Source organism: [Limnothrix rosea] IAM M-220 (assembly GCF_001904615.1).
Taxonomy (GTDB): Bacteria; Cyanobacteriota; Cyanobacteriia; order Cyanobacteriales; family MRBY01; genus MRBY01.
Genome location: NZ_MRBY01000015.1, coordinates 1 through 57,671 on the forward strand (window position 1 = coordinate 1; position 57,671 = coordinate 57,671).

46 protein-coding genes and 1 tRNA gene (1 of these 47 running past the window's edge) are annotated in these 57,671 nt (G+C 45.6%); 14 read left to right on the top strand and 33 right to left on the bottom strand.

All coding sequences use genetic code 11. The features are described from left to right. The first annotated feature begins 193 nt into the window (after positions 1 to 193). Positions 194 to 535, top strand: a complete 342-nt coding sequence (locus tag NIES208_RS08060) for an STAS domain-containing protein (protein WP_075891555.1) — start codon at positions 194 to 196, stop codon at positions 533 to 535. Between the two features lie 91 nt (positions 536 to 626). Then, complete coding sequence (locus NIES208_RS08065) at positions 627 to 3,242, top strand: TIGR03960 family B12-binding radical SAM protein (RefSeq protein WP_075891557.1); 2,616 nt, start codon at positions 627 to 629, stop codon at positions 3,240 to 3,242. 530 nt (positions 3,243 to 3,772) lie between these two features. Here NIES208_RS08065 and NIES208_RS08070 read toward each other — a convergent pair. From NIES208_RS08070 to NIES208_RS08115, 10 genes are all read right to left on the bottom strand, one after another. Next, positions 3,773 to 4,804 carry a peptidoglycan-binding domain-containing protein gene (locus tag NIES208_RS08070; protein WP_075891559.1) on the bottom strand — a complete coding sequence of 344 codons (1,032 nt, stop codon included), beginning with the start codon at positions 4,802 to 4,804 and terminating at the stop codon, positions 3,773 to 3,775. A gap of 125 nt (positions 4,805 to 4,929) precedes the next feature. Then, positions 4,930 to 5,946, bottom strand: coding sequence for a glycosyltransferase family 2 protein (locus tag NIES208_RS08075; protein ID WP_075891562.1), 1,017 nt, complete (start codon positions 5,944 to 5,946; stop codon positions 4,930 to 4,932). Next, positions 5,946 to 6,653, bottom strand: a complete 708-nt coding sequence (locus NIES208_RS08080; protein ID WP_075891564.1) for an NlpC/P60 family protein — start codon at positions 6,651 to 6,653, stop codon at positions 5,946 to 5,948. The genes NIES208_RS08075 and NIES208_RS08080 overlap by 1 nt, the downstream gene beginning before the upstream one ends. 54 nt (positions 6,654 to 6,707) lie before the next feature. Then, positions 6,708 to 7,157 carry a hypothetical protein gene (locus tag NIES208_RS08085; RefSeq protein ID WP_075891566.1) on the bottom strand — a complete coding sequence of 150 codons (450 nt, stop codon included), beginning with the start codon at positions 7,155 to 7,157 and terminating at the stop codon, positions 6,708 to 6,710. A 25-nt stretch (positions 7,158 to 7,182) separates the two neighbouring features. Then, entirely contained in the window at positions 7,183 to 7,950 is a 768-nt protein-coding gene (locus NIES208_RS08090) for an ABC transporter permease (protein WP_216349385.1), read from the bottom strand. A 391-nt stretch (positions 7,951 to 8,341) separates the two neighbouring features. Next, a complete protein-coding gene (locus NIES208_RS08095; protein WP_075891570.1) occupies positions 8,342 to 9,886 on the bottom strand; it encodes a M16 family metallopeptidase in 1,545 nt (514 codons plus the stop codon). 261 nt (positions 9,887 to 10,147) lie between these two features. Continuing rightward, a complete protein-coding gene (locus tag NIES208_RS08100; RefSeq protein ID WP_075891666.1) occupies positions 10,148 to 10,633 on the bottom strand; it encodes a DUF2656 domain-containing protein in 486 nt (161 codons plus the stop codon). A 68-nt stretch (positions 10,634 to 10,701) separates the two neighbouring features. Next, positions 10,702 to 11,907 carry a M20 metallopeptidase family protein gene (locus tag NIES208_RS08105; protein ID WP_075891572.1) on the bottom strand — a complete coding sequence of 402 codons (1,206 nt, stop codon included), beginning with the start codon at positions 11,905 to 11,907 and terminating at the stop codon, positions 10,702 to 10,704. 227 nt (positions 11,908 to 12,134) lie between these two features. After that, complete coding sequence (locus NIES208_RS08110) at positions 12,135 to 12,431, bottom strand: type II toxin-antitoxin system VapC family toxin (protein WP_216349381.1); 297 nt, start codon at positions 12,429 to 12,431, stop codon at positions 12,135 to 12,137. Then, entirely contained in the window at positions 12,428 to 12,670 is a 243-nt protein-coding gene (locus NIES208_RS08115; protein WP_075891574.1) for a hypothetical protein, read from the bottom strand. Before NIES208_RS08115 ends, NIES208_RS08110 begins: the two co-directional genes overlap by 4 nt. Before the next feature lie 885 nt (positions 12,671 to 13,555). Here NIES208_RS08115 and NIES208_RS08120 point away from each other — a divergent pair. Further along, complete coding sequence (locus tag NIES208_RS08120; protein WP_075891576.1) at positions 13,556 to 15,457, top strand: pentapeptide repeat-containing protein; 1,902 nt, start codon at positions 13,556 to 13,558, stop codon at positions 15,455 to 15,457. 245 nt (positions 15,458 to 15,702) lie between these two features. On the opposite strand, the gene NIES208_RS08125 is transcribed toward NIES208_RS08120, so the two are convergent. The 8 genes from NIES208_RS08125 to NIES208_RS08160 form a co-directional block, all read right to left on the bottom strand. Then, on the bottom strand, positions 15,703 to 16,611 hold the full coding sequence (locus tag NIES208_RS08125; protein WP_075891578.1) for a cupin domain-containing protein: 909 nt from the start codon (positions 16,609 to 16,611) through the stop codon (positions 15,703 to 15,705). A gap of 205 nt (positions 16,612 to 16,816) precedes the next feature. Continuing rightward, positions 16,817 to 17,290 (bottom strand): globin domain-containing protein, encoded by a 474-nt coding sequence (locus tag NIES208_RS08130; RefSeq protein ID WP_075891579.1) that lies wholly within the window; start codon positions 17,288 to 17,290, stop codon positions 16,817 to 16,819. A gap of 205 nt (positions 17,291 to 17,495) precedes the next feature. Beyond that, positions 17,496 to 18,173: an SDR family oxidoreductase gene (locus tag NIES208_RS08135; protein WP_075891581.1), complete on the bottom strand. Its 678-nt coding sequence runs from the start codon at positions 18,171 to 18,173 to the stop codon at positions 17,496 to 17,498. 300 nt (positions 18,174 to 18,473) lie between these two features. Further along, positions 18,474 to 19,472: a dTDP-glucose 4,6-dehydratase gene (gene rfbB, locus NIES208_RS08140; RefSeq protein WP_075891668.1), complete on the bottom strand. Its 999-nt coding sequence runs from the start codon at positions 19,470 to 19,472 to the stop codon at positions 18,474 to 18,476. Positions 19,473 to 19,602: 130 nt separating this feature from the next. Next, positions 19,603 to 20,589: an RNA polymerase sigma factor, RpoD/SigA family gene (locus NIES208_RS08145; protein WP_075891583.1), complete on the bottom strand. Its 987-nt coding sequence runs from the start codon at positions 20,587 to 20,589 to the stop codon at positions 19,603 to 19,605. A gap of 630 nt (positions 20,590 to 21,219) precedes the next feature. Further along, a complete protein-coding gene (locus NIES208_RS08150; protein WP_075891585.1) occupies positions 21,220 to 22,479 on the bottom strand; it encodes a serine hydrolase in 1,260 nt (419 codons plus the stop codon). 114 nt (positions 22,480 to 22,593) lie between these two features. Further along, positions 22,594 to 24,324, bottom strand: a complete 1,731-nt coding sequence (locus NIES208_RS08155; protein ID WP_075891587.1) for a protein kinase domain-containing protein — start codon at positions 24,322 to 24,324, stop codon at positions 22,594 to 22,596. Positions 24,325 to 24,521: 197 nt separating this feature from the next. Further along, positions 24,522 to 26,258, bottom strand: coding sequence for a serine/threonine-protein kinase (locus tag NIES208_RS08160; RefSeq protein ID WP_225875274.1), 1,737 nt, complete (start codon positions 26,256 to 26,258; stop codon positions 24,522 to 24,524). A 240-nt stretch (positions 26,259 to 26,498) separates the two neighbouring features. On the opposite strand from NIES208_RS08160, the gene NIES208_RS18565 reads away from it, so the two are divergent. Together NIES208_RS18565 and NIES208_RS08170 are read left to right on the top strand one after the other, a co-directional pair. Then, on the top strand, positions 26,499 to 27,125 hold the full coding sequence (locus NIES208_RS18565; RefSeq protein ID WP_139325016.1) for a peptidoglycan-binding domain-containing protein: 627 nt from the start codon (positions 26,499 to 26,501) through the stop codon (positions 27,123 to 27,125). Positions 27,126 to 27,195: 70 nt separating this feature from the next. After that, a complete protein-coding gene (locus NIES208_RS08170) occupies positions 27,196 to 28,428 on the top strand; it encodes an LL-diaminopimelate aminotransferase (RefSeq protein WP_075891591.1) in 1,233 nt (410 codons plus the stop codon). Positions 28,429 to 28,684: 256 nt separating this feature from the next. Here the strand turns inward: NIES208_RS08170 and NIES208_RS08175 are convergent, their stop codons facing one another. The 3 genes from NIES208_RS08175 to NIES208_RS08185 all read right to left on the bottom strand — a co-directional run bounded on the left by NIES208_RS08175 (position 28,685) and on the right by NIES208_RS08185 (position 35,016). Beyond that, positions 28,685 to 33,958: a tetratricopeptide repeat protein gene (locus tag NIES208_RS08175; protein WP_216349382.1), complete on the bottom strand. Its 5,274-nt coding sequence runs from the start codon at positions 33,956 to 33,958 to the stop codon at positions 28,685 to 28,687. Positions 33,959 to 33,986: 28 nt separating this feature from the next. After that, complete coding sequence (locus tag NIES208_RS08180; RefSeq protein ID WP_075891595.1) at positions 33,987 to 34,376, bottom strand: hypothetical protein; 390 nt, start codon at positions 34,374 to 34,376, stop codon at positions 33,987 to 33,989. A 268-nt stretch (positions 34,377 to 34,644) separates the two neighbouring features. After that, positions 34,645 to 35,016, bottom strand: coding sequence for a hypothetical protein (locus NIES208_RS08185; RefSeq protein ID WP_075891597.1), 372 nt, complete (start codon positions 35,014 to 35,016; stop codon positions 34,645 to 34,647). A 652-nt stretch (positions 35,017 to 35,668) separates the two neighbouring features. Between NIES208_RS08185 and NIES208_RS08190 the strand changes: the two genes are divergently transcribed. Next, positions 35,669 to 37,003 carry a type IV pilus twitching motility protein PilT gene (locus NIES208_RS08190; RefSeq protein WP_171971741.1) on the top strand — a complete coding sequence of 445 codons (1,335 nt, stop codon included), beginning with the start codon at positions 35,669 to 35,671 and terminating at the stop codon, positions 37,001 to 37,003. Positions 37,004 to 37,115: 112 nt separating this feature from the next. Here NIES208_RS08190 and NIES208_RS08195 read toward each other — a convergent pair whose 3' ends face one another. Further along, positions 37,116 to 39,584, bottom strand: a complete 2,469-nt coding sequence (locus NIES208_RS08195; protein WP_075891599.1) for an O-antigen ligase family protein — start codon at positions 39,582 to 39,584, stop codon at positions 37,116 to 37,118. Positions 39,585 to 39,653: 69 nt separating this feature from the next. Next, positions 39,654 to 39,818 carry a hypothetical protein gene (locus NIES208_RS19210; RefSeq protein ID WP_216349383.1) on the bottom strand — a complete coding sequence of 55 codons (165 nt, stop codon included), beginning with the start codon at positions 39,816 to 39,818 and terminating at the stop codon, positions 39,654 to 39,656. Positions 39,819 to 39,891: 73 nt separating this feature from the next. Between NIES208_RS19210 and psb35 the strand changes: the two genes are divergently transcribed. Then, positions 39,892 to 40,110, top strand: coding sequence for a photosystem II assembly protein Psb35 (psb35, locus tag NIES208_RS08200; RefSeq protein WP_075891601.1), 219 nt, complete (start codon positions 39,892 to 39,894; stop codon positions 40,108 to 40,110). A gap of 58 nt (positions 40,111 to 40,168) precedes the next feature. On the opposite strand, the gene NIES208_RS08205 is transcribed toward psb35, so the two are convergent. Both NIES208_RS08205 and NIES208_RS08210 read right to left on the bottom strand, forming a co-directional pair. Continuing rightward, positions 40,169 to 41,602 (bottom strand): hemolysin family protein, encoded by a 1,434-nt coding sequence (locus NIES208_RS08205; RefSeq protein ID WP_075891603.1) that lies wholly within the window; start codon positions 41,600 to 41,602, stop codon positions 40,169 to 40,171. A 39-nt stretch (positions 41,603 to 41,641) separates the two neighbouring features. Continuing rightward, positions 41,642 to 42,418 (bottom strand): hypothetical protein, encoded by a 777-nt coding sequence (locus NIES208_RS08210; RefSeq protein ID WP_225875275.1) that lies wholly within the window; start codon positions 42,416 to 42,418, stop codon positions 41,642 to 41,644. 45 nt (positions 42,419 to 42,463) lie between these two features. On the opposite strand from NIES208_RS08210, the gene NIES208_RS08215 reads away from it, so the two are divergent. After that, positions 42,464 to 42,536, top strand: a tRNA-Ile gene (locus NIES208_RS08215). A gap of 177 nt (positions 42,537 to 42,713) precedes the next feature. Here NIES208_RS08215 and NIES208_RS08220 read toward each other — a convergent pair. Beyond that, positions 42,714 to 43,178 (bottom strand): hypothetical protein, encoded by a 465-nt coding sequence (locus NIES208_RS08220; protein ID WP_225875276.1) that lies wholly within the window; start codon positions 43,176 to 43,178, stop codon positions 42,714 to 42,716. Positions 43,179 to 43,247: 69 nt separating this feature from the next. Here NIES208_RS08220 and pyrE point away from each other — a divergent pair, with 69 nt between their 5' ends. Continuing rightward, complete coding sequence (gene pyrE / locus NIES208_RS08225) at positions 43,248 to 43,853, top strand: orotate phosphoribosyltransferase (RefSeq protein ID WP_075891607.1); 606 nt, start codon at positions 43,248 to 43,250, stop codon at positions 43,851 to 43,853. A gap of 190 nt (positions 43,854 to 44,043) precedes the next feature. Here the strand turns inward: pyrE and NIES208_RS08230 are convergent, their stop codons facing one another. The 3 genes from NIES208_RS08230 to murC form a co-directional block, all read right to left on the bottom strand. Continuing rightward, positions 44,044 to 44,388 (bottom strand): YbaB/EbfC family nucleoid-associated protein, encoded by a 345-nt coding sequence (locus NIES208_RS08230; protein WP_075891609.1) that lies wholly within the window; start codon positions 44,386 to 44,388, stop codon positions 44,044 to 44,046. A gap of 146 nt (positions 44,389 to 44,534) precedes the next feature. Continuing rightward, positions 44,535 to 45,485, bottom strand: a complete 951-nt coding sequence (gene murB / locus NIES208_RS08235; protein ID WP_075891611.1) for a UDP-N-acetylmuramate dehydrogenase — start codon at positions 45,483 to 45,485, stop codon at positions 44,535 to 44,537. A gap of 106 nt (positions 45,486 to 45,591) precedes the next feature. After that, a complete protein-coding gene (murC, locus tag NIES208_RS08240) occupies positions 45,592 to 46,995 on the bottom strand; it encodes a UDP-N-acetylmuramate--L-alanine ligase (RefSeq protein WP_075891613.1) in 1,404 nt (467 codons plus the stop codon). 357 nt (positions 46,996 to 47,352) lie between these two features. Between murC and NIES208_RS08245 the strand changes: the two genes are divergently transcribed. Next, positions 47,353 to 48,369 (top strand): type I glyceraldehyde-3-phosphate dehydrogenase, encoded by a 1,017-nt coding sequence (locus tag NIES208_RS08245; RefSeq protein ID WP_075891615.1) that lies wholly within the window; start codon positions 47,353 to 47,355, stop codon positions 48,367 to 48,369. Positions 48,370 to 48,494: 125 nt separating this feature from the next. Here the strand turns inward: NIES208_RS08245 and NIES208_RS08250 are convergent, their stop codons facing one another. From NIES208_RS08250 to NIES208_RS08265, 4 genes are all read right to left on the bottom strand, one after another. Beyond that, on the bottom strand, positions 48,495 to 50,246 hold the full coding sequence (locus NIES208_RS08250; protein ID WP_075891676.1) for an Rqc2 family fibronectin-binding protein: 1,752 nt from the start codon (positions 50,244 to 50,246) through the stop codon (positions 48,495 to 48,497). Positions 50,247 to 50,310: 64 nt separating this feature from the next. Beyond that, the gene (locus tag NIES208_RS08255; RefSeq protein ID WP_075891617.1) at positions 50,311 to 50,892 is read right to left on the bottom strand and encodes a hypothetical protein; all 582 of its coding nucleotides are present in this window, start codon (positions 50,890 to 50,892) and stop codon (positions 50,311 to 50,313) included. 15 nt (positions 50,893 to 50,907) lie between these two features. Next, positions 50,908 to 52,518, bottom strand: coding sequence for a YcjF family protein (locus NIES208_RS08260; RefSeq protein WP_075891619.1), 1,611 nt, complete (start codon positions 52,516 to 52,518; stop codon positions 50,908 to 50,910). Between the two features lie 64 nt (positions 52,519 to 52,582). Next, positions 52,583 to 53,281 carry a Uma2 family endonuclease gene (locus NIES208_RS08265; RefSeq protein WP_075891678.1) on the bottom strand — a complete coding sequence of 233 codons (699 nt, stop codon included), beginning with the start codon at positions 53,279 to 53,281 and terminating at the stop codon, positions 52,583 to 52,585. Positions 53,282 to 53,446: 165 nt separating this feature from the next. Here NIES208_RS08265 and NIES208_RS08270 point away from each other — a divergent pair, with 165 nt between their 5' ends. The 4 genes from NIES208_RS08270 to NIES208_RS08285 all read left to right on the top strand — a co-directional run. Further along, positions 53,447 to 54,052, top strand: a complete 606-nt coding sequence (locus NIES208_RS08270; RefSeq protein WP_075891621.1) for a DUF3611 family protein — start codon at positions 53,447 to 53,449, stop codon at positions 54,050 to 54,052. A 26-nt stretch (positions 54,053 to 54,078) separates the two neighbouring features. Further along, the gene (locus NIES208_RS08275; protein ID WP_075891623.1) at positions 54,079 to 54,441 is read left to right on the top strand and encodes a DUF565 domain-containing protein; all 363 of its coding nucleotides are present in this window, start codon (positions 54,079 to 54,081) and stop codon (positions 54,439 to 54,441) included. Between the two features lie 131 nt (positions 54,442 to 54,572). Continuing rightward, positions 54,573 to 57,035 carry an ATP-dependent Clp protease ATP-binding subunit gene (locus NIES208_RS08280; RefSeq protein ID WP_075891625.1) on the top strand — a complete coding sequence of 821 codons (2,463 nt, stop codon included), beginning with the start codon at positions 54,573 to 54,575 and terminating at the stop codon, positions 57,033 to 57,035. A gap of 217 nt (positions 57,036 to 57,252) precedes the next feature. After that, positions 57,253 to 57,671, top strand: partial view of a DUF4278 domain-containing protein gene (locus NIES208_RS08285; protein WP_075891627.1) — the 5' portion only. Its footprint extends 7 nt past the window's final position; the window shows 419 of its 426 coding nt (coding positions 1-419); it begins with the start codon at positions 57,253 to 57,255; its stop codon lies off the right edge, out of view.

Sequence of the window (57,671 nt, forward strand, 5' to 3'; positions counted from 1 at the left end):
TGTCTCATTTGTTGGCATTTTCCTACCAACGCTGCATAGTCAATCCCGGAGAGCCCGCTTTTTAAAGATTACATAAATACTTTTAGAAAAAATAATTCAAGCTTCACTTAATGTTTTTATTCAAGACTGATTTGTAATTAGATACTCGGATAAGATAGTTGCAAGGGGAAACCCACATGGAGAATTGAGCATTATGACTTCGTACCAAAACTTACAAACTATTTGTCCTGAAACGTCTTTGACTGCGGCTAACGCTGCTGAGTTTAGCCAGTTATTAACGCAGACAATTAGAGAGAGTGAAGTTAATAAAATCTTAATCAACCTGAAAAAAGTTGAATTGGTGGATAGTGCCGCTGTTGTTGCCCTTGTGAAAGCAACTCGTCTAGCAAAGTCTCAAGGCAAAGATTTGGGTTTAGTTTCTGTGAATTCTCAAGTGCGCATGGTACTAGAGCTCACTCAGCTTGATCGTTTTGTTCAGATTTATCGAGATGAAGCTGACTTTTTGGGCTATCGCTATGAATTGATGGCGGCGTAAGGTTTAGAAAGTCGAAAGCGCTGATCTGCATAGGACTCTCCGCTATAATTAGGGACTTGTGAGTTTCCTTAATTTGGCGGAGATATTTTTTGTGGTAGTTACTGTTTCTCGTCCCCAACCGGCTGATTACGAAGCGTTAATTACGACGGATGTTTTTAAACCTGCTCGTTATTTGGGTAATGAACTGGGGGCAGTGCATAAGCCTTGGGATAAAGCGGTGATTCGCTGGGTCTTAACTTATCCTGAGGTCTATGAGGTTGGTTCGTCGAATCTTGGTCACATTTTGCTCTACAACGTGATCAATGCTCAGCCTCGCCAGCTTTGTGATCGTACTTATCTTCCGGCAAAGGATCTTTGTGACAAGTTAAAGGAAAAGGATTACCCCTTATTTGCCCTAGAGTCCCGGCGATCGCTGCAAGAATTTGACATCTTAGGATTTAGCCTTAGTTATGAGCTGGGGGCAACGAATATTCTCGAAATGTTGTCTCTCGCGCAGATTCCCCTCACATGGCAAGAACGCGAGAACGGTGACTATCCCTTTATTTTTGCTGGGGGGCAGACAGCAACTTCCAACCCTGAACCCTATGCCGACTTTTTCGATTTTGTTGTGTTAGGTGACGGCGAAGAACTGTTGCCAGAGGTGGGTTTTATCCTCGAAGAAGCCAAGGTTAATGGTCTTAGCAAAGAAGAAACATTATTGGATTTGGCGCAGGTTCCCGGTGTTTATGTGCCGCGTTTCTATGAAATGGCGGCAGCCGATGGCTCGGTTCATCCGATCCGTGACGATGTGCCCAAACGGATTTTGCGACGGGTGGCCACGCCGATCCCGGCCTATTCCATTGGTCTTGTGCCTTTTGTGGAAACGGTGCACGATCGCCTGACAGTAGAGATTCGGCGGGGTTGTACACGGGGTTGTCGTTTTTGCCAACCGGGCATGTTAACGCGTCCTGCCACAGATGTGGAGCCGGAAAAGGTTGTAGACGCTATTGAAAAAGGCATGCGGGCAACAGGTTATAACGAGTTTTCGCTGTTGTCCCTGAGTTGTTCGGACTATTTGGCGCTGCCTGCGGTGGGCATTGAGATTCGCAATCGTCTTAAGGATGAAAATGTCTCGTTGTCTTTGCCGAGTCAGCGGGTTGATCGCTTTGATGAAAATATTGCCAATGTGGTGGGTGGTACGCGGAAGGCGGGTCTAACTTTTGCACCGGAAGCCGGAACCCAACGGATGCGGGATGTGATTAACAAGGGTTTAACGAATGAAGAGCTTTTGCGTGGTATTCAAACGGCGGTGAAAGAAGGCTGGAATAAGGTCAAGCTCTATTTTATGATTGGCTTGCCCGGCGAAACGGATGTGGATGTGCTGGGTATTGCGGAGACGTTGCGCTGGTTGCGGCAGGAATGTGCTCACCTTAGTAATAAGCGGCTGAATTTCAATATCACTATTTCTAATTTCACGCCGAAACCCCACACGCCGTTCCAATGGCACTCGGTTTCTAGTTCTGAATTTCAGCGGAAACGGGAATTGCTCGAAGCGGAAATGCGCAAGATTAAGGGTCTTAAGGTGAACTACACGGATTACCGCATCTCGGCGATGGAGGATTTTGTCGGGCGGGGCGATCGCCGTTTATCTAAAGTTGTCCGTCGGGCGTGGGAACTGGGTGCGGGGATGGATGCTTGGTGGGAAAATCTCGATAAAGCCTATGGCGCTTGGGAACAGGCGATCGCCGAATCGGATCTCACATGGAAATATCGCAAAGTTGAAAGTGGCGAGTGGAATGTATTTGAGACTTCTGATTCTGATCCGCTGGATGCGCCATTGCCTTGGGATCACATTAATACAGGTATCGATAAGCAGTGGCTTAAAGATGATTTGCGTCGGGCATTAGAAGCAGCCACCGTTCCTGACTGTGCGTTTGATGGCTGTTCCCATTGCGGTATTTGTGGCACAGATTTTGGTCATAATGTCGTTTATCAACCCCCAGAAATTCCCGAATTTGTCGGTGAGTTTCAGCGGGATCAACAGCGTCTCCAGCGATTTCGGGTGCGGTTCGGCAAAAAAGGCGATATGCGTCTCGTCAGTCACCTTGATTTAGTACGGCTGTTTGATCGCGTGGTGCGTCGTGCCTCTATCCCCGTCGCCTTTACCAATGGTTTCCATCCCAGCGGTCGGATTTCTATCGCCAATGCCCTAACCCTCGGAGCCACCAGCGAAGGAGAAATTATTGACTTTGAGCTAAAGGAAATTCTCGATCTAGACGATTTTCGCGCGCGCCTTACCGAGCAATTACCCGACGACATCCCCGTTTTATCCGTGGAAGAAGTCCCCGTTAAATCTAAAGCGGCAACTCAGTTACTCACAGAAGCTGAATATTTAATTAATGTAAAAACTAATGAGGCGATCGCCCCCGAAACTTGGGAGAGTTGGATTCAGCAGGTGCAGGAGGCGACGGAAATTCTATTCGAGAAAAAATCGAAGAAAGGTAAGATTCGCCAGATTAATCTCTGCGATCGCCTAACTTCTATTTGCTTTGAAAAAACCTTGGATAACAACCAAGTTCAGATTCGTTATCGCGGTAGTTGTCGTAACGATGGCACGTTGCTGCATGCTGAACATGTGGTATATATGTTGAACCATGTCGCTCCAGAACAGGATATTCAATTAATACACACCCATCGCCTAAATATGTTCTTAGAAGAATCAGAATAGCTTCCGATATCCTAATGCCGTGATTTTATAGTCAAAGCCAATAAGCTTAGGACTAAAAAAGTCGGGGATTTGTGAAATTCTGTCGCAGTAAACAAAACCTTTTGAAAAATCCCCGACCTTGGAACCCCAAGGTCTATGTACTAATCTTGTTAGCCTTACCTGAGTTTTGCTTAAGAGTGCTCGACAATACGACGCGGTGAATAAGAGAGCGGGAGATAGGGCGATATTTTGATTCAAACAATCCTGGCTTTCAAAAAATGCAAATTTTCGTTGCTTCCCCGTGTCTTTCTCTCTCCGTGTCTCCTTTTCTCTAGAGAATTTTGGCTACATGCTTATCCATAACCGACGTTAGCCTTGGCTCTAGTTACAAAATAGAGACAGTTTTTATCCTTTCTTGGGGAAGATCTCGGAAGCGGAATGAGTTTCAAGCGGTTACGTAATTCACGGTCAATCGACCTCTGAATTCCCTTGAAAAGGAAACTTTTTAATCCTTACTCCTTTGTCACTATCCAAAATTTTAATTGTGGAGACTAGGGTGCAAAGACTCTCGCATCAAGTCCATAAGACCGTAAGTAATAGCTGAGGCTCTCAGCAGCGTCCCGGTTATCAGAACGACCTGCTTCAACAAACTGGCCTCGGCGAGAATCAACCAGTCGAGCTCCATCAACGTATCGACTAACAATCATAAGAGTTGACTCAGAACGAGCTGGTACAACCACGATGTAGCGTGATGACTCTTCAAAAATAGAACGAGCATCATCACCTAAGACAATTTCCAGTTGTCCTTCTGTCTGGGGACCAACTATACCATCAGCAGTGATTCTCCTTGATTGCTGAAAAGCGATGACTGCATCTCTAGTCTGCTCATCAAACACGCCATTAACCGGCACGTCATAACCAATGCGCCGCAAGGCTCTCTGGAGTGTCCTAACGTCTGAGCCTTGATCATTTAGCCTAAGATTTCTGCCGCTTAAGATACCTGTACCCGTATTGCTAGAGGCAAAAATATTAGACGCGACATTCGTATTGCGGGAACCCACGCTGATGTTACGGAAAGTGGGAGGTGGCGGCGGCGCAAGTAATTGAGCCCTCTGAGTTGTTGGGTTTAGTCTGGCCACTTTATTTGTAAGCGCACTACAAGTAGCTCGTCCATAAATCCCATCGGCTCTAAGACCACTACTAGCTTGAAATCGTCTTAAAATATCGTCGGTTTGATTCCCGAATACACCGTCAACACCGATATTAGGATAGCCTCCAAGTTTGAGATCTTGTTGCAGAGCAGTGACAGCAGCGCCTCTAGCACCTTTTTCAAGAAAAATGCCATTGCAATTACTCGTCTGGGCGATCGCCGCCGGGACAAATGTGGGACTGACAAAACTCGGAAGAATCGGACTAAATAAAGCGATCGTGATGCTCATCAGATTGGCGACTAAACGCGGCGATCGCCACTGTAGGGGAATGGAAAATAATTTTATTAAGCGGTGGTGTAGATTAAAACTTAAATTTAGAGACGCATATTCCGCCTCCCACAACATTGCTTCGGTCAGTCCTAGGGCTTCCATGAAAATATTTGCAATAGCAGACGATGGGATTAATTTTATTGATAGCACGAAAAAGTGCCACGGCTAAAAAGATCCCAAGATTCTTATGAAACTCTTCATTCAAATAATTAGTGAATAATATGATTTTACGGGTCTTGTTTAAAGTATTTTGAAGTACCAAAAATAGAGCGAATACGATAAATTGGGCGACCTTGGGATTCATGGTAAGTCCGCATTAAAAGCTCTCCCAATAAACCAAATCCAAACAGCTGTAAGCCCGCTAGAAATAGAATTGCGACGAGGACGAGGAGTGGGCGATCGCCGATAGATTGACCCAGAAAAACCTTTAGAGACGAAAGATAAAGACCTAACATCGTTCCGAGGGACATCATCAATAATCCTAAATAACCAAACGCATGCATTGGGCGGGTCAAAAACTTACGGATAAACCAAACTGTAAGCAGATCTAAAAGCACCCGAAATGTCCGATCTAAACCATATTTACTATTACCAAATTGGCGGGCATGGTGACGTACCGGAATCTCTGCAATACGTGCCCCTTCAATCGACGCTAAGGCCGGAATAAAACGGTGCAATTCACCATAGAGATTAATATCTGCCAGTAACTCGGAACGATAGGCTTTTAGCGAACAGCCATAGTCATGGAGGGTCACTTTAGTAACGCGGCCAATGAGCAAATTGGCAATTTTTGAAGGGATCAGTCTCGTCCACTTATTGTCTTGGCGATCCTTGCGCCACCCACTGACGAGGTCATAGCCTTCGTCCATTTTGATTAATAAATTCGGAATATCGGCTGGGTCATTTTGTAAATCAGCATCAAGGGAAATCACCACTTCGCCTGCGGCATTCTCAAAGCCGGCGGCCATTGCCGGAGTTTGTCCGTAGTTTCGGCGCAGTACAATCGCCCGTAGATCGTCTCTTTCTTCGGCTAATTTCTGGAGTAATGCTGTCGAGCCATCTCGCGAACCGTCATCGACACAAACAATTTCATAGATATAGTTGTTGGCTTGCATCACGTCGGCGATCGCCGTTATCAAGTGCGGTAGACTTTCCACCTCGTTATAAATCGGCACCACAACGGAAATGGTGTCAGTGGTCACAGAAGACGCAGAATTATTCACAAAAGGAGCAGTACTAAGCATTAATCAAGCTGACAAACTAACGAAGGTGGAGCATAGCTTTCCATGACCCGACCAAATCCCCAAAGAATTTGATGGTAAGCACGGCTAATCGTGTCCCATGGCTCCCACAGGCGATCGATCTCAATGCCATTGCGACCCATGTCCTTACCAGAGCTGTGGATATAATAACCCTCTCCGAGGTACAGGGCGACATGATCAATGAGCTGACCCTTTGCAAAAAAAATCAAATCTCCCGGCAACAGGTCTTCTAGGGGCACTCGCTCTGTAAAATCTCCCTGTTGGTAAGAATTCCGCGGTAGCCAAATGCCTTGGGAGGCAAAGGCAGCCTGCATTAAACCTGAACAGTCATAGTCTGGTGCTGTGGTGCCGCCCCAAAGATAAGTATTGTTCGCCCGTCTAGCGGCCTGGGTAAAAATTAAGACACCTTCTAATTTTGCTTCGATTTCAGCACGGGTGTAGGGCACAAATTCGTAGGGATCTGCGGCGACTTCAAGGGCAGATAGACGATCTTTTTTTAGCCAAGTGCAATAACCATCTTCCACGGTCATGACTCTGACAGCGAGATCGTTTTCTTTGTTTAGCATTTGTACGCGACGACCTTTGGCAGCTTGGCTACCGAGGGAAGTGCATTCTGGATCGTCGTATAGGTCGAGATTTTCCAAACAAAAATATTCGCCGCTAGGAGAGGGAGGCAAAGACATGGACATGAAAATATCGAGAGTGCTAAAGGGTTTAAAGACTGGATAAATCCAAGGTTGCGCTTATTCTATCGCTACTTCATGGGGTCTTACCTTCAAGGTGAGACGATCGCCGTATTCGATATCAGAGATCGGTGGAGCGATAAGTTCTACTATGTGTGGATCTTGAAAATGGTTGATTTTCGTTTCGGGATGGGGGTAGTAAATTAAACCGTCGTAGGGGCGATCGCCGACAAGGATGCGACAGGGACAAAAGGAAAAAGTCTCTGGGTCAAAGTTGGGATGCCATTTAAGATTTGGAAACGTATAACTGGGTTGCAAAAGCGTAAACGTTTTTGGGGCAATGGATAGATTTAATGTCCCGGCAAAATAGGGTGTGAGGTCTAAACCTAAGCGTTTAAAGTGGGGCGTTTGCAGCTCTATGGTTCCAGCTTCGTAGGGACTATCAGCAGCTAAACCGGATGCCACTTGATGTCCCTTTTGCAAAATTCCGTCAACGGATTGCCAAGTCATCTTTTGCTAATTACGTTAATTCGGCTTAGTTGCGTTGGTGGGAAAACTGATAGGCTCCCACAAAAGCAAGGGCGATCGCCACACCAGCCAAAATGGGAATGGCGTGCCAAGGAAATTCGGATAAGGGTAAGTACGCAGCAGACCTCAATCCTGTTGTTGTATAGGTCAAAGGAATCAGGTAAACAACGGTGCGAAAGGCCGTGGGCAAGGTCTCTGGGTCAAAAAATGTTGCACCAAGGAAAGACATAGGCACAATCAAAAAATTATTTAAAATACCGACACTTTCTAAAGATTGAACGCGTAAACCAACAATCACGCCCAAACCCGCAAAGACGGCGCAGTTAAGAATCAGGAGTAGAAAAAACAGAGGATTGAAGAAGCTAAAAACCTTACCCGTAAATAAAATTGCCACCACAATTACCGAACTCGCAGTGAGCAAACCCCGCAGGATGCCCGCCATCATTTTGCCGAGATGTAACGCCAATGGATGCACGGGCAACAGCAGCAATTCTTCAAAGGTTTTGTTGTAGAGGCGATCGCCGCAAATGGAAAAAGTTGTACCACCAAAACTAATGGTCATGGACGAGAGAGCCACCATCCCCGGCAAGATGAATTCGAGGTAAGTATCACCAGCAGGAGGTGTAATCGCGCGATCAATGGCACCGCCCAGACCCAAGCCAAAGGCCAAAATGTAAATCAGCGGCGAAACTAAACCCGTTGCCGCCACTTGCTTCAGGCGCACCCGTAGCTTTAGCCAATCGCCCCAAAAAACAGCGAGGGTATCAGACCAAATATTTGCTAATTCAGACTTGGGTTTTAGTGCTCTAGCAGAAGAGGCGGATTGTGATGGCGGAGAGTCGAGCTTAACCACAGTTAAAAGTTTTGCAATGTTACATCGCTTAACATTATAGGAGGATTGGGTTTTTCCGTTGGGCGATCGCCGTGATTTCTGGGGGAAAGATTTAGGCAACTACAGAAAGACGCGGGGAATCGGGGATATAGAAGACACGGGGGAGAAGCGAACGCAGTGATGTAGAGACATAAGAATTGAGCAGTCCCAAAGTCTGAGCACTAAGAAATAATTCGCCCTACCTTTTTCATCTTTTTCACTGTGTCACCCTTTCTCTCGCTCTCCGTGTCATCCTGATCAACTATTTCAATTTTCCTTTGCAAGTCGACCAGCATTACTCTTCTACCGGCAGTAGTTTCCCGATGGTGCGATTTTCCGGCACAAAAGTTTCCTGAGCCACACGCTGAATATCTTCCGCTGTGACCGCTGCAATTTGGTCTAAACGCTGAAATAAATTACGCCAATCACCCGTCGTGACCTCATAGCTTACCAAGAGTCTTGCCATTCCCATATTCGAGTCTAGCGATCGCAACAAACCCGCCCGCGCTTGAGTTTTGACTCGCTCTAGTTCTTTTTCGTCAACCAGTTCAGTTTTCAGCTTTTCCAATTCACGACCTAAAACCACAGCAACATCATCGACCGTTTTGCCCGGTGCAGTGAGGGCATAAAACAGCATGAGATTAGGATATTTATCGCCGGGGAAGCCACCAAAACCCTGAGCATTTAAGGCAACCTGCTCCTCTTGTACCAAGGATTTATATAAACGAGATGTGCGACCATCACTCAAGATCGACGAAATAATGTCATACACCACAAAATCAGGATCTGTGACCGCTGGAGCGTGATAACCCTCTAAATACCAAGGTTGTGTAGGCAACTCTAAGGTCACTTCGCGCGTTTCAGTCTGGGGTGGCTCCATCGGCATCACGGCATCAACGGATTTAACGCCCTTGGGAAAACGACCAAAATAAGCTTTTGCCATCATTTGCACTTGCTCAGGATCGACATCTCCCACAATGGCAATGGTGAGATTATCCGGGGCATAATGCTCCACAAAGAAATCCCGCACATCTTGGCGAGTCAGGTTACGAATATCTTCGTTGTAACCAATGACAGGACGGCGGTAGGGATGCGTCACAAAAGCGGTGTCGAGGAAAGCTTCTACCATCTGACCAATGGGAGAGTTGTCGGTACGTTGGCGGCGCTCTTCGAGGATGACATCTTTTTCTTTATAAAATTCGCGGAAGACAGGATCGAGGAAGCGATCAGATTCCAATGCCATCCACAGTTCTAATTTATTGCTGGGAAAACTGTAGAAATACTGGGTATAATCAGCAGCCGTCGCCGCGTTTAAGCCCACACCACCAGCTGATTCGACCACTTGACCAAAGGCATTTTGAACCACATATTCATTTGCTTCTGCTTGGAGTGCTGTAAATTTGGCCTCTAGTTCGGCGATCGCCTGTTCATTGCCTGCCGCCTGAGCCGCCTGCAGATCCGCAAACACCACATCTAATTGATCTAATAAAACTTTTTCTGCTTCGTAGTCAGTTGTGCCAAGGTTGGTGCTGCCCTTAAAAGCAAGGTGTTCAAGGAAGTGGGCCACACCCGTTTTCCCCTCCGGTTCATCGACACCACCCACATCTGCATAGGTGACAAAGGAAACGACAGGCGCATCGTTATCTTCGAGGACAATAAATTGCAGACCGTTATCGAGGGTAAATTCTGTAATACGTTCAATAACTTGATCGAGATAGGGCTGGATCGAAGGAGAAGTGGCGGCGGTTTCAGCGAGGGCAATGGGCGCAAAACTGCCACAACCTAAAACCGCAATACAACAACCAACCAGTAATTTTTTACGGAAAAACCCTTTCAACATAAACCTAGCTACAATCCACGGCTCAAAGCAACTTTCGTATTGTAAATGATTCACCCTTTAACGGTGTGGCCTAATTGCCATGGAATGATTCTGTTTGTGCAACGGGGAGGATGTGGCGAAGGGGAGAGCTATGGATAATGCTTCAGCTCACCAATGTGGGTAAGGACTGGGCAAGTATTATGCTAATACCGCCCTGTGACTGGGCTGCCATTTTTCCGGGTCTTCTTTCCCTATTAATTCTTTAGAATTTAATGGCTTTAGCTACGTGCTAGCAGACGAATTTAGTTCGACTTTAAAGATGCTACCGGGGGCTTTCTGGGCGGTCACTGCATCCCAGGCGATCGCCTCTAGGAATTGATCACGGGTTTGGGTTTCCACCACATCAACGCCCCATTCACCGGGTTGTAGGGTTTCAGGGAGATTACTGGTTGCGGGAGATAGCTTAATGCCACCAAGAATCAGAACGGTAGGCAGATCGCGATCGCCGGACTGTCTATCCCGACGTTTTTGGAGCATGGCTTTCGCACAGACTTCACCTATTTCTTGGGGGGTAAATTTATCCTTTGCAAACTTAATCTCCACTGACCAATGGGGATGACTAATCAAACGACAATGACAAGCGGGATAATCCTTTAAACCTTCCTGAAAAACCTCAACAAATTCTTCTCTCGTTAACGGTGAAACAATCCCCGACTGGATATCAAAGTTATGGGATAGTAGCATTCTTAGCTGTGGGGAATCACTCACAATAAATCCTAAATAATTTGAACAATAAAATAATTTAAACAGAGACAAAAGAAATTAGTGCATCATAATTATGCGAGAAATTTCTCAACACAGCGCACGAACATTTCAACCCCCATTCCTAAAGCTGTTTCGTCAAAGTTAAACCGGGGATGGTGGTGAGGATAGGCAAGATCTTGATGGGGGTTTGCAGACCCTAGAAAAAAATAACATCCCGGCACTTCCTGAAGGAAGAATGCCATATCTTCGCTACCCATCGTTTGGCATTCGGGCACTACTCCAAGGGGCGTTTCAATGGTTTCTTCGGCAATGGTTTTCACTAGGGCCGCGATCGCCGGATCGTTAATGGTCGGGGGATACATGCGAATATAATCCAGCTCATAGGTTGCGCCGTAGCTCTGGCAAATGCCGTTCACTACTTTACTCAGGCGATCGCCCAACTCCCTCAGTTCAGGATTGAAATAACGCACCGTACCGCTAAGTTCGGCAAAATCCGCCACAACATTATGGGCACGACCAGATTTAAATTCACCGACAGTCACAACGGCAGCATCAATGGGATTAACGGTGCGCGACACAAGGGTCTGGAGAGCCGTCACAATGTGGGAACCCACCACGATGGGATCAATGGTTTGGTGAGGTAATGCCCCATGGCCACCCTTCCCCTGTACGCGTAAATAAAAGGTTTCAGCGGCAGCCATCAATGCGCCGGGACGCACACCCACCGTGCCCAGCGGCAAATTATTCCAGAGATGTAGTCCAATAATGGCATCGACATCGGGATTTTTTAGGACACCTTCCTCGATCATCGGCTTTGCACCGCCGGGACTTTCCTCTGCTGGCTGGAAAATGATTTTCACTGTGCCGTTAAAGTCGCGATGTTCACTGAGATATTTCGCAGCACCAAGGGCGATCGCCACATGGCCGTCGTGGCCGCAGGCGTGCATAATGCCGTCATGCTGGGAGCGATACTCCACCTCATTTTCTTCTTGGATGGGCAGCGCATCCATATCAGCGCGAATCCCCAGAACTTTGCCTTTACCCTTACCTTCAATGAGCGCCACAATACCAGTTTGGGCAACACCTGTCTGATGGTCAATGCCTAGCTCTGTCAGCTTCTGGGCAATAAATTCTGCGGTGAGATTTTCTTTAAACGCGAGTTCTGGCTTCTGGTGAAAGTTCCGTCGCCACTGCACCAGCTCAGTTTGCAAGGCTTGGATTTCGGGGCGGATGCGATGTTTATGGAGAATGGCATCCAGACTGACGGTAGCAACCATGAAAAGACTCTAGACAAAATAAGTTTGTGATTGTTTCTAGTCTAGAAGATGCGGCTTTAAATAGCTGAGATTTTGATTCGTTTACAGCTAGGGGGCGATCGCCATTTCTGATAAATCTATTAATTACTTGAACAGGATATTAAATCCTTCTTGGGTAAAGTGACAGTCATTGGTGAGGATGTCGTTGATGTTGCGCTGTTTCATGACGACCATCGATATACAGTCCGTCATGCTGTAGCCTTTATCGAGACGTTTTTATAGATATCAGCAGCAGTTTGGCGGATTTCTGGACTGGTAGTAATAACTTCAATTTGAGAGTTGGACTGAATATTTTCGTACAGGGCGATCGCCTTGCCCCTCATAAAACTGCCGCGTTTACTAAAAAAGTTCAGCATTTCGTCAAGCACGACATCTGTAGTGATCAGACTATTTTCAGGACAGTAGTTAATGGTAATTTCATGCCAAGTGTCTTGTGGATTCAGTAGAGCAATCCAATAGAAGGCATCAGCGAAAACAGCACTCATACTCGTTTGGGTGTGCCATAAAGATAATGATCATGCTCGGCAGCACCATCAGTGGGCAATTGTTCTAAAACTTCTGCTGGAATATCTTGAGTTAGGTTAGCGGCAACCTGCCAAATAGGTAAATCACGATCTTCGGATTGGCGGCGTTGTTTGACGAAAAGAATAAAATTTAGAAACTCCTCCAACAAGGTATCGGGAGATTGTTCTAACTCTTGGATGATTTTTTCTTTTAGTGTCATAAGAAAATGCCCAATGGGGTTCAGCAACGAACTCTACTTGCTTGTTGGCGTATCTAAATTGTAGTACTTGCCAAAGGGAGAGATTTCAAACATGTAGGGTGTGTGGAGACGGCAAAAAATTGAGGCAAAGACCGATGAATTGTCATCCGTCGTAACGCACCACAAGAGATGTCGGTAGATTTTTCATTGGTTGCGAAATTTATTGAAACATCTCCCCTCTTCGAGTACTTCCAGCAATCCTTTAGATCTCCGACTTCTGTGGCTAGATTTGAGAGGGGTTCAGCAACGAACTCTACTTGCTTGTTGGCGTATCTAAATTGTAGTACTTGCCAAAGGGAGAAATTTCAAACATGTAGGGTGTGTGGAGACGGCAAAAAATTGGGGCAAAGACCGATGAATTGTCATCCGTCGTAACGCACCACAAGAGATGTGGGTGGGTTTTTCATTGGTTGCGAAACTTATCGAAACCCCTTCCCCTCTTCAAGTACTTGTACTTCTCGCAATTTTTTAGATCTCCGACTTCTGTGGCTAGATTTGAGAGGGGTTCAGCAACGAACTCTACTTGCTTGTTGGCGTATCTAAATTGTAGTACTTGCCAAAGGGAGAAATTTCAAACATGTAGGGTGTGTGGAGACGGCAAAAAATTGAGGCAAAGACCTGTGAGTTGTCATCCGTCGTAACGCACCGCAAGAGATGTCGGTAGATTTTTCATTGGTTGCGAAGCTTATCGAAACCCCTTCCCCTCTTCGAGTACTTCCAGCAATCTTTTAGATCTCCGACTTCTTTTACTGCATTGTCATTCAATCTCAAGTCTAGCCACAGAAGTCGGGGATCTGGATCTCGGCATACAATGAACGGCAACTCGACAATCATCAACACCAACAGATGAAACGGATTCCAGCTAAAGAAATCATCAGACGCTACAACGAAGAAAATGAAAGGGACTTTCGGCGGCTAAATCTGCGGGGGATGAACTTTAAAAAAACACACCTATCAGGGGCAGACTTCAGTGAATGCGATATTCGAGGCACGAACTTTACAGGAGCAAACCTAAGAAATATTCAATTTACGGCAGCGGTGCTGGGACAACAAAAACATTATGCAACTGGATTATTTATAAGTTGTTTTTTATTGCTCCTAGTAGCAAGCTTTTTCCAAATATTTGTGGGAGCTTTTATCACATCGGTTATGTCTCCCACACATAACAATTTCGGTTCTGGAGAGCATATATCAGAATTTTGGACAGGCGTTGTGGGGCTTGGCGTTTACCTTATTACGGCATTGGTGACTTGGCACAAAAGGCTGATCACAGGTATCAGTACTTCAATTGTGTTATTTACAGTGACGGTATTGACTGCATACACAGGAAATATTGCAGGAGTAGGAGTCATTATTGTCCTAATCTCCATCTTAGGAGGACTTTTAGGTGTTATGGCAGGAGCCGTTGTACTAGGAACTTTAGGGGTTATTGCCGCTCTAGGATCTATCTTAGTCATATTCATACTTGGAGCTATCCTTGCAGTATTATTCACCTCATTTCGCGTAATCGTCCTAATTCTAGGAATCGACTGCGCAGTTTTATTTTGGGCATGGATCTGTTGGAGAGCTTGGGATGGTGATTCTCGTGATGTTTGGGTACGTAATTTTGCTGTTGCCACCAGTTCACTTGGAGGCACTTGTTTTCGGGATGCTGATCTCACCAATGCAGATTTCACTAGCGCAAGGCTTAAAAGTACCGATTTCCGCGATGCAACCTTAGTTCGCACAATCTTTCAAGACACCGAAAAACTTGATCAAGTCCGCCCTGGGAAAAGCTATCTCGGCATAAAAAAAATCCGTGAATTACTTCTTGGGAAAAAAGCTAATCCTGACGAAAGTTACAGCAATTTAGTGAATTTGAGCGGTTTGAATTTAGCTGGGGCGAATCTTGTCGGTGCAGACTTTTCTGGTTCAAATCTCAGCGATTCTAATCTTCTAGGCGCAAACCTTTCCGATACAAATTTGATCACCACCAACCTCAACGATGCCGATTTAAAAGATGCTAATCTATCCCGCGCCAAACTTGTTCAAACTCAACTCGATAATGCCGATTTAACTGGCGTAAATCTTACCGGAGCGTGCATCGAAGATTGGGGCATTACCGTCAATACTATTCTGAATGGCATCCATGCCGATTATGTTTACATGCGCTTTCTCGATGGCGATAAACGCCGCCGTAAACCCGATGGCGAAAATGTAAATTTTGCCGAAGGGGAATTTGTCGAATTTATTAAACCCCTTATCGATACCCTCGATCTTTACCATCGCCAAGTCACCGACCCCCGCACTGTCGCCCTAGCCCTCCGTAAACTCCAAGACGAACATCCCGACGCAGACATTGACCCCATTTCATGGGAGCGACGCGGCAGAAACGGCGAAGACATTTTGATTCGTGCCCAAATTTCCGAGAAAGCGAACCCCAGTCAACTCCATTCCGCTCACTTTGAGGAATACAACCGCTTACAAACACTTCCTCCCACAGAAGTTGCGGCACTAATCGCCAAACTCGAAGAAAAAGAGAAAACCATTAGTATTTTGGAAGGATTTGTCGATAAAGCTCTCCAAAGACCCAATATCCAGACAGTTCGGGGAGATATCGTCACAGAAAAGAGAGGTGATAGTGTCAGTGTCGATGGCAATATTGGCGTTGGCGTAAACCAAGGAGAAATTGCTGGCGACGCAACCATTGCGGGTCAGTACAACGAAGACCCAACGCAAAACCCGAACAACACATCAAACAATTCCTAAATAATTACGGCGATCGCCTCCTAAAAGATAAGTAGGGGTCAATCGGGATTGACCCAGAGTTAACCTTTCCAACACACGAGTTGTTTGTCAGTTGCGACAGTTAACTGAGGGCGCATCTCGATAACGCCCCTACAGTAATTTGGCCGGCAATAATTTGGTCGGCGATCGCCCCACAATCCAAAAAAAATAGCCTCCAGTTCATAGACCAAAGGCTGTCAAAATTAATTGCATTTTTTTAGGCAAGATTACTTCGCAAACTGAATATCAAGGGTACGCATATAGATTTGCATGCCCGCATCCTGCACTGGGAAAACATAGGCATCTTCATCGGAGTCGTTGTGGTGAGAATGCCACAAACTCGGAGGCGTGACAAAGACGCTATTTGGTTCCCACTTCATCTTGATGGGATTAATAATATTGCCCTCGCCATCAATGGATTTACCAATGAGGGTGTAGGTATTTTCCTTCGCAGAAACCGCCAAATCTAAAGCAATGGAATTATGGCGGTGGGGCTTTTGGGAAGAGTGGGGCGGCACAAGATTGTACAGTGACCACATGGTGTGGGTGGCGGTGCGGGTAGACTCACTCTCCGGGTTACCAAGGATAATGCCATTACGGTTTAGGTTACGACGAATGCCTTCTTCGCGGATACGCTCGATTTCGCTGGTGAGATATTCACCAGAATAGAATGCCGGTTCAAAACGAGGTGCGGTGGGCTGTACTCCTAAATAAGCAAGCATCGGCGCGTCATGAACCCAGTACAATGCGGCATCTTCGTCCGCATAGTGGGTCACGCCTGTATTCATTGGCAGCGTGAAAGAATCACCCTTACGCCATTCGAGCGTGCCATATTCGGTTTCCGTGCGACCCGAACCACGCATCACATAAAAGACTTCGGAGCTCGCCGCGGCGATCGCCGCGATATTTTCGCCGGGCTTAATTCGAATAAAATTGGCAAGGAGATTTGGGGTCGTAGCAGGATATTTCGTGCCGAGTTCAGGGGCAAGGTCGAGGGGGATAATGCGGGTCTCACCGGATTCGTGGAGACTAGCAGGAAAGGCTCGGATCGGTACAGCAGCGAGGGTGGGGTTTGCTGCCTTGTGGTACTCCCAACTTAGGGCTGTTTTTTGCCAAGTCGCATTTGCCAAATTCATATTGCCACTCCCGCGAAAATAATGATTTAAGAAAAAAATTTCTCTCCGACAGCCCTGTGATGACCATTAGGACAATACCGAAGAGATTCTTTACTTAAGTTAACACGCACACCAGCAGAAACAGTACAGTTTGAAACAAAATACCTGATTGCTGCGATAAGGGCGATCGCCTATTTTTTACGGACTAAAACAATAGCTGCAGAGCTTAGCTAGACAAGTTTGCCTTAATTTCAGCCTCCTGCTCGTGGTAGATCTCCTTTTCACGATTAATAAAAATATCAGCCAAGCTGTTATAGGCTTCGGTCCAAGCTGCCATAATTTCTGGCGTTGCCGCATCACCTAAAACATCCTGCATCGCAGCGAGTAAACATTCGCCGATAACGGGATATTGCTCTGCAATGACGCGGGTATTTACATGGGCTTTGGCAATATGCTCGACCGCATCACCAAGCTTTTCTAGCTCATCGATATGGCTGGCGTAGGCATAAACAGAAGCCGCAAGTTTGGATGCTTGCTTTTTCCCTTCCGCCTCGCTTTTCATGTGGGTATTTTCAAAAAAGCGGCGGTATTCAGGACGCTCATTAAAGGCAATGTCGTACATTCTGGCAGTGATAGCTTGACCGTGCTCTTTAACGACGGGAGCTGTAGCTTTAACGAGTTCGATAGTTTTGGGGTTCATGGGCAAGGGGGTGTAAACAGTAACCAGATCGCCCCGAGTTTCTTTGAGGATTAAAACTTCCGTACGATCAGGTGTTTGGGGAATAATTTAGATACGACACAACTGCCGTAAATAGACTTCATGCTATCGATTTTTTTTCAGACTGAACGGCGATCGCCTACATAACTTCACGATGTCAGAAATAGTTCTTATTTTGACTTGTGAGTCAACGCTGCCGCAGATTAACCTCACTCACATCCACGTCACGAGATAACTGCAAAATCCATTCAATTGTCTGAATCAGATCAGCCATCGGAATCGGCGTTTGAGCAGCAAAACGACCTGACTGAATATCATCTAGTACCTCAGCCGTCGCGACATTGCCGGGATTAATCACAGAAAACCCCACACCATAACCTCGATAAGCCACTCGAAGGGACTGAACCGCTCCCCGTAAACCAAACTTTGAGGCCGTATTGGCAACTTCTTTCGTCGCACCATTGTCGAAACCTGAAAGTGCACCAATAAAAATAGCTTTGGGATTACTTGAACGTTGCAATGTCTCCATTAAACCTTTTGTAATTTCGATGGGAGCAATCGTATTCACATCAATCACACGGCGGGTTTCAGCGTAGGGACTACGGGTAATCTCGAAAGCGTCGGTAAATGCGCCAGCTTCCCATGTGCCGCCCATATAGAGCAACGCATCAATGGTTTCGGAAGTGACCGACTGGATGATTTTTTCGATACCTTCAGGTGTTGAGACATCTGCTTTGAGCCATTCCCCGGCGATCGCCGGAGTTCGAGAAACACCAATGACTCGATGTCCCGTCGCCACAAAATGTTTAGCAACTTCAGCACCAATCCCCCTACTCGCACCAACCACTAAATACGTTTTGCCCATAGCAATGTAACTCCATAAATATGGAATTAAATATGATTGAATCCCTATTACAAAAATTTAAATAGAGACTCTAGTTTATCGATGTTGTGTTGCTTTAAATAAACTCACTGCAATGCGTAGAAAGCCATAGCCCAGTAATAACCTAGTAATCACACAAATTGAGATAGGACGGTCTGCGATCCTTGGTTCTGCGATATTGAGTTGCTTAAGAATAGTTTCCGTTGTGATGCTGAAACTTAATGCGAAAAACCAGCCGGCGATCGCCTGAGTATTTGCAGAATCATGGTGAACTGAATGTTGCTACAACGAACGAAGATACCAATCCACCGTTTTCTTTAGGCCACTGGCAAATTTTTCCCGAGGTCGCCAACCCAATTCCTCCGAAATTTTCGAGCAGTCAATCGCATAACGACGATCATGACCGAGGCGATCGCCGACAAAGGTAATCAACCCTAAATAATCCCGTTTAGGAGCCAGCGGATGGGCACTGAGCAGAGCACAAATCATTTTAACGACATCTAAATTAGCCAGCTCATTCATGCCGCCAATATTGTAGGTTTCACCAACTCTTCCCTGCTGTAAAACTCGATTTAGCGCTTCGCAATGGTCTTCGACATAGAGCCAATCGCGAATATTTAAGCCATCTCCATAAACGGGTAAAGGCTTGCCGGCGATCCCGTTCAAAATCATCAAGGGAATCAGTTTTTCGGGAAATTGATAAGGCCCATAATTATTAGAGCAATTTGTACAGAGAGTCGGTAAACCATAGGTTGAATGGTAGGAGCGCACCAAATGATCAGCCCCTGCTTTTGAAGCGGAGTAAGGACTATTGGGTTTGTAAGGCGATCGCTCGGTAAAAGGTTCTGCGTCAGGAGCGAGAGACCCATAAACCTCATCGGTAGACACGTGGAGAAACCGAAAATTTTGCTGCTTTGTTAATTTGCTTTTTTGCCAATAATTTAGGCTGGCTTCGAGGAGCTGAAATGTTCCCAGCACATTAGTTTGAATAAAAATCTCTGGGCTATCAATGGAGCGATCAACATGACTTTCAGCGGCAAAATGAATCACAGCATCTGGCTGATAAGTTTCAAATAATTGCTCTAATAGCAGGCGATCGCCGATATCTCCCTTCACGAATCGATAATTAGAGTCACCTTGGAGAGAAGCCAAATTTTTAGGATTACTGGCGTAGGTGAGCTTATCAAAATTAATCACCCTGCCCCAGTTCTGGTGGCGGACTTGGAGAATAAAATTTGACCCAATAAAACCACAGCCTCCGGTCACAAAAAGAGTTCTCACCACTGCTAAAAACCACCGCCGCTAATCTATTTTCACTCTCTTACAGTTTTCCTTACAGCATAAAAAAAAGGTGGGCGATCGCCCACCCTATCTGCCTAAGTCCAATCAAACCTTTTCGGAAAACCAGTGTCTAGCTTGCCGCAAGATACTCACGAATACGAGCCCGGCGATGACGTAGATGGGTCAAGGCCTGACGCTCTAGCTGACGTACCCGCTCACGGCTCAGATTCATACGCTTACCAATTTTAGCGAGGGATAATTCCTTACCATCATTGAGTCCGAAGCGAAGGATAATCACCTCCTGCTGTTGCGGTGTCAAATCAGCAATCATGTCCTTGATATCTTGCTTTAACAATTCATAGGTGACACTAGTGTCGGGAGATTCACCTTCATCTTCCAACAAATCCATTAACTCAGTATCTTTGTTATCACCAACGCGGACATCAAGGGAAACAGGATGGCGGGAAACACTAAAAAACTCACGTATTTTTTCCGGCTCTAGATCCAACTCCTTCGCAATCTCAGCGATCGTCGCTGCACGTCCCAAATCCTGAGACAACTGCCGTTGCGTCTTTTTGATCTTATTGAGCTTCTCAGTAATATGGATCGGCAAACGAATCGTACGCCCCTGTTGGGCGATCGCCCGCGTAATCGCCTGACGAATCCACCAATATGCATAGGTAGAAAATTTGTAGCCCTTCGTCGGATCAAACTTTTCAACACCACGCTCCAAGCCGAGACTACCCTCTTGGATCAAATCCAGAAATTCTAAGTTGCGCTTTTGGTATTTCTTGGCGATCGCCACCACAAGACGAAGATTTGCCTCAATCATCTTGCGCTTAGCACGCTCACCAATATTCACAGCACGACGAAGTTGCTTCTCCGAGAGCTCCGTCACCGCCGCCCACTCAGTCCAAGTTGGCTCACGCTCTAAAGTCTGTTCCAATTGTTCACGCTTAGCCAAGAGCCTCATGAGCTCCTGAACCTGCTTACCATAAACAATTTCTTCCTCATGAGTTAGCAAAGGTACACGCCCAATCTCCCGTAGATAGGTACGAACCATATCAACGGAACTCTTACTGGATTTAGGGGTTTGTTTGATATTCGCTGTAGGCATCTACTGTTACAACTCCTTCCTTGGTTTTGAGAACAAATCGGGTCTCACCACAGTGGGTGAGTGAGCAAATTTTGCCAACTCATAGGAAATGGCTTCAACCTCTGAAGCAACAATTCCGCAAAGCTAAACAAAACTAGTGGAATAATGATTTCTCCTACCATATAGACAGTGCCGAAAGAAAAAAGGTTCAGTTCCGCAATGAATTTACGATGAGACTTTCTTTTCTTTTTTTAATCATGCCCCTTACCACTTCTATTCGTGAAGTACGGTACAGGGTGGAATATCCGAACTCGCATTGATCAAGCCAAAAGAAATTAAGAAAATATAAAGAAGAAATAAATTTAGCGCTAATCTATAAAGAAAAAGACGATTTGAAAAGTTAAATTCAAGTCAAAATCCTTATCTAGACTGGATTTCAATGTCATTAAATTGATTTACAGGTTTATTTTGTAATTATTTGTAGTATACCTTTCTAGCAAAGACAACTCAAGTATCTTTTGGAGGAATATTGGAGATTCCATGGGCTTAGATTCTGATTTTTTTCTGAGAAAAGTACGAGATTTCACCAAGTTTTTCTAAAAAAATCCCATCAGCTTTTATTTAGCCTGAGATTTGGGAGGGTGATGATGTTTAGGGAATATTCCGATAGGTATAGTTCGCTACTTCAGGGAAAAAAGTTGGATTTTCAGCATATTCTTTCTGCTCGGCAAAAATACACAAAATGTATTGTTGTTGGCCATCGGCAGAGGCGATGTAAGCGACTTCGTGGCGACCTTGGGTTGTCCAACCAGCTTTGGAATAGATCTGGGCATCGGCGGGTAGCCCTGCCCCGAAAAAGTCTTGGATTGGGTTGAAATAGTTCCGGGGTTGTTGCCAGTTTTGACTCAAGTCCCGTTCTAGCCATTGCAACATTTGCTGGCTTGCTTCGGGGGCGATCGCCTGCCCTGTGACAATTTCGGACATGAGCCGGGCGGCCTGCCAAGCCGTAATTTGGTTGCGAATAGGTGTATCGGGCGCAAAGGGATTTTGACGCATTTGCAGATCAAAACCAGTTGGCTCTTCTATTGCAATATCGGGTATGGGGTAGGTTTTTTGGGTGATGTTTAGATTTTGGTAACCAGCTTGGGTAAAAAACTGATTGAGTTGTAATCGCTGGAGATACCAAGCTTCGTACTCTTCTCGGCTACCTGTCGCTTGAAAGCTGGTGCGGGTAATGGCATCAATAATTTGGCTCGTGGCGTTGTTGTCGGAACGGCGTACCATCAGGGCTAACTCTTTTTGGAAGTCGGACTCAAGCAAAAGCTCTTGCTGAAATTGCCCGTACAAGGCAACCATCCAAAAAAGTTTGGCAACGCTAGCAGGGTAATGGGGGACGTGGGGCTGGTGGTGGGCGATCGCCCCTTTATTTAGGTCAATTAGTACCACCGACATTTCATCCACTGGCAGCTCTGCGGCTTGAGCTAAATCTTTAATGCCATCGATAAGTACTTGCAGTTCGGCGCTATAAGTCCAGTCTGGTAGCAGGGCGACATTATAGCGATAGCGCCAAATTTTTTTCACTTCCACAGGCTTTTTGCTTGTACTTTCCCCAGGGAAAATATCCGGCAAAAGCTCTGTGGTTAGAGGGGTTGCAGTGTCAGATAGGGTAAATTCGTCTTCACTGGTTTTAACTGTTATTTCCGTGGGGTTTGTCTCTGGCGCAATAGACTCTACCGTTGGCTCCTGAAACCACCTTTGCAATAGCCATAAACCTCCCGCCAAAATGGCGATCGCCATGGTTGTGCTGATCAACACAAACTGCCACGGACTGAGCAGCGCAGGTGGATGCCGACGGCGCGAACGCTCAGAATCATCTTGGGTCGGTGGAGTGGGAGGCGGCGATTGGTTCAAAGCAAAGACTCAAACAAACAATAATGAAGCGGGATCTCAATCCACACTGCCAATCAACAGGTCAAAACACATTAGAAATAGGCATGACAAAGGCAGGTCAATTCAGCCATTACCCTATTCCCACAAAACTTCAAGGGTGTCATAGGTCGCGATTTTCCAAGCGCCATCATCGGTAAATTCGAGGTTGTACTGTACCAGTCGCTGGTCGTAGCCGCTGGCATTTTGATCAATATTGCCCTTCGCGTCGTAGAGGGTGCGGGATTCTGTCACGATGACTTCGATGGTTGCATTGCGATCGCCCATCCGAAAATCATTAATGTCTTCAATTTGCTGATCCTCAAAAATATAATAGGCATCATTCGCCTTCAGCCATTGTATGGAGCTTTGTTTACCATCCGTGCGACGGATATTATTCGCGTAGGCAGCGCCAGTCAATAGTTCCTTGCCACAAGAGGCATCATAGGGAAAACTAAAGAGTTCGCTTTTACACATCAGCCATTCCGCAACAATTACCTCTGCATCAAATTTATTAATTGGCACAACGGGAATCTCTGGCTTGACTGGATCAGGTTGCGCCACAACCGGCGGATCGGGTGTTTCTTCCACATCGACGGTCTCAGCCTCTGGCGGTAAATTGTCACCCGCGCTAAAGTCACTGTCACTGTTGTTATCTTCAGGGGGATCAATCGTTTCATTAGCAGTCGGTGACTCTGGTGTAACCGGATCGCGATCGCCGGTAAGTTGGTCATAGCCAATGATGCCCCCTAGGAAAAAAATGCCAACTACTCCGCCCGTCAAAATCGCCTTTTGCCAATCTGCCATCCCTTGTTTCGGTGGGGGCGATGGGGCTTGGGATACAGCAGCGCCTTGGGTCGTTGCCACAGTTGGCGGTGTCCCACTGGCCATGGGTGCAGGAGGATTTGAGACCACTGTCGGTTGACTCACTGGCATCGTCGGCGGCGGCACTAATGTCTCTGGGATGGGCACAACGGCGGGATTTGCCACAGGCATTGTCATTTGATTTGCGGCCTGTAAAGCCCGTAACATTACCCCTGCTGAACGGAAGCGATCGCGCGGATGGGTACAAATGGCTTGGTCAAGAACATTGGCGAGATGATTGTCCACATTCCATTGCGGCGATCGCCAAAGAATTTTGCCAGTGGCCGGATCCGACGAAAAATCTTGGGGCAATTTCCCCGTCAACAAATAAATCGCCGTCAACCCCAAACTATACAGATCACTACTAAACACAGGACGGCCGATGGCCTGCTCCGACGGCATAAATCCCGGTGTCCCGATCACAATAGAGCTAGTTGTTTGTCCCGCCGTATTCATTTGAGTACCCATGGTTTCCTTCACCGCCCCAAAATCAATCAGCACCGGCGAATGATCACTTTGTCGCAAAATAATATTGTCCGGTTTGATATCACGGTGGACAATACCCCGGTCGTGGATAAAATCCAACACAGGCAACAGACCGATCAAAAGTTGCGTGACACCAGCGCTAGACCAACAGCCCCCTTGCTCCACCTGTTGGGATAAAGTTTGTCCCTCGATCCATTCCTGAACTAGAAAAAATTGTCCGGCTTCGGTGAAATATGCAAACAAACTGGGAATTTGACGATTCCCTTCCCCCAACTGCTCTAAAATCACGGCTTCACGCTGGAATCGTTCCTTGACGATTTGATACACCGCTGGATCGTTCGTGACAGGTTTGAGCTGCTTAATGACACAGCGACGGCTAGAAGGCATGTGTAGATCCTCGGCGAGAAATGTCTCACCAAAACCTCCTTGTCCCAGCTCTTGAATAATACGGTAGCGATTTTCGAGAAGTTGTGTGGTCATTGCCTAGTCATTTCTGGGGTTATCAGAGCCTTATACAAGCCGCTAGTTTAATTTTACAGAACCTTTAGGGGGGTCGAATCCCCTATTCTGAAAACTTCGCCCAACTTCCCAAGGATTTCAACAAGTCGGCGATCGCCATAGCTAGAATGCCCAGATTATGTTGATTTTCGTCGCAGATATAGAAAAACCCATTATCCCTAAGCGCGGTCATTAATCTGCCAACTTACCAGCTGTTCATTCCACATCAAATCATATCTCAGCGGCTCTTCACCATAAATCTCACCATCAATAACATAGTCAATCCGAACCTCAACAACAGCGCTATTGCCAGCTTGACTCACGAGGGAAACATCCAAAACCTTCACCTCATCTACACTATTCCACCACTCGTAAAACTCAGCATAAGACTCGCTATAGCCCTGAAATGTGGGCGTTAACATTCGCCATGCCTGGGCAATATTACGACTATTAATAATGCTGTAGTAGCTCTCCATAAATGCTGTCGGAGAAGGACGATTTACCGATGGATCAGTACTGTCGGTTTCCGTTGCCCACACATACCAGTCTGGGTAAACATAAACCCAATATCCCGGTTGGGCATTGGCCTCACACACAGTACTTCCCCCTTCCCAATAGCCCCAATCGTTATAGCGACCATACTCCTCTAGGGCAGTTTCGCAATTAATCACTTGAATCAAATCGGTGTAGCGACCATAGCCTGATGTTTCATCCACAACCACAGGTTCTGGCTCGGGAATGGGTTTTGGTGTAACTGTTGTCGGTACTGGATTAGGTTGGGTTGGTTCGGGATTTTGCTCACCCTTAAACTGATTGCTGAGCATCACTCCCCCCACCAAAAATGCTGCGACAACACTGCCAGACAAGAGCGCTTTTTGCCAGCTAGGCATGCTCTTTTTTGTTGCTTGGGGGTAGGCACTGACATTTTCTGTCAAAGTCGCCAAATTTGTCGCTGAAGCTCCTCCCGGCACAGCAGTGGGCGGCGTACTGGTAGAGATCGGCTGGGGTTGATGAGATATGGGCGGGACGGCAGTGGGGGGAACCGCAACCGGAATGGCTTTGTTGTCAGGGTTTTGTAATGCGTGCACCATGGCATTGGCATTGGTGAAACGATCGCGCGGATGGGTGCAAATAGCTTGGTTTAAAACGGTGGCAAGGTGGGGATCCAGATTCGGGATATCGTCTTGCCAGAGCAATTTCCCAGTGGCGGGGTCGGCTGGAAATTCGTGGGGAAATTTACCGGTCAGGAGATAAATTCCAGTGAGGGCAAGGCTGTAGAGATCGCTACTAAAAACGGGTCGTCCGATCGCCTGTTCGGAGGACATAAAACCCGGTGTGCCGATCACAATAGAACTGGTGGTTTGCCCGGCGGTATTCATCACTGTGCCCATGGTTTCTTTGACCGCGCCAAAATCAATGAGGACGGGTTGGCGATCGCCTTGGCGCAAAATAATATTGTCGGGCTTAATATCACGGTGGACGATACCTTGGTCATGGATAAAATCGAGAACCGGCAAAATACCAAGCAACAGTTGGGCTACGGCTGCACTTGACCAAACACCTGATGAGGCGATCGCCTCAGCCAGCGTTTCCCCCTCAATCCATTCCTGAACCAAATAAAATTGGCCACTGGCCGTAAAATAGGCGAACAATGTGGGAATTTGTCGATTTCTTTCCCCCAACCGTTCAAGGATGACCGCTTCCCGCTGAAAACGATCCTTCACAATCTGATAAATAGCCGGGTCATTGGTAACAGGCTTGAGCTGCTTAATCACACAACGGCGGCTGGAAGGCATATGCAAATCTTCCGCCAGAAACGTTTCCCCAAAACCGCCCTGTCCCAACGCTTTTAGAATGCGGTAGCGATTTTCAAGGAGTTGTGCGCTCATTACCTGTGCCATTAAATATCTCCCCATTATTTTACTGAACCCTCAATCATCAAGAATTAAATCGTTACGCTCCAGTGTCACGAACCTCCCTCTCAAGATAGATTTTGTTATCAGAATTGAAACAAGTGACGTTTTTTGAGAAAGTCCTGAATATGATGGAATTTAAAGACTAAAATGACAATTCTTTTTGCAACTTTTCCAATTTTACGCATGAGTTTTGTTGCACCCTGAAAATTCATAAAACTCACACATAGGGAGGCATTCACCATGGAAACCTTAGCGATCGCCACTGCCTACACCGCCTACGAAACAGCCCATAATATTCAGCCAAGAAACCTTGATTTTTCCGAGTTCAAATTACCAACGAATGCCCGTTGGCTCAGCTACCTTGGGATTTTATTTCTCAGTAGCCAAATTGTCCTAAGTAGTGGGGCGATCGCCACCGCGAAAATTTTACCTCAGCCCATTACCAACGCCAAAGTCAATACCCCCTCCAGTTGCCTCAATATGCGCGTTGCGCCCCATGGCGACCTTGTAAAATGCCTACCCAAGGGGACAACCCTAAGGGACATTGTCCGTGAAGAAAATGGCTGGTATCAGTTAGCTAATGGGCATTGGGTCTCAAAAGCCTTTGTTGCAGTACCAGCACCAGCATCTCCCCTCATGGCTCCGTCAACCACCCTGCAATATATCGAAGGTGACCTAATGCGAGGTCAGTCGGTCAGAACATTGCAAGCTAGGCTCAACGATTTCCGTTTACTAGATAAACCCATACAAGTCGATGGCGTTTTCGGGCGAGAAACAAAACTTGCAGTCATGTCTTTCCAAGAAAAAAGAGGTTTAAAGATGGACGGCATAGTCGGTACAGAAACCACCAAAGCTTTGAGTCGATAACATCCCAACCCCATGACCGTGGGATGATAGGTTAATCTGTTTTACGGCATATTTTTAGACATATTGTTCCATGGTCAAAATCAACGAAAGTTACCTCAAATTAAAGGCTGGTTATCTATTCCCAGAGATCGCCCGCCGTGTCAATGCATTTGTCACCGAGAATCCCGACGCGCCGATCATTAAACTCGGTATTGGTGATGTCACCGAACCACTTCCCGATGCTTGTCTCGACGCAATGGCTGCAGCCGTCAAAGAAATGGGCGATCGCGCCACCTTTAAAGGCTACGGTCCCGAACAAGGCTATGCATGGCTCCGCGAAAAAATTGCAGCCCAAGACTTCCAAGCCAGAGGTTGCCAGATTGATGCCTCCGAAATTTTTGTATCCGACGGCGCAAAGTGTGACACCGGCAATATTCTCGACATTTTTGGCAAAGACAATACCATCGCCGTCACTGACCCTGTTTATCCCGTTTACGTAGACACAAACGTCATGGCTGGCCACACAGGCGAAGCAGACGAGTCTGGCAAATACGGCGGTCTCACCTATATTCCCATCACCGCCGACAACGAATTTACCGCTCAGATCCCCACTGAAAAAGTAGATCTCATTTACCTTTGCTTCCCTAATAACCCCACTGGCGCAACAGCCTCAAAAGAACAGCTCCAAGCATGGGTCGATTACGCCAAGACCAACGGCTCCATTATTTTCTTTGATGCCGCCTACGAAGCCTTTATTACTGATGACAGCCTCCCTCACTCCATTTACGAACTAGATGGAGCAAAAGATTGTGCCATCGAATTCCGTTCCTTCTCTAAAAATGCTGGTTTCACCGGAACCCGCTGTGCATTCACCGTTGTCCCCAAGACCTTAACCGTCAAAACCTCTAGCGGTGAAGAAGTGCAACTTTGGAAGCTGTGGAATCGTCGTCAGTCCACTAAATTCAACGGTGTTTCTTACATTGTGCAGCGGGGTGCTGAGGCCGTTTACTCTGAGGCAGGTCAAGCTCAGATTAAAGAACTTATTAGTTTTTACCTTGAAAATGCAGCCATTATCCGCAAAGAACTTGAGTCCGTTGGTTTCGATGTTTTTGGTGGCGTGAATGCCCCTTACGTTTGGGTGAAAACCCCTGAAGGTTTAACGAGCTGGGACTTCTTCGACAAGCTGCTCATCAACTGTAATGTTGTGGGGACACCGGGTTCCGGTTTTGGGGCTGCGGGCGAAGGTTATTTCCGTATCTCTGCCTTTAACAGTCGCGAAAATGTGCTTGAAGCAATGAAGCGGATTACGACTGCATTTAAGTAAATCTTTTCAAGCAAAAGAATGGCGTTGCTGAATTGAAAGATGAATTAGTCAATCTAGAAATTTTAAGAGAGCTACTTTCTAGACTTTTCTTGATTTGTCAGTGCAAGCATCCTCTTCTGTTTCACCAACGCCTCAAGCAAAAGAATAATTTACTGGATCGAATTTCGCTTAACTGGGGATGCATTAGTAATGATGCATCTTTTTTATATTTTTGCTCTCATTGAGCAATTCGAAGGAAGCGAAATCACTAACTTTTTTATCTACATATCAACCACGTAATCAAAACAATAGTCAGCCCAACACCAAACCAGAAGTATTGAGGTCTGATTTTCAAGTGTCTTTGAATTGTAGAGAGGGGAGAAAGAAGTAAACGAATTGCAAATAGAAAATAACCGAGAGGTAGATTAAGCCACACCATTCGCTTTTCTGTCTGAATCATCACATCCGCCCATTCTCCCTCGTCTGAGGATAAAAGAAATTGCTTCGATATATCTGGAATTGGAATTTCAGCGAGAGGAATCTGAAGCTCTTGCCAAATTCGATAGGCTTGATGGCGATACCGCATAGCACGTTTTAACTGACCGCGTCTTAAATAAGTATTTGCTAAAGACCAAATAGAATTAGCTTCACCTTTGCGATCGCTAATTTCTTGTCTGATTTCTAAGGACTGCTGATAAAATCCAATCGCTTGCCGATATTCGTGCAGGTTATGGTGGGTATTACCCAAATTTCCTAGTAAGCTTGCTTCGCCAAGATGATCACCAATTTTTTGCTTAATTTCTAGAGATTGCTGATAGGGTTCAATCGCCTGCTCGTATTGCTTTAAGGCATGATGAACATTACCAATACCCAATAATGAGAGTGATTCGCCTCGGTGATCGCCAATGTCACGGTTAACGCCACACTGTTGTTGATAAAATTCAATTGCTTTTTGATATTCTTCTAAAGAATAATAAGCATTGCCTAAGTTACCCAGAGAATTATTCTCTCCTTGGCGATCGCCAATCTCTTTCCAAATAGCTAAAGACTGGTAATAGAGTTCAATTGCTTGCTGATACTCGCGTAGGTAATAGTGGGCATTCCCTAGGTTTTCTAGTAAGCTTGCTTCGCCTCTTTGATCGCCAATTTCTCGCTTAATTTCTAAAGATTGCTGATAGGGTTCGATAGCCTGCTCATATTGCTTTAAGGCATAGTAAACATTGCCAATACCTCCTAATGAGAGTGATTCGCCTCGGCGATCGCCGATTTCTCGCTTGATTTCTAAGGACTGTTGATGCGATACAATTGCTTGCGGATAATCTTTCAAGGAGTAATAAACGCTGCCCGAATTACTCAAGGAATTTGCTTCGCCCTGGCGATCACCAATTTCCTGCGCAATCTCATATTGCTGTTGGTGAAACTCAATAGCTTTTTGATACTCGCCCAAAGAATGGTAAGCATTGCCCAAATTACCCAGAGAATTGGCTTCTCTTTGGCGATCGCCAACTTTACGACACACAATACACCGTTGTAGTAAAGTATCGACTTCTTGTTGATGTTCTCCGAGATTTTTATAGTTAATTTTAAGGCATCCCAAAAGTTCAATCTCTGAATGAAAATCATTACTCTCATGCCTAATTTCCAGAGCTTGCTGGTAGAAATCAATTGCCTTTTGATATTCTCTTAAAGAGTTATAGATATCGCCTAGACTTGCTAGAGAGTTTGCTTCACCTTTGCGGTCGCCAATTTCACGCTTAATCCCTAACGATTGGTGATGTAAGTCAATTGCTTGTAGGTACTTTTTTTGTAAATAGTAGACATTACCTGAATTCCCCAGAGAATTAGCTTCTCCTTGGCGATCGCCAATTTCTTGAGCAATGTCATATTGTTGCTGATAAAGTTCAAGAGCTCGCTCATATTCACCTTTTATTTTGTAAGCGATTCCTAAATTTCCTATAGCATTGGCTTCACTTTGACGATTATTCGTTTCATGCCTAATGACTATTTCTTGCTGTAAAAAATCAATAGCTGGTTCAGCCTCTTTTAAAGCTAGGTAAGTTTTTCCTAAACCAAAATAGGAGTTTGCTTCAAATACTCGATTACCAGCTTCGCGTTGTACAGGAAGTGCTCGTAGATAAAAGTCAATTGCTGTTTGATACTCGCCTAAAGTGCGATAAACATTGCCTAGGTTACATAAGCTGCCACCTTCAATATTCAGATCACTGATGGTTTTCGATAACTCTAGAGCTTGTTCGTGATAGTGAATTGCTTGTTTGTATTGCTTTAGCCCATGATGGCTAAGACCTAAATTCACCAGTGAGTTCGCCTGACCTTGACGATCATTAATCTGAGCCTGAAGAGTAATAGCTTTTTGTAGATACACGATGGCTTTCTCATTTTGTCCCATCTCATGATGAGTCCACCCTATCTTATGTAGAACATTGCCTTCATCTTTACGGTCGCCAAGTTCCCTAGAAATATCATGGCACTGTTGATAAAAATCAATTGCTTCTTCATATCTTTTTAGAGAGGTGTAAGCGTCGCCAAGATCACATAACGAACCACTCTCTCGCCAGCGATCGCCTAGCTCTTGCCGAATCTTTAATGCTCGTTGATACAACTCAATCGCCCTTTGATGTTTCCTCATTGAATGATATGTACCACCCAAACAGCTCAGATTTTTTGCTTCCTCAGGGTGTGCTTTTATCTGCTGAGTAAGCTCTATTGCCTTTTTATAAAATTCAAGCGCTTCCGAATATTGTTCAAATTTAAAATAAACATTACCCAAACATCTAAGAGAAAGAGCTTCAGACCAAGGCTGACCAATTTTTCGCCTAACATCTAAAGCTTGTTGATGAAAATTAATTGCCTGCTGACATTGACCTTGAAATTTATAAACGTCACCTAAGCTAGCGAGGGCATCAGCCTCACCATGACGATTGTTTATTGCTTGATTAATGTCTAGAGCCTGCTGGTAAAAATTTCTAGCCTGCTGATATTCCAGAAGACAGGTATTCACATAACCTAAGTTAATCAAGACTGCAGCCTTACCCTGCTGATTATCAAGTGATTCTTGAATATCTAAGCATTGCTGAAAAAGATCTTTTGCCTTCTCATACTCCCTAAGAGATTGATACGCATTTCCTAAATTGCTCAGGGCATTAGCTTCGCCTTGAAGATAATCCTCTTCTTGAAAAATACAAAGTGACTGTTCATAAAAATCAATAGCTTTATAATATTTACCTAAACCTTTATAAATAAGTCCCAAGTTGTCTAAAGAACTGGCTTCGCCTCGACGGTTATCGATTATTTTTCTGATATTTAATGCTTGCTGATGTAACTCAATAGCCCTCTGGTATTGTCCTAATGAATCATATGCATAAGCCATAAGTGTTAAAGATCGGCTTTTACTATGTTCATTACGAAGCTTATGGTAAATATCTATAGCTTTCTGAAAAAGACTAATAGCTTTCTTATATTGTCCAATTTTTCTATAAACATCTCCTAATCCATCGAATGCTTGTGCAATATTTTTATCAGCATCTACTTTTTGTGCACTAGATAAGAGTTGTTGGCAAGTGTCGATAGCTAGTTGATATTGACATGAAGAGTTATAAGTATTAGCAAGATTTTCTAGAGAAACCATCTGCTGATATACACTGCAACTTTCTTGCTTGATTTTTAGAGCTTGCTTATGAAACTCCAGCGCTTGTTCATATTGAGAACGTCTCTCACAAATATTGCCGAGATTTCCTAAAGCATTCGCTTGAATTTCAGAGCTGTTAATTTCTCGACCAATTTGTAAAGCTTGATGTTGTAGCTCAGCTGCCTGCTGATATTCCTCTAAAGCTTGGTAAGCATTACCTAAACCACCGAGAGAGTTAGCTTCGAAATGACGATTTTTAACCTCTTGTTGAATCGGAAGAGCGCAGGTGTAGTAATTGATCGCTTGTTGATATTGCCCAAGAACGTAGTATGCATGACCTAAATTGCACAGACATCCCCCTTCGCCATTACGGTTACCATTAATCTGATGAAGTTCTAAGGATTTTTGAAAAGCGGCAAGTGATTGCGAGTAATTTCCCAATGATCGATATAAACTTCCCAAAGAATTCCATGCCCAAGCTAGGTTGCCAGCATCATTATTGTTCTCTGGTTGCCACCCCTGAGTCAGCCTTTCGTAAAGTGGCAATAAAACTCGCGATTTTCCTTTTTTATATAGCGAAACATGACAACGTCTAAGAATCTTGTCTGCTTGTGGATAGTTCCCCAGCTCACAAGTATGGTGAAAAGCTTCCAATATCTCTTGATAACTTTCAACAGTTTCCTTATCTCCTTGAGCCTGAGATTCGTAATAGGCGATCGCCCGTTGATGACTTTCTATTTCTAGAGAGGAATCTATTAATTTCTCGTGAACTAATGATGCGACTAGCGGATGCAAAGTAAAACAATCTTCTTCCACAGACAATAAGCCACGTTCGACTAAACCCTGTAGAGACTGCTTCATGATTTGAGTTGCAAGATCACCAAACTCGAACCCATGCTGTTCTTCCATCTTTTGTTGAAGTTCTAACAACGAACTTTGCATCGACTGAGCCATCATCAAGCTAAAAGGTATCCGGTATACCGATACCCTCAATAACAAGTCTTGCCACCCCTCCGGCAATGCTTCGAATATCGTTTCAAAAACATCCTCTACTTTTGCCGTTGGGTTACCTTGATATTGCCGAAATAACCGGCGAAAAAAATCAATAGCCGTCTCATCAACTTTCGCCTCATACGCCTGTAGTACCCATGCAGCTGCTAACTTGAGTAACAAAGGGTGCCCTTCCGTCAAAGCAGCGAGAGTATCACAACGTTTACCTTGCACTCCTTGTCTCGATAAAAGCTCTACTCCTTCTTCTACCGTCATTCCTGTCAGTTTTAGCGGTACTTTAATAACAGTATTGAGCCTTGTTGTCACCAATACTCGACTCAACTGCCCCTGTCTTGCCCAGCACCGTAAAAACTGTTCATACCAAGTCCAGTCATTATGAGATCGTGCTGTATCTAACTGATCCATCACCACCAATAATCGTATGGGGCGATTCACATCATTCAGTCGCAACAATAATTCTCGCAACAATAATTCCTCTTGTGCCAAGGGATCTTTAACTGGACGACCGAGTTCCTGCAAAATGTATCGCGCAAAGCGATCAAAAGAATGAGGTTGCCGAAAATTCACCCATACACGGCGATCAAATTCATTTTTTAGTTGAGAAAACCCCCATGCAGCCAATGATGATTTTCCAAATCCACCAGCCGCGACAATCTCTACTACAGGTTTTTTATCAAGAAAATTACGTAACTGCTTTTCATGAGCTGGGCGATTAATCCAGTAGTTCTCATAAAGAGGGGGATTTTCTCCTACTCCCGATACAACAATATCTTGCTGTGTCGGCAGCGCGATAGAAATAGAACCCATAGGTTCATAAATAATGAACTGATCACGTCCATAATTCGTATTTTGACTGGTTATTTTATTTTCCATGCCAGCTCCTATTTCTTCCAAAAAAATAGAGAAAACCTAAGATTTCATCCTAAGAACCTCCTAGCTTTAAATCGCCACTAGGTTGATTGATCACAAACTGGTCTCGTCCGTAATTAGCATTAACCTGCTGACTTTGATATTGATTCTGAATATGAACAATTTGCTGAGCCAACTGCTTTACCTCTTGGGCAAATTCCTCATCCTCAAATAATTCTGCATCCAATACCCGTACTAAATTTGATTGGGACTCTAGATCATTCCCTTGACTCGTCTCGACTTGTATCAATACCTCTTCTACTTTTTTACGACCGGTAAAGCGATTAGATATAGTTTCCCAAAGCCGTTCGGTCAACTTTTCTGCAGCTTTACCTGCTGCACCTTCTGCAAATTTTTGCGCAGCCAAACCAACAATTAAGGCCGTCGTAATTGGTTCTATCATAATCTTTGCTAATAAAAATTGTGTTTTGATTATCCTCAATTCACCCTTAAATTGCCACTTTTGACATTTAAATATTGAATGCAATAAAACTATTCATCTAAAAAGCTATACTTAGTCAATTACATTAGCGATCGCCCATATATTTTTAACACCTATTTCTTTCACAATAAAAAACCCAGCAGTGATGCTGGGCTTCTATCAAATTATTTCAATCAATTATTTTACGAACTTACGACATTAAGACTTTAGCTAGACATTTGCGACCCATCTAAACTAAATCACAGGTAAGGGGACAAGAAGCATACACAGACTCAGATGCTACAACTTCCTTACCATGAAGCCAGCTTAACCAACTCATTTCTTGGGGATGTACACCTTTAATGGTGAGCATTGCCGCTGCCAATAGAATACTCATGACAGTGCCACCAATAATGGTTCCAGCGACTACCAAAACGGCGCTAACAGGCAGTACAGATTGCAGAACAATTGCCATTAAAGACCCAATTGTCATCATCAATACGACAACCGGAAAACCGACGACTAATAAGCAAACAAGTAGAGTAAAACTCCAGATTAAAAAGCTCTTAAGAAAAAATGAAATGTAGGAAGAGTCCCAGCTGCGAGTCGATGAGAAGTTCATAAATCTATCCCTCCAAGGGAAATTTATTGGTTGTAAAAAATCTAGTTAGGCATCTTTCAAATCGTATGAAAATTATGCTGATGCCTGCGGTGTTTCCTAGTATAAGTAGATTTTCTATGAATGATAAGTTTTTGTTTACAGAACTTAATTGCTCTTCTTTTCAAATATGGTAGTTTTTCCTTCAAATAAAGTGTTTTCAGGGATTTTAAGGTCTACAATTAGCAATCATGTTGCGGCGATAGGAATTTAAACTTATTAGGAAATGTTTTTTCTGAGACGAAGCTAATGCTTTTATGAGAAACCTTTTTTTAGGATGAAAAAAGTTACATTTCTTTACTTTGATGGGTCTAGTTGCCTTGGTCTTTTGGATGATGGCAAAGGTTCGTTGATTTGTCTTTTAAGCTGTCTGAAGTAGGTGATTATTTGTGAATTAAGGCATTAGGGATTATCGATTCTATGGCTGTGTGTAAGGCTTTGTCACGGTGCTTTGGCGATCGCCTTGCGATTTAGCGATTCGAGTTAACATGGGAACAATAAAATTGGGTCATTCTCCAAATCATGTCTGGCTAATGGTAATGATGTGAGTTACCGGAGAACGTAAGCTTTGCAGAGTTTTCGTGCCCATAAACCTATAAGTGATGCTCAATTTCCTATGACACCAACACCGCCACAACGTCCTGATGCTGGTCAGAAAATGCCAATGCCACCGATGAATGCCCAAGGTGGTGCGGAGGAAACTCAGATTGTCGCTCCTCGTGGTGGAGCTATACCCTCAATGCCTAAGGAGGAAACGCGAATCGTTACGCCTCAACAACAAAAACGGCGATCGCCCCAACGTCCTCCCACACCAGCCCGTCCAGCAACTCCTCCTCCCCCAAGGCAAAAAGCAACAGCCGCTGCACCTCGCATTCCCCAGCGGGGGGCAGGACAACCTTCCCTAGAGCAAATCGTGACCCATGCCCATAAGGAGGGTTATTCAGATGTGCATGTCGGTGTTGGTGAAATTCCTCGTTTCCGTGATCGCGGCGAAATTTTATTAACCAATTATCCGATGACCGACAATGACACGTTTTATGCGTGGCTCCATGAGGTCTTAACCCCCCAAGAAATCCAGCGGTTTAAAGATAATCTCGACTTTGACGGTGCAACACAATATAAATTTGCCCGGGTGCGGATCAATATCTTCGATTCGTTGCTGGGTCCTTCGATGGTTATGCGTCTGATTCCATTGAAAATTTTGACTATGGAACAGTTACGTTTGCCTCCGATTTTCAAGAATATTTCAGATTCAGAAAAAGGATTGGTCTTAGTGACGGGACCCACGGGTTCTGGTAAATCAACCACCATGGCGGCCATGGTGGACTACATCAATAAAACCCACCCGAAAAATATTATTACCATCGAGGACCCGGTGGAATTTGTCCACACTAGTAAGAAATCCTTGATCAAACACCGGGAAGTGGGGATGCATACTCTTAAGTTTGACAACGCCCTTAAGGCTGCTTTGCGTGAAGACCCGGATCTGATTCTTGTGGGTGAGATGCGAGACAAAGAAACGGTCAACACAGCTCTAAAAGCGGCGCAAACAGGTCACCTAGTTATGGGCACGCTCCATACAAATAGTGCGATTAAAACGATTGAACGTATTCTCAACCTCTATAGTGCGGAAGAGCAGGATGCGATGAAGGTGGCGATCGCCGAATCATTAGTTGCCGTTATTGCCCAAGGTTTATGCCGGACAACGGATGGTAAGCGGGCGGCCTACCACGACATTTTGGTGAATACCGAAACGATGCGCGATTACGTCAAAGAAGCCAAATACGAAGAGATGCTTGCTCTCATGCAAGACGGTGAATATGACGGCATGATCACGATGAATCAGTCCCTCTTTAACCTGTACCAAGAAGGCCGCATTACGGAAGAAGTCGCCCTTGAAAAATCTCCCACCCCCAACGAAATGGCCATGATGTTACGGGGTCGTATTTAAGGTTGAGTTACCATGATCTAAACCTCTAGGTCGCCCATCCCAAAACCCTAGGAGTAGCTTAGTCGCTACTCTTTTTTTGTGGCGACAGTTGTTGGGAAACACCAAAATAGTTCTAGTTCTCTAGTCGTTGCTGTTGTGCTGCAATGAAAGCATCAAGTTCAGGAAAGGGGCGATCGCCGAATAGTCCGAGGAGCTTTAGCATGGGTACAGACCGTAAATTTGTAGGCGGAATAATCTGACTGAAGCCGGCCAAATCTGGATCACGATAACGAAACTCTCGTTCTAGTACAGGAGTCGGCTTTACCAGCTCCGGAGGGAGACCTACCGCCACCCATTCCCGCAATGTACCGTAGCGAGTACTAGGCTGATTGACCAAAATAGTTTCTCCATTGGAGCGTTCCAAGCTCAGGGAAAATTCTGGATCAAACCAAGCTTTTAGCAGTTGAGTGGGTAGATCGTTGGGCTTGTCGGCGAGGGCATCATTAATGATTTCTAAAGAACGTTGGGGTTGGGCATCGGCAAAAATAATCGCCTGCACCACAGGGCTTAACTGACGCGGCGCAACCTGCCCCAAGAAGTCGTTTTGCCACCACTTCAGCAAAAGCATCGTTTCGTAGGTTTGTCGATAGTCGCTACCATTAGGCGGTAATTTTTTGAGAAGGGTTTCGTAGTGGGCGATCGCCTTTTCATAGACAGCCTCTCTCAAAGATACCAATGCGGGGTCTGAGTCCCAACGGGGAGCTGCCACAAATTCTGGTGTCTGCAATAGCTGTAAAGCAAGCAATTCCGTGACTTTCTCTGGCCATAAACCCTGGGCATGGTAGCTTTTTGCCAAAAAATATAGCGTATAGGGAAAGCGATTATTTGCTTTTTTGAGTAGCGTCGAAAAAATTTCGGTACTGGGTTCTGAGGCTAGATCGACGGCGATCGCCCCTGCGTTGTATTGCAACAATGCGTCGTCGGGAACAGCTTGACTCGCTTTTTGGAAATAGCGATAAATCAAGTCATCTAAAGATTTCAGCTCATCCATTGTGGCTCCGGCAGCAAACTGATCTTGGCGTATTTGCCAGTAGTGCATCCCCAAATCCACCATATGGCTCTGTTGCCAAGGGACAAAACGATGGGCATTGTTGAGCTTCTGTTCGTATAGGGTTACATTGTCAACGGATTTTGCCTCCTGGGCTTGAGCATTTAAGGCCACCGAAACAGTCATAGGCAAGCCCAAATATAAAACGATCGGGAAAACCCACAAACTCACCAGTTGGACACCCCGTCGCTGGCGATTTTTTAAAGGCAACTGTACTTCAGGACTAGACATTTGGGCGATCGCCAACAACAAAGCCAAGGTAGCCACGAGGGTCAGACTAATAGGTAAATATTCCAGTTGATAATTAGCAAAGCACACAATGCCATAGCTCGCCCAGCCCGCCCCGATGCCGTATAACAACAGCTCAGCCGCACTATCTTTTTCTACATAGGGCAAAATTGACAGCCATAGGCGCATCACCAAAAATAAAAAAAGCAAACTCGCCACAATACCAAGGAGACCCATTTCACTCAAAATTTGTAGGGGCGTACTAAATAAATGGGGTGTTTCCGGAGAGCGATTGGCGAGGGGACGAAATAAATCCAGCGATCGCCCCAAATGCCCCAACCCCAAACCATTAATAGGATTACTTTGCACCACATTAATACTGGTCACCCAGAGGAAAAACCGATCCCGCACTGAATCCATCAAATTCAGTTGAGAGGCAACAGTCGGCTGAATATTTTGCCAGTTTGCCGTCGCAAAAACCCTAGGGTTAAAGCCCACAGTCATCAGTACCATGACGAGTAAAAATGTCTTGAGGACTAAGTTCTGTAGGGAAAAGCCCCGCCGCCCATTTACTAACGAAACAAGATAACTGAGCATCCCCACAACGGCGATCGCCACCAATGCAGAACGAGCAGCAGTCGTATACAAATCCAGCAAAATAATGCCAGCTCCCACAGTAGCGAGCCACCTTTGCCAACCCTGTTGGGCGATCGCCAAAGCCACAACCAAAGGAAAAACCAAAACTAAATAGCCACCCATGCCCCCATAGGAACCCAACGGCATCGGATTACGCAAATTCAGCCAGTCAGCTTGGGGTAGCCACAGCCCTAAACCCATCACCGCAGAACCAACACCCACCCCACTCAAGCCCATCCAAAGCCACTGCCATAGTTGTCCCTGCTGAAGCCAATTGCGGAGCGCGTAAAGCACCATGCCATGGCCAAACACCATCACAAAATACCAAGCAGCAGCAGCCGGGTTATTTGCCCGAGTCGTAGACAAAATCAAAGCAATCGATAAAGCCATGATTCCCCAATCCAAGCCATAACCTAAGCCCTGCCATGGTCGCTGATAGTCTCGCAAACTTAAAACAAACCACAGCCCCACACACCCAAATCCCCCTTGCCACACAGGTAGCCATGGCCAATCGCGCATCGCCTCAAAACTATTCGGCAGCCACGCAAAAATACCGAGCAGCATAAAACCCAAATAAAGGAGCCATTGGTGTGACCAAGGCTTTGAAGATGGGGTAAAGAGGTGAGCCATAAACAGAAAAATCACGGTACAAAAACTTCAAACAGTGCATTAAAGACAGGATGACGCGGCATAAGATAGTTATTCGTGAAATTTACGGTATTTCAAAACACTATCGTTTAATTCCAACAAAAATGATTTAATCTGCCACTTTAAGACAATACGTTCTTTTTTCAAGAAATCACAACGATCAAAACCACGAATTTTAACAGTAATTATGCTGAAAATCCCGATGGCGATCGCCATCTAGCAGACAGAGACATTTCTCCGGGTCTCCACTTGTTGGTATATTGTGAAAAAACGTAACGATTGAAGTGCAATGAGTGAATATTCTGAATTTCTATTGGCAGCGGCGGCGAGACCTTTTCCGTTGTACTTTACGTTGGTTTATGCCGTCGGACTTGTTGCAGCCGTTGTCATTGGCCTAATTGCCTTTTTCAATTCCAAGCGTCCAGTCGGTTGGGAAGATGCCAAGAAACCAGATTTGATTCCTGACCTCACGAAAAAAAAAGCGACCAACTCTGAAGAAGAGTCCTAGGCTACTATCACCACAACTTTACATTCCGCACTGACTTCACTTCATATTTTGACGATGACTAGCCATTGCTGCGGTCTTCCTGCTCCGGCAGAATATCTTCAAAATTTGCAGTAGGGTCAGTTTCTCTATAACTATCTGGCTCGGCGATCGCCTCAAACTCAGACTTGGTCTTCACAATTTTAATTTGTTTCAGACGGGGACCATTAATTTCAGTCACCACAAATTCTAGATTATCGAACCGAAAGACCTCATTCATCACCGGAATTTTTTGCCAATAGTAAAGCAAGAAACCACTGAGGGTTTGGTAATCATCCGTCGTCGGCAAATTCAGTTGCAAGGCTTCATTGAGCTCGTCAATATCCACCTGGGCATCAACCAAAAACGTCTGACGATTAACGCTCTGAATGGTAGGGATCGCCTGAACACGATCTTCCAGCTCATCGCCAATAATTTCATTGATAATATCTTTTGACGTTAATAACCCAGATGTACCGCCAAACTCATCAACCACCATCACCATGGGCTGTTTTGTCCGTTGAATTTTTGGTAATAAATCGGCGATCGGTGTATTTTCAGCGACAAAGGGAATTGGCTTAATCCAAGGTTCAATCGTACTCTCAAGGCTCACATTAGCGTCGGCAAAGGGTGCGGCAAAATCCCTAAAACGCACAAAACCCACAATGTCATCAATGGATTCATTGTGCACAGGATAGGCCGAATGGTTAGTTTCACTCACTTTACCGAGGAGATCTGCAAGGGTCGCTGTTTTGGCGATCGCATGGATACTCGTGCGGGGGGTCATAATTTCTTCTGCCTTGACATCCCCAAACTCAATCACATTATTGAGCAGTTCCCGTTCCTCGGCTTCCAAGCCCATAGATTCCTGTTCAGTATTAATAATTAGCTGCAACTCCTCCGGGGTAACGCGGTCATGGAGAAGATTTTGATGAATTGGGGCAATACCAAATATTTTTAAAATACTGCGATTTGATTGATTTAAAATCCAGATAAAGGGCTTAAAAATACGGGCGATCGCCAAACTCGGCGGCGCTAACCACCGGGCAATTTCCTCAGAGTGAGATAAAGCCACAGACTTCGGGCAAAGTTCGCCGAGGATAATTTGCAAATAAGCAATCAAGAAAAACGCAAACGGGATCGACGCAGAAACAGCAAAAGATTTAATCCACACTTCCGGCACAGGCAATTTCAACAATAACTGCTCAATCGCGCTGGCCATCGTATCTTCACCGATCCAGCCCAAGGCCAAACTCGACAAGGTAATGCCCAACTGCGTCGTAGACAACAATCGTTCCAGACGAGATTGCAACGTCTGCACCATCTTTGCCTTCGTATCTCCCTCAGCAATAAGCTGACTAATACGCGATCGCCGCACTGACACAATAGAAAACTCAGCCGTCACAAAAAAAGCATTAATTGCAATCAGCAAAAAAACTGAGCACAGCCGGACTAAGATATCACCACTGGATAACATGAATTTGGCGTAAAGACCCTCACTATTTATTTTTACCTTTTAACGTACCACCGGAATATCAGCAATCTCCAAAGTAATATCTTGAGTTGGATAATCACTCAAACTCATGGAGATAGTTTCAACATCTTCCAAAATCACCGCCGGGATCCGCACCTGTCCGGTATAGCTTTGATTATTCGCCGGAATCTCAGCCGGTAATCCTTCCGTTTGACCACTCACAAGACGACCTTGGGCATCCTTTAGCTCAAGGAAATTGTAGAGAAAACGGACGGCAGAATTACTCCCATTTTGCAGACTAATATCAATGACCCAATAGTTGCCTAAAAGACGAGAATTTGTCACATCAAAGCGAATATTGTTAGCGACATTCGTCAATGGAAAAACCGTTTCTTCTGTTGCCTCAACGCCATTTGTACTGATATTGACTGTTTCGCTAGCCGGTAATTTTACAAAATTATTTTCAGGCTGTGCCGCATTGGCAACGCTATTCCGTTTTAATTCCTGCTCTTGCGCGTAAATTTTGTCGTACACCTCGACAATCACTTCCCGTTCCGAAACTAGTTCAATGCCATTTACCGAATCACCAGCACCGGAAGCTCGGCGACTACGTACCAACTGCTGAGCTGGGTTACCCTCCGGTTGACGAACGCCTTTTAGGGCTTCAAAACCAAGGGTAAAGCCATATAGCGCACTTACTGTCCCAGCACCCACCATTGCCACAAGCAGCAATAAAGTAAAGGCTAGAGTCGTCTGAAATTTCATAGGCGATCGCCACTCAACATCCAATAAGAAGAAATTGCTTAAAGCAGTAACCACAAATTATATTATGATAACCACCGGGTCATTGAGACCACAAAACTACCAGGGTTGGCCGAGCGGTTTAGGCAACGAACTCATAATTCGTGTTAGGCAGGTTCAACTCCTGCACCCTGGACTTGATTCACGCGCTCAGCCACCATTGGTAGCTTGGTTAGATCTTTCAATATTTTTTGGCTCGTTGTGAAAAATAATTTTTAGTTCAATGTTAGCCTGCCAGTCAGTCCCTAGGGGACACAAACTAATCGGTTTTTATCAACCTAAAAACATCTTCCAGTTAACAGATCAGCCTTTGCTAACGGTCGAAGGAAAAACCTGTGCCACGTAGCAGTTGCAATGTGCCATTTTGGGCGGGAGCTTCACTACGAAGGGAAGAATTATAGGGATTTGCCAAGTCCGGTGTACGAATCACAGGATCACTGGCAACCTGTTGCAACATAATGTCGCGGTACAGAGTATCGACTTTCTTAAAATCGCGCTTTGCGTTGTGCTCTGGATAACCCGGCTCAAGAAACGAAAACGGCACAACACCAAAAAAGTCGTTTAGCACCTGCCAAGTATCGAAACTTGTGTCAACGTTACGCAGCTCGTAATCAACGGCACGGTCAAAGACATCGGCGGTATGCTCTGGATAAGTGGGGTCACGGCCTTCTAAAAAAGTTTGGGCGATCGCCCCAGCCGAAGTCACCTGAATAGCCGCTCCAACTGCGAAAACTGTGATTAAATGATGAGACCATTTCTGCATGGTAGGTTCGTCCATAAATCAAATCCTTACCAGCATCTTTGCTCACAAACCCAAATTGGTCAAGTTTTCCTTTTCTTTAGCTTCATGACAACTAATCCTTCCCTTTCCGATCTGTTAACGGCTAACGCCGCAACCCTAAGACAATGCTTACTTAACCAAATCGCTACAGAAGCTTACAAAGAAGGAGACTTTACCCTCTCATCCGGTCAAAAAAGCACCTACTACATCAATGGCAAACTCGTCACCCTAACTGCCGCAGGAGGTGTCATGACAGGTCGCCTGATTCTTCAGCAATTAGCACCAGACACAGCCGCCGTGGCGGGATTAACCCTTGGCGCAGATCCCATTGTGAGCGCCGTTAGCATTGTTTCTGCCTATGAAGCTCGCCCTTTACCGGCACTCATCATTAGAAAAAAGGCAAAAGGTCACGGTACGCAAGCCTACATTGAAGGCCCCCCATTACCCCAAGGCGCTAAGGTGGTCGTCCTCGAAGATGTGGTCACAACGGGAAAATCAGCGGCACAAGCAGTGGAGCGCCTACAGGATATGGGCTATGAAGTGACAGAAATCATTTCAATCGTGGACCGACAACAGGGAGGGGCTGAATTTTATGCCAGTCAAAACATTAAATTCTCCAGCCTGTTCACCATTAAAGATGTCCAGCAAGCCTACCAAACTTTAAATCGCTAAAGCTTTTTAATCGAAGTCCACAGTCGATCACAAAAAAGCTCCCAAACATGTCGCTTGAGGAGCTTTTTTTGTACCGCAAATTAATGTTGTGCGTTGTGTCCACAAGCAAAATACCGATGGCCTATGGAGCAATAATCACTGAGTAATTAATCATTAATTTACTAATTTACTGTTTTTTAAAGGCCGCTTTCTAAAGACCGGGAATGTTTAAGCCACTAGTCAGTTCTTCCATTCTGGAGCGCATAGTTTCGGTAGATTTGTTGTATGCATCGGTAAGGGCTTCGGTAACCGCAGCGGACAGATCATCTGCACCTTTGGCGATCGCCGCATCAGAGATTTCAACACCACGAGGCTCTTGATTACCACTTAGGATTACTTTGACAGAACCATCAGCATTAGTACCTTCAACGTTCATTGCTTCCAGTTCTTCTTGGAGTTTTTTAGCACCTTCTTGTACCTGTTGTGCCTTTTGAAACGCATTAGCAAGCTCTTTCATCTTGCCGAGTCCGAGACCAAATCCTTGTCCTTTTGCCATAGTGGTTACAGAGTTAAATGTTGAATGTGTTTCAGTAAAACAGATCGAGAGATTTACTTAAATCTACGTTGTGATCCGTAGACCATCTTAATATCCCTATGCTCGAATTGGTAAATTTACGTCATCCCTTAGTAAAAATAAAAAACCTAGGAAAAATCACCCAGAATTTTCACTTCTGGTTTCAGCAAAATTTGATAGTTATTTTCTACTTCGCCTTGGACGTGCCTAATAATTTGAAAAATGTCCATCGCCTTAGCGTCACCGCAGTTCAAAATGAAGTTTGCGTGGCGTTCAGCAATCTGGGCACCACCAATACGAAATCCCTTAAGGCCTAATTCTTCAATGAGTCTGCCTGCTGCTTGGGGATAGGGGTTGCGGAACACACTGCCACAGCTGGGCAAATGATATGGCTGAGAGGCTTTTCGCATCTGGAGGTTTTTTTTGGTATCTTGCCTGACCTCGGTAATGTCAAAACCGGCTTCGAGTTTAAAGGCGGCTTCAAGGACAAGGCGATCGCCACCCTGCAAATTAGATGTGCGGTAACGGTAACCAAGCTCAGCGGGCTTTAACTGGGAAATAGAGCCGTCTGGTTCTAATACCTTTACCCACTGCAAGACATCTGCAATACAGCCCCTATGGGCACCAGCGTTCATCACGACACTGCCCCCAACACTGCCGGGAATCCCCACAGCCCACTCCAAACCACGCCAGCCGCGTTTCGCCGCATGCCAAGCTAGTCGGGCGATCGGTTCCCCAGCACTGGCAATCAGTAAACCACCCTCTTCGGCGCGGTAGTACCGTAGACGGTGGGTATTCACGACAAGTCCGGGTAAACCTTGATCACTAATCAAGAGGTTGGATCCAGCGCCAAAAATTGTGAGTGGTAACTCATCACGGTGATCGGCGTACCATTCTAAACAAGCTTGTGTTTCTTCCAATGAAGTTGGTGCTGCATAAAACTCCGCATCACCACCGACCCGAAATGAGGTGTACCTCGCTAAGGATACCTGCGACTTTATAAATGACAAGGGCTCATTCTTGGGAAAAGAGAGGGGAAGTCTTGATACTGAAGACCGGAAAGGGGGGGAGCAGACCATTCGTTTTGCTGACTTGTTGCTAGGTTGAAATTCGCGATGCACGCACCTTAATCCGAAATTTTAAGTTTCGTCAATGGACATTTGACTGATCCATCATCAAAATCTCTTATTCAGGGAAACTTTCCTGAAAAAAAACAGCAATGATTTGGTTAAGGTTACCAGCGCCCAAAAATAGAACTAAATCGCCGCTTTGTAATTGCGGTGATAACCATTCTGGCAACTGACGAAAATCAGGCTGGTAAAATACGTTGTCTTGATGGTGGGCGATCGCCTGTTGGAGGGTTTCACCCGTAAGGTTAGCGATATTTTCCTCTCCTGCGCTATAAATATCCGTAATCACGGTTAAATCGGCATCTTTAAAAGCGGTCGCAAATTCAGCTAAGAAGGTGGCCGTACGGCTATAGCGGTGGGGCTGAAAAACAGCAATAACTCGATTTTCCTTACCAGCGCGCAGTCTTGCCGCAGCGAGCGTTACCAAAATCTCACTGGGATGGTGGGCATAGTCATCAATAAACGTAATCCCTTGGCGTTTACCTTTCACCTCAAAGCGCCGTTTTGCACCACCAAAGGTTGTCAATGCTTCGGCAATCGGCGCAAAGGGCACTTCAAAATATCGAGCCACGGCGATCGCCGCCAAAGCATTATTTAAATTATGTTTTCCTAAAAGACTTAGATTGATCTCACCGAGGCGATCGCCCTTTTCCCAAATCGTCGCAGTGGTCGCCGCAGACCCATAGACAACATCCGTTGCCCAATAATCCGCATTGCTGTGATTATCAATGGCATAACTAATATCAAAATTCAATGACCCCGAGGCGATCATCGGACAATCTAAACAGGCCACCAAAGATTTGCAATGACCAGCAAAGGTACGGAACGTTTCGATAACATCATCAATGGACTGATAGTGATCCGGGTGATCCAGCTCCATATTAGTGACAACACCAATCTTGGGATTAAGCTTAACCAAAGTGCCATCCGATTCATCCGCTTCCGCCACCAAATAACGACTTTTGCCCAGGCGCGCGTTACCGTCCCAAGCATCCACTTCACCACCAACAATAATTGTGGGATCAAGCCCCGCCTCCAGCAAGATATAACCAATCAAGCTGCTGGTGGTTGTTTTGCCATGAGTGCCACCAACTGCAACACTGTCATATTCATTGACGAGGGCCGATAAAACATCAGAACGATGGAAAATATCGCACCCCAACAGCTGTGCCGCTTGGAACTCCGGATTTTCAGTGCCGATCGCCGTAGAACAGATCACCTGGGGCAATTTTGCCGTTGCTTTCTCCGTCGGATCAAAATGATTGAGATTTTCCTTAATTTGCTGGTTAAAAATATTCGCCCCCACCCCAGCCAGCCTTTGGGTAATGTGGCTAGAACGTTGGTCAGATCCGGACACTGGCAAATTTCTTTGTGCAAGAACATAGGCAAGGGCAGACATGCCGATCCCACCAATTCCGATGAAATGGAAAGGTTTGCCATTTAGATCTACAGTTTTCAAAGATCCTTCTCCTTACACATACAAAACTTGAAGCAGTAATTCTTGTCGCTTCCTTAAAACACCACTAAGTATGCAGCATTAACGATTTTTTACAAAAAACTACTCTTCAGGTTAGGCGATCGCCACAACCGCATTCAATCTCAGCAATAAATCTCAGCCCATGCCTCTGACATTTAAAATAAACAGACCCGACACAATAACCGCCTAAAAGCATTCCTAGACAAACCCATAGAAAATTTCAATCCAGCAGAGGGTTTTCCCAAATTCGGGGATCGAATTGTGCAGTCTTTGATATGATTGGGGTCATCAAATGAAAATTTTTATTGCAATTTAGTCTAAAACAGAGGGTAAGACGCGGTGATTAGAGTAGCGATCAATGGATTCGGACGCATCGGACGTAATTTTTTGAGATGCTGGGCAGGTCGTACAGATAGTCAACTTCAAGTCGTCGGTATCAATGCTACAACCGATACTAAAGCAAATGCCCACATGCTCCGTTACGACACAATGTTGGGTAAGTTTGACGGCGATATTAGCTACGACGCAAACACACTTACAGTTAATGGCAACATTATCAAGTGCTGTTCTGACAGAAATCCCCTAAATCTCCCTTGGAAGGATTGGGAAGTAGACCTCGTTATTGAATCTACAGGTGTTTTCAATACGGAAGAAGGCGCTTCCAAGCACCTCACTGCTGGTGCGAAGAAAGCATTAATTACAGCCCCCGGCAAAGGCGGACATATCGGCACTTATGTTGTGGGTGTAAACGACCATGAATATGGTCACAATAAGCAAAACGTTGTGAGTAACGCAAGCTGTACAACCAACTGTCTTGCGCCTATCGTCAAAGTTCTCCACGAGCGTTTTGGCATTGTTAAGGGTGTAATGACCACTGTTCACAGTTACACTGGCGACCAACGTATTCTCGACAATAGCCACCGTGATATGCGTCGTGCGCGTGCTGCTGCTGAGAACATTGTTCCTACTTCTACTGGTGCAGCGAAGGCCGTTGCGCTTGTGATCCCCGAAATGCAGGGTAAGCTCACAGGTATCGCCATGCGTGTCCCGACTCCTAATGTTTCGGTTGTTGACCTTGTGGCTCAGGTTTCTAAGCCCACGATCGCCGACGAAATCAACCAAGTTCTCAAAGAAGCTTCTGAGACTTCGATGAAGGGCATTCTTGGTTATACTGACGAGCCTCTCGTTTCTTGCGATTTCCGTGGCACTGATGTTTCTTCTACTATTGACAGCAGTCTGACCCTGGCGCTGGATGGCGACATGATTAAAGTTGTTGCTTGGTATGATAACGAGTGGGGTTATTCTCAGCGGGTTGTTGACCTTGCTGAAATCGTTGCGAAGAACTGGGAAGAGTAGGTTTTAAATGCTGCTCGCATGGGTCGCTAAATTTCTAGATTAGTTAAGGCATTACGATTTAATTTATTTGAAATGAACGAGATCTTCGGGTCTCGCTTTTTTTATGGGTTATTAAGATGTGATCGTCAGTCTAGGGCTTGGCTCTGGGAGGCGATCGCCTGTTTAGCGCGTTCAGGCTTGCCCCAGAGAATGGTTTCGCGTTTATAAATGCACATACCGGGTTTTGCACCTTTGGGTTTATAAACGTTTTTCGGTTTGGTGTAGATGATGGGCACTTGGTCGCTTTGGCTAGCGCGACTGTAATAGGCCGCAAAATCAGCGGCGAGTTGTAATTCTTTTTCGTCGGGGGTTTCACCGGGTTCAAGGCGTAGGAGCACGTGACTACCCGGAATTTCTTGGCTATGGAACCAAATATCGTAGTCATTGGCGACACGAAACGTGAGGTTATCATTCTGTTGATTATTGCGGCCAATCCATAGTTCGCCGCCAGATGGGGTTGGATAAATATGGGGTTTGGAGATGTCTTTTTTACTGGCATTGCTGCGGTCTGAGGCGAGATATTTTTCCTGGATTAGTTCTTCTTTAATTTCCTGCAAAGCCTCTAAATCATTGGCATTTTGGTATGTGGTCAACTGCTCTAAACTGCTTTCGATTTGTTCTAAATAATGAATTTCAGTATTTACCTCATCGAGGAGGGGCTGCACAATTTGATTGGCACGTTTTAACTTTTGGTGTTGTTTATAAAAGGCTTGGGCATTTTGCACGGCATTTTTGTCGGGCTTGAGGGGGATTGTGATCGGTTCACCTGTTTCAAAATCATTGAGAGTAATTTCTGTCATCCCCACTTTCCACTCGTGGAGAAAGGACATCATCAAGTCGCCGTATTGCCGGAAGGTTTCTGCGCCTTGGGATTGCTCTAGTCGTTCTGAAAATGTTTTTGCTTTTTGGCGTAATTTCTTGAGAATTGTATTTAGTTTTTGCTGGAGCTGATGGCGTAGTTGTTGGAATTGCTGCTCATTGAGGCGATCGCCGTAATATTTGCTCACCAAACCCTGTAAATTATCAGTTCTTTTCCCTGCCAAATTTTGCCAATGAATCACGCTATAACCATCGGCCAACTTGATTGGGGAGAAATCTTCTTGATTGAGACTATGCAGCCAGTTTTGCCACTGGGTGAATAAAGCTTGCCATTGCTCTGGAGTGACCTCATGGGCATTTTGGGAAGATGCTAAATCCGCTGCCCCAATCATATTTTCGAGGAGTAATGGACTGACACCACGGTAGTTAGAAAGTAATTGTTTTTTTAAGGTTTTTGGTAATAAAGCAACTCGCTCTTGCCAACGCTCAAAAGTTTCATCAAGGCTGGGAGCAGTTTTCGTTAGGGCAGGGGGAACTTGGTAGGGTTGCCCCGTTTCGACGGGACGAATAGTGGAGCGATCGCTAGTAATTTGTTGGGCAGTGGTAATAATTTTGTGATCAGCATCGGTGAGGATCACATTGCTATGTTTCCCCATAATTTCGACGTAGAGATGAAACTTTGCCGGATCACCGGGACGTGTACCAAACTGCAAATCCACAACCCGTTCCCAAGGCTGAATGAATTCCATGGCGACCAATGCTGAACCCTTAATTAGATGGCGTAACTGCTCACTAAAGGTAAAGGTATCGGGATCTCGCGGCGGACGATCGCCCATGTGTAGTCGTGCCGCTTGGGGATGCCAAGAAACCCACAGCCAATCTCGCTTTTGCAGAGTGCGTAGAGCCAAACAAATCGTTTGTTTGTCGTATTGATAAACCTGCTCCAATTTTGCCGGAACCCAATCCCGCCGAAGTTCCGCCACCAACGCCACTAACGTTGTGTAGTCCACCGCTTGTATTTTCATCTTCTACCTCCACGCACAGACTTAGATCATGAACGAAAAGGCGATCGCCTGCCAAGTGTTATGCAGGATCAGACGGCGATAAAGCCTCTAAATAAGACCGAATATACTTTTGCCCACGCTGAATAAAAAACTCAGAAAACATTTCGCCGTAATCCTTTTCCACTAGAGCCATTGCCGCTTCTAGCCGCTGCCGGCCACACATTATGAATTGCGCTGCCGAATTAGCGTGAAATTCCCGCACTGCCGTTTCAGAATTATTTTTAAATCCATCTAAATACAAACCCCGCACCCGTTGCACGTAATCTTTTTCTTCAGGGGCAAACTCCACCTTACCGATGCTGGGAAATTCCAACTCAACTCGCTTCATAAAGCCCATTACCAAATTCATGCAGACTCTGGTTTGCTCCACGGATAATGCCTGTTCCGCGCCGCGCCGAAACGCCCACTGGGTAATGCCATTAGTCACTTCTAATGCCCGTAGCTTGGCAATTTTGTCTAAACTTGACTCCGGCAACTGGGATAGCGTTGCCATGCATTCTTGGATGAGCTGCTGAAAACTTTCAAAGTCTGTCTCAAAAAACGCTTCTAGTTCTGGCACTGCCGCCAGCTTTTGCCAATCGACTTCACGCTCTATATTCATCTCAAATTCTCCCAGCTACCACTCGTCACGACGGCGACGTTTTGGTGTTGTCCATTCTAATTCTGAAAGCTCTGGGTTCTCTTCAAACTCAATTTGCCACATATCTTTGAAAGGATTTACAACTTTAAGCAGTGCTTCACCGACAAAATCTTTAACAAACTCATCTTTTTTGCTGAGTTGAAATTGCTCTTGCACCACCTCAGTAATGCCGCCATCGCCCCAATCTTGGTCGTTACTAAAATATTCGATAAAACTTTTTCCGGCAATGCGCGTCAAATAAGCCGCCGTCACTCCTTGAATAGCTTTGCCCACCACAAAAGTTGCGACGTTCGTTTGTAAAACCCGCGCCAACATTTCCACTGCGCCTTTGACAACGCCTAAACTGACGAGAGTTTTGCCGAGGGATACCGCCAACTCTTTGCCGCGATCGCCGTCAATTTCGCAGCCATAGACCCGCCCAATTTCCATCACCATCTGGGCATTTACCGCCGCCGTCGCCAGCATATCCACCACAGGCAAAGGCGTGACCGCAATCACTCCCGCTCCAATCCACTGATACCGTTCAATAACTTGCTCTGCTTGTTTTTTGCGTTGATGGTCAATGATGCGGCGAGTTTCTTCGGTGAGGCGTTTCGATTGCAACAGTAGATTGTCCGCCAGTAAATTATCCCCTTCCGCCCGCAGCACCGTCGCCAAGCGTTCCATCAGCGGCACAACTTCTGGTTCCGGTTCATAAAGTTCGCCATTTTCTAGCTCAAAGGGTTGAGGGTTGGCACAGACGGGAATTACGTCAGCCTCAGCGATCAAATGATGCACTTTACTTTTGAGGCGATCGCCAATAATTTCTTGATCTTCTTCCGTATAAAGATCAACCTTATTAAACACGAGGAGCGATCGTTTCCCCAATTCCGCCAACTCACACAGCGGTTCAAACTCCGATTGCCGGAGATCATTATCCACCACAAATAACAGTAAATCCGCCGTCGTCGCCAAATCCCGCGCCAGCTCATCCCGCTGCACACCCGCCTCACCCATCTCCAAAATACCGGGCGTATCCGTAATCACAATGTCGCGCTTTAATCCCTTGAGCTTTAAACGAAACTGTTTTCCCAACTTCGTTGTACCCATCGTTGCCTCCACATTGCCGACAATCTCGCCGATCATGGCATTCACCAAAGAAGTCTTCCCCGCCGAACCTGTCCCAAACACTGCGACTTGTAATTCGTTCCGCTCAAAACTGGCTTGAATTTCCTGCGATCGCCCCAACAGCACTTTGCGAGCCACTTCGTCCTGAATTTGCGAAACCTGCTGCTGCACCACCTGAAGATTCGCTGCCGCGACCTCAGTTTTTTCAGTAGGAAGTTGGGGGATATCCGGAGTCGAGACCGACCGACGCACTCTTTTCTTGCGCGATTTATTTAGACCAAAAAGATTGAAATAGCGAACAAATGTCCATAAAATCAGCCCGATTAAGCCAATCAATAACAAAATCAGGATATTTGCCAGAAACGGCGCAGTAAACGAAACCTGAAGATAAAGACGATACAGCGAATTGATCAACCACAAAATTAGCCCCAGCACCACACTGAGACCAATAAAAAATAGCGTTAACCGAATCGGATTCATCAACCGCCGACAGACACAAACATTAAACGATTATCATAGCCTGTCCTTTTGCCGCTGCTGAGAGTCAAACTTCATCGGGGTCTAACCCTAGGGACCGCATTTTTTCTTGCAACTTAGCTAGTTTTGTTTCAGCATCTTGCCGTCGCTGCTGTTCTGCCTGCAAATTATTTTCGGCATTTTTACGTTGCTGATCCATTTCTTGGAAAGAAACAAATGGTTTTCCATCCGGTCGAAAAATACTCAGTGTTTCTTCTGCGAGCGTAAAAGTAATGCCGAGACGAGGACTTGTCCAATTATCAATCGGCTCAATGACATTAAAAACTCCCTCTTGAGCCAGCCATCCCGCCAAATCATTTTTATTAGGATCGTAGAGGTAATATTCTTCGACACCATGCAGCTCATAAAATCGCTGTTTTAGTTGCATATCAAGCAATTTATTACCCGGCGACAGAATTTCAAAGACAACTTGTGGCGGGATATTACCCTCTAACCATTGTTGATAGGAACCGCGATAACCTTTGGGGCGACCAAAAACGACCATTGCATCCGGCGCACGGCGAGTTTTGTTATCACCTTCGATGGGATACCACAGTAGATCCCCTGCCACAAATACATTTTCATCATCGGCGAAGAGCAGTTCGAGATTTTCTTTAATCGTAACAATCCACTGAAATTGCAACGTATTATCTGCCATCGGTTGCCCGTCACTGTCTGGATATTTGATTTTGCCCGTCGTCGAGTCTGGAGAGAACTGTTGCACCATCGCCATGAGTCTCTATGAGATTGCTTTTTATTCTAGCCGAGAGATTTGTTAGGGAAATGTAGACAGACGATCGCCCCCCGATTTCCCATCGAGACTACTAGAAAGCAAAGAACCTATGACAAAATAGATCAAGAAAAAGCCGTTTAACAACCGACAAAACCCTTTATGAAACGTTCCTCATCAGGAGCCTTAACCGGGAATTCAATCCCCATCGCTATCCTGCGCGCCTCCGCAACCCTGAGATTTGCCGGAAACATTGGTTTTTGGGTTCAACTTGTTTTAGGTGTCGTTGCCGCTTTAATCCTGCTCTTTGCCAGTGCTAGCCTCGTCGGTGGCGATAATACCGCTGCCGCCCAACAAGATCCAACATTCAGCCAAGGCAGCACCTTTGGCGTTTTCTGTGCAGCTGGCGGCATTGTGGCTTTAGTCGTCAGTATATTTTTCTTCTTTCGCTATAAAACCATTGCCCGGTTAATGCTCGTCGATGACAATGCCCTACGCCCCAAAAAATCCTATACCTTGCAGACTATCAAATTCGGATTACTCGCCAATCTCCTAGGCATGATGTCCGCCATTATTGGCGCAGAAGCATTTGTCGGCTTAGTCATTGGTAAAGCCTTAACGATTCCCCAAGGGGCGGTTTTCTCGAACACATCCCAGCTCATCCAACCCAAAGACCTTTTTATTATCCTCGCCAATACCCACACGATCGCCTCACACTTCACCGGCATCGTCGTCGCCCTATGGCTCCTCAACCAACTCAACAAATAAATTTTGACTACTGGTAATTTTTAAAGATGCAGCGTACCCGACTCAACACCCTGTTTGACGACAGTCTCGTAAAATTTGGGCAATTTTTCCAAAATCCTTGGCGACGTTTTGCCCTTATTATCATTAGTCTGCTTTTCGGTAACTTTATTGGAACCGTTGTACCGACAACTGCCGGACAAACTGCCGCTTGGGATCCCGTGGTTGGAGGTATTTTGTTAGTCATTCTTGAAGTGATGAGCCGCCTTTATTACAAACGTCCGAGATGGTTGCGGCGATCGCCAGACGAAGAACTTAACCAAGGCAGGAACCTCACCTTTGAACTCATTAACGTCTTTAAAATTGGTTTAATGTACGGCCTCATTGTCGAAGCCCTAGAGATCGGTTCGTAGCGAATGTTACCGGACGCTGCCTAGGAGTATAAACCGAATCAAAAACCGTTCTAGGAGCGCGAAACCAAAATTTTACCCTGTGTTAGAATCAACCTTACATACGGGACTAGCAGCAGGTACAAAAACAGATCATGTTTGAACGCTTCACAGAAAAAGCTATTAAGGTGATTATGCTTGCCCAAGAGGAAGCTCGTCGCCTTGGTCACAACTTCGTTGGTACGGAGCAAATCCTCCTCGGTCTCATCGGTGAGGGTACTGGCGTAGCCGCAAAGGTACTCCGGTCTATGGGAGTCAATCTCAAGGATGCTCGCATTGAAGTTGAAAAAATTATTGGACGGGGATCTGGCTTTGTTGCCGTAGAAATTCCTTTTACACCTAGAGCAAAGAGAGTCTTAGAGCTATCCCTTGAGGAAGCCCGTCAACTCGGTCACAACTATATCGGCACTGAACATTTATTGCTAGGTCTCATTCGGGAAGGTGAGGGAGTTGCAGCTAGAGTCCTTGAAAACTTAGGTGTTGATCTTTCTAAGGTAAGAACCCAGGTTATCCGTATGTTGGGTGAAACCGCTGAGGTCGCAGCTGGTAGCGGTGGCTCCCGCAGCAACAAAACACCGACTCTTGATGAGTTTGGCTCAAATTTAACGCAGTTGGCAAAGGACAGTAAACTTGACCCCGTTGTCGGTCGTCAAAAAGAGATTGAGCGGGTTATCCAGATTCTTGGTCGCCGTACGAAGAACAATCCTGTACTCATTGGTGAGCCGGGGGTTGGTAAAACGGCGATCGCCGAAGGTCTAGCCCAGCGCATTTCCACTGGTGATGTCCCAGATATCCTCGAAGAAAAGCGCGTGGTTACCCTTGATATCGGTCTGCTCGTTGCAGGTACTAAGTATCGCGGTGAATTTGAGGAACGCCTCAAAAAAATCATGGATGAGGTGCGCCAAGCTGGCAACGTCATCCTTGTCATTGACGAGGTTCACACCCTGATTGGTGCTGGTGCAGCGGAAGGTGCCATTGATGCCGCAAATATCCTCAAGCCTGCTTTGGCTCGTGGTGAACTGCAATGTATCGGTGCGACTACCCTCGATGAGTACCGCAAGCACATTGAACGGGATGCCGCGTTAGAGCGTCGTTTCCAGCCCGTCATGGTGGGTGAGCCTTCCGTTGAAGAAACCATCGAAATTCTCTTTGGTCTCCGCGAACGCTATGAGCAACACCATAAGCTCAAAATCCTTGATGAGGCACTCGATGCAGCAGCAAAATTAGCAGATCGTTATATCAGCGATCGCTTCCTCCCCGATAAGGCCATTGACCTTATTGACGAAGCTGGATCTCGCGTCCGCCTCATCAATTCCCAACTTCCTGCTGAAGCAAAAGAGCTAGACAAGGAACTGCGGGGTGTCCTCAAAGACAAGGATGAAGCAGTGCGTTCCCAAGAGTTTGACAAAGCCGGTGAACTGCGCGACCGCGAAATGTCTATTAAGGCAGAAATTCGGGCGATCGCCGCCAGCCAAAAAGAGAAAAAGACTGACATCGACGCAGTCGTTGATGCCGAAGAGATCGCCCACATCGTTGCATCTTGGACAGGCGTACCTCTCAACAAACTCACCGAGAGCGAATCCGTCAAGCTCCTCAATATGGAAGAAACTTTGCACCAACGTTTAATTGGTCAAGAAGATGCCGTGAGAGCTGTATCCCGTGCGATCCGTCGTGCCCGCGTTGGCCTCAAGAACCCCAACCGTCCCATTGCAAGTTTCGTCTTCTCTGGTCCTACCGGTGTGGGTAAAACCGAGCTCACCAAATCCTTGGCAGCTTACTTCTTCGGCTCTGAGGATGCAATGATTCGTCTGGATATGTCCGAATTTATGGAGCGTCACACCGTATCCAAGTTGATCGGTTCCCCTCCAGGCTATGTCGGCTATAACGAAGGTGGTCAGCTCACTGAAGCCGTTCGTCGTCGTCCTTATACCGTCATTCTCTTTGATGAGATTGAAAAAGCACACCCCGATATCTTCAATATGCTTCTGCAAATCCTTGAAGATGGTCGTTTGACTGATGCGAAGGGTCGTACCGTTGACTTCAAGAACACCCTCATTATCTTGACTTCCAATATTGGTTCCAAGGTTATTGAGAAAGGTGGTGGCGGTCTCGGTTTCGAGTTCGGTGATGATGCGGCTGAGTCCCAGTACAACCGGATTCGCTCCCTTGTAAATGAGGAATTGAAGCAATACTTCCGTCCTGAATTCTTGAACCGTCTCGACGAAATCATCGTATTCCGTCAGCTCAACAAGGAAGAAGTCAAGGAGATCTCCGAGATTCTGCTCAAGGATGTCTTTAAGCGTCTAACAGAGCAAGAGATCGAGCTACAAGTTACTGACAAATTTAAAGAACGTCTTGTCGAGGAAGGTTATAACCCAGCCTACGGCGCGCGTCCATTACGTCGAGCCATTATGCGTCTCCTAGAGGATGTCCTTGCTGAGGAAATTCTTTCTGGTCGCGTTAGTTCTGGTGACACAGCTATTGTCGATATTAGTGAAGAAGGTAAGGTTGCTGTTCGTAAAGAAGAGCGCAAACCTGAACTTGTAGAGCAGGCCTAAAGAGTTGATGGCCTCAGTCATCTCATCTGAGTATGGCTTAGGTCCCATAGACAAATTACTTGAATAAAATAAGAGGGGCTTTACGGCTCCTTTTTTTTGTGCCTAATCGTTATGAAAAATGATGCAAATATAAATTTTTCCTGATATAAATGCAAATTTAAGGTGGTTAATGTAACAATATTTACAGAAATAGTTATGGAATGTTGAAGAGGAAAATATGAAATTGACATATCGTGGTGTCTCTTACGAGCACGTACCAACATCCTTAGAAGTGACAGAAGGAAATATTCTCGGCAAATATCGTGGCCAAGTAACTCACCGTCGTTGTGTTGCTAGTGAAATTAAACGTCCGGAGTCTGAATCTGTACTTCTGCACTACCGTGGCAATTTGTACTCAACGATGCAATCGGTCATTCCAGCGTCTTTGCGGGAGCGTTCTGTTGGTCATCAGGCTCCAGCACCGTCTTGTCCGGTAAAATTACCTCAGCTTTCGCAGTTGATGAGTCAGGATGTGCGCCAAGTACATCTTGAAAATATGCGCCGGAGTTTAGAGCGTCGTATTCAGTCTGCTCAGGCTAGTGGTGATCAGCATCTTGTGAATTTGCTTAGACAAGAATCTCATAATCTACGGGCTTC

What these genes read in the sequence shown, in the direction of transcription:
- NIES208_RS08105 (WP_075891572.1), bottom strand. Translation starts at nt 11,907, where the DNA reads ATGGTTGCTACCGTCAGTCTGGATGCCATTCTCCATAAACATCGCATC.
- NIES208_RS08185 (WP_075891597.1), bottom strand. Translation starts at nt 35,016, where the DNA reads ATGAACTTCTCATCGACTCGCAGCTGGGACTCTTCCTACATTTCATTT.
- NIES208_RS19210 (WP_216349383.1), bottom strand. Translation starts at nt 39,818, where the DNA reads ATGGCGATCGCCATCGGGATTTTCAGCATAATTACTGTTAAAATTCGT.
- NIES208_RS08180 (WP_075891595.1), bottom strand. Translation starts at nt 34,376, where the DNA reads ATGATAGAACCAATTACGACGGCCTTAATTGTTGGTTTGGCTGCGCAA.
- NIES208_RS08170 (WP_075891591.1), top strand. Translation starts at nt 27,196, where the DNA reads ATGGTCAAAATCAACGAAAGTTACCTCAAATTAAAGGCTGGTTATCTA.
- NIES208_RS08260 (WP_075891619.1), bottom strand. Translation starts at nt 52,518, where the DNA reads ATGAATCCGATTCGGTTAACGCTATTTTTTATTGGTCTCAGTGTGGTG.
- psb35 (WP_075891601.1), top strand. Translation starts at nt 39,892, where the DNA reads ATGAGTGAATATTCTGAATTTCTATTGGCAGCGGCGGCGAGACCTTTT.
- NIES208_RS08275 (WP_075891623.1), top strand. Translation starts at nt 54,079, where the DNA reads ATGCAGCGTACCCGACTCAACACCCTGTTTGACGACAGTCTCGTAAAA.
- NIES208_RS08120 (WP_075891576.1), top strand. Translation starts at nt 13,556, where the DNA reads ATGAAACGGATTCCAGCTAAAGAAATCATCAGACGCTACAACGAAGAA.
- NIES208_RS08085 (WP_075891566.1), bottom strand. Translation starts at nt 7,157, where the DNA reads ATGACTTGGCAATCCGTTGACGGAATTTTGCAAAAGGGACATCAAGTG.
- NIES208_RS08115 (WP_075891574.1), bottom strand. Translation starts at nt 12,670, where the DNA reads ATGACACTAAAAGAAAAAATCATCCAAGAGTTAGAACAATCTCCCGAT.
- NIES208_RS18565 (WP_139325016.1), top strand. Translation starts at nt 26,499, where the DNA reads ATGGAAACCTTAGCGATCGCCACTGCCTACACCGCCTACGAAACAGCC.
- murB (WP_075891611.1), bottom strand. Translation starts at nt 45,485, where the DNA reads ATGGTCTGCTCCCCCCCTTTCCGGTCTTCAGTATCAAGACTTCCCCTC.
- NIES208_RS08230 (WP_075891609.1), bottom strand. Translation starts at nt 44,388, where the DNA reads ATGGCAAAAGGACAAGGATTTGGTCTCGGACTCGGCAAGATGAAAGAG.
- NIES208_RS08130 (WP_075891579.1), bottom strand. Translation starts at nt 17,290, where the DNA reads ATGAACCCCAAAACTATCGAACTCGTTAAAGCTACAGCTCCCGTCGTT.
- NIES208_RS08135 (WP_075891581.1), bottom strand. Translation starts at nt 18,173, where the DNA reads ATGGGCAAAACGTATTTAGTGGTTGGTGCGAGTAGGGGGATTGGTGCT.
- NIES208_RS08205 (WP_075891603.1), bottom strand. Translation starts at nt 41,602, where the DNA reads ATGTTATCCAGTGGTGATATCTTAGTCCGGCTGTGCTCAGTTTTTTTG.
- NIES208_RS08125 (WP_075891578.1), bottom strand. Translation starts at nt 16,611, where the DNA reads ATGAATTTGGCAAATGCGACTTGGCAAAAAACAGCCCTAAGTTGGGAG.
- NIES208_RS08110 (WP_216349381.1), bottom strand. Translation starts at nt 12,431, where the DNA reads ATGAGTGCTGTTTTCGCTGATGCCTTCTATTGGATTGCTCTACTGAAT.
- NIES208_RS08155 (WP_075891587.1), bottom strand. Translation starts at nt 24,324, where the DNA reads ATGACCACACAACTTCTCGAAAATCGCTACCGTATTATTCAAGAGCTG.
- NIES208_RS08265 (WP_075891678.1), bottom strand. Translation starts at nt 53,281, where the DNA reads ATGGTGCAACAGTTCTCTCCAGACTCGACGACGGGCAAAATCAAATAT.
- NIES208_RS08270 (WP_075891621.1), top strand. Translation starts at nt 53,447, where the DNA reads ATGAAACGTTCCTCATCAGGAGCCTTAACCGGGAATTCAATCCCCATC.
- NIES208_RS08095 (WP_075891570.1), bottom strand. Translation starts at nt 9,886, where the DNA reads ATGTTGAAAGGGTTTTTCCGTAAAAAATTACTGGTTGGTTGTTGTATT.
- NIES208_RS08080 (WP_075891564.1), bottom strand. Translation starts at nt 6,653, where the DNA reads ATGTCCATGTCTTTGCCTCCCTCTCCTAGCGGCGAATATTTTTGTTTG.
- NIES208_RS08060 (WP_075891555.1), top strand. Translation starts at nt 194, where the DNA reads ATGACTTCGTACCAAAACTTACAAACTATTTGTCCTGAAACGTCTTTG.
- NIES208_RS08075 (WP_075891562.1), bottom strand. Translation starts at nt 5,946, where the DNA reads ATGCTTAGTACTGCTCCTTTTGTGAATAATTCTGCGTCTTCTGTGACC.
- NIES208_RS08160 (WP_225875274.1), bottom strand. Translation starts at nt 26,258, where the DNA reads ATGGGGAGATATTTAATGGCACAGGTAATGAGCGCACAACTCCTTGAA.
- pyrE (WP_075891607.1), top strand. Translation starts at nt 43,248, where the DNA reads ATGACAACTAATCCTTCCCTTTCCGATCTGTTAACGGCTAACGCCGCA.
- NIES208_RS08190 (WP_171971741.1), top strand. Translation starts at nt 35,669, where the DNA reads ATGACACCAACACCGCCACAACGTCCTGATGCTGGTCAGAAAATGCCA.
- NIES208_RS08145 (WP_075891583.1), bottom strand. Translation starts at nt 20,589, where the DNA reads ATGCCTACAGCGAATATCAAACAAACCCCTAAATCCAGTAAGAGTTCC.
- NIES208_RS08220 (WP_225875276.1), bottom strand. Translation starts at nt 43,178, where the DNA reads ATGGACGAACCTACCATGCAGAAATGGTCTCATCATTTAATCACAGTT.
- NIES208_RS08195 (WP_075891599.1), bottom strand. Translation starts at nt 39,584, where the DNA reads ATGGCTCACCTCTTTACCCCATCTTCAAAGCCTTGGTCACACCAATGG.
- NIES208_RS08255 (WP_075891617.1), bottom strand. Translation starts at nt 50,892, where the DNA reads ATGAATATAGAGCGTGAAGTCGATTGGCAAAAGCTGGCGGCAGTGCCA.
- NIES208_RS08070 (WP_075891559.1), bottom strand. Translation starts at nt 4,804, where the DNA reads ATGGAAGCCCTAGGACTGACCGAAGCAATGTTGTGGGAGGCGGAATAT.
- NIES208_RS08280 (WP_075891625.1), top strand. Translation starts at nt 54,573, where the DNA reads ATGTTTGAACGCTTCACAGAAAAAGCTATTAAGGTGATTATGCTTGCC.